This is a genomic window from Bacillus sp. MN7755 (assembly GCF_054771475.1).
Genome location: NZ_BTRL01000002.1, coordinates 1 through 57,671, shown reverse-complemented (window position 1 = coordinate 57,671; position 57,671 = coordinate 1). Strand labels below are relative to the sequence as shown.

General features: G+C 32.0%; 37 protein-coding genes and 4 pseudogenes (1 of these 41 running past the window's edge). 29 read left to right on the top strand and 12 right to left on the bottom strand.

What is annotated here, in order from left to right:
* The 5 genes from ACYVEC_RS02450 to ACYVEC_RS02430 form a co-directional block, all read left to right on the top strand.
* Positions 1 to 800 carry the 3' portion of an AraC family transcriptional regulator gene (locus tag ACYVEC_RS02450; protein WP_275719196.1) on the top strand. The gene continues 49 nt to the left of window position 1, outside the view, so only the last 800 of its 849 coding nucleotides appear in the window; its start codon lies off the left edge, out of view; its stop codon occupies positions 798 to 800.
* 608 nt (positions 801 to 1,408) lie between these two features.
* Positions 1,409 to 2,893, top strand: coding sequence for a hypothetical protein (locus ACYVEC_RS02445; protein WP_275719190.1), 1,485 nt, complete (start codon positions 1,409 to 1,411; stop codon positions 2,891 to 2,893).
* A 986-nt stretch (positions 2,894 to 3,879) separates the two neighbouring features.
* Positions 3,880 to 4,089 carry a hypothetical protein gene (locus ACYVEC_RS02440; RefSeq protein WP_001021330.1) on the top strand — a complete coding sequence of 70 codons (210 nt, stop codon included), beginning with the start codon at positions 3,880 to 3,882 and terminating at the stop codon, positions 4,087 to 4,089.
* A gap of 894 nt (positions 4,090 to 4,983) precedes the next feature.
* Positions 4,984 to 7,092: an S-layer homology domain-containing protein gene (locus ACYVEC_RS02435; RefSeq protein WP_199678205.1), complete on the top strand. Its 2,109-nt coding sequence runs from the start codon at positions 4,984 to 4,986 to the stop codon at positions 7,090 to 7,092.
* Between the two features lie 358 nt (positions 7,093 to 7,450).
* A complete protein-coding gene (locus ACYVEC_RS02430) occupies positions 7,451 to 8,290 on the top strand; it encodes a peptidylprolyl isomerase (RefSeq protein WP_275719189.1) in 840 nt (279 codons plus the stop codon).
* 260 nt (positions 8,291 to 8,550) lie between these two features.
* Here ACYVEC_RS02430 and ACYVEC_RS02425 read toward each other — a convergent pair whose 3' ends face one another.
* A complete protein-coding gene (locus ACYVEC_RS02425) occupies positions 8,551 to 8,988 on the bottom strand; it encodes a hypothetical protein (RefSeq protein ID WP_098556745.1) in 438 nt (145 codons plus the stop codon).
* Between the two features lie 177 nt (positions 8,989 to 9,165).
* Between ACYVEC_RS02425 and ACYVEC_RS02420 the strand changes: the two genes are divergently transcribed.
* Positions 9,166 to 10,596, top strand: coding sequence for an IS4 family transposase (locus ACYVEC_RS02420; protein ID WP_098556747.1), 1,431 nt, complete (start codon positions 9,166 to 9,168; stop codon positions 10,594 to 10,596).
* Positions 10,597 to 10,822: 226 nt separating this feature from the next.
* Here ACYVEC_RS02420 and ACYVEC_RS02415 read toward each other — a convergent pair.
* A pseudogene (locus ACYVEC_RS02415) lies at positions 10,823 to 11,467 on the bottom strand (recombinase family protein).
* A 312-nt stretch (positions 11,468 to 11,779) separates the two neighbouring features.
* Between ACYVEC_RS02415 and ACYVEC_RS02410 the strand changes: the two are divergent.
* From ACYVEC_RS02410 to ACYVEC_RS02375, 8 genes and pseudogenes are all read left to right on the top strand, one after another.
* Positions 11,780 to 12,601 (top strand): peptidoglycan-N-acetylglucosamine deacetylase, encoded by an 822-nt coding sequence (locus ACYVEC_RS02410; protein ID WP_063222244.1) that lies wholly within the window; start codon positions 11,780 to 11,782, stop codon positions 12,599 to 12,601.
* Positions 12,602 to 13,081: 480 nt separating this feature from the next.
* Complete coding sequence (locus ACYVEC_RS02405; RefSeq protein ID WP_063222243.1) at positions 13,082 to 13,786, top strand: metal-binding protein ZinT; 705 nt, start codon at positions 13,082 to 13,084, stop codon at positions 13,784 to 13,786.
* Between the two features lie 17 nt (positions 13,787 to 13,803).
* A pseudogene (locus tag ACYVEC_RS02400) lies at positions 13,804 to 14,202 on the top strand (polysaccharide deacetylase family protein); the annotation flags it as partial.
* Between the two features lie 172 nt (positions 14,203 to 14,374).
* Positions 14,375 to 14,728, top strand: a complete 354-nt coding sequence (locus ACYVEC_RS02395) for a hypothetical protein (protein ID WP_097927093.1) — start codon at positions 14,375 to 14,377, stop codon at positions 14,726 to 14,728.
* Positions 14,729 to 14,820: 92 nt separating this feature from the next.
* Positions 14,821 to 15,240, top strand: a complete 420-nt coding sequence (locus ACYVEC_RS02390; RefSeq protein ID WP_063222241.1) for a CBS domain-containing protein — start codon at positions 14,821 to 14,823, stop codon at positions 15,238 to 15,240.
* A gap of 218 nt (positions 15,241 to 15,458) precedes the next feature.
* Positions 15,459 to 16,178: an MOSC domain-containing protein gene (locus ACYVEC_RS02385; protein ID WP_460505543.1), complete on the top strand. Its 720-nt coding sequence runs from the start codon at positions 15,459 to 15,461 to the stop codon at positions 16,176 to 16,178.
* A gap of 447 nt (positions 16,179 to 16,625) precedes the next feature.
* Positions 16,626 to 17,153: a GNAT family N-acetyltransferase gene (locus tag ACYVEC_RS02380; RefSeq protein ID WP_460505541.1), complete on the top strand. Its 528-nt coding sequence runs from the start codon at positions 16,626 to 16,628 to the stop codon at positions 17,151 to 17,153.
* Positions 17,154 to 17,710: 557 nt separating this feature from the next.
* Positions 17,711 to 18,271: an NAD(P)H-dependent oxidoreductase gene (locus ACYVEC_RS02375; protein WP_460505539.1), complete on the top strand. Its 561-nt coding sequence runs from the start codon at positions 17,711 to 17,713 to the stop codon at positions 18,269 to 18,271.
* A gap of 1,500 nt (positions 18,272 to 19,771) precedes the next feature.
* Here ACYVEC_RS02375 and ACYVEC_RS02370 read toward each other — a convergent pair.
* The 4 genes from ACYVEC_RS02370 to ACYVEC_RS02355 form a co-directional block, all read right to left on the bottom strand.
* Positions 19,772 to 20,245, bottom strand: coding sequence for a hypothetical protein (locus ACYVEC_RS02370; protein WP_063222238.1), 474 nt, complete (start codon positions 20,243 to 20,245; stop codon positions 19,772 to 19,774).
* Positions 20,227 to 20,850 (bottom strand): ATP-binding cassette domain-containing protein, encoded by a 624-nt coding sequence (locus ACYVEC_RS02365; protein WP_460505537.1) that lies wholly within the window; start codon positions 20,848 to 20,850, stop codon positions 20,227 to 20,229. Before ACYVEC_RS02365 ends, ACYVEC_RS02370 begins: the two co-directional genes overlap by 19 nt.
* On the bottom strand, positions 20,847 to 22,820 hold the full coding sequence (locus tag ACYVEC_RS02360) for a hypothetical protein (protein ID WP_460505535.1): 1,974 nt from the start codon (positions 22,818 to 22,820) through the stop codon (positions 20,847 to 20,849). The genes ACYVEC_RS02365 and ACYVEC_RS02360 overlap by 4 nt, the downstream gene beginning before the upstream one ends.
* Positions 22,821 to 22,936: 116 nt before the next feature.
* Positions 22,937 to 23,272 (bottom strand): mediterrocin family bacteriocin, encoded by a 336-nt coding sequence (locus ACYVEC_RS02355; RefSeq protein WP_063222235.1) that lies wholly within the window; start codon positions 23,270 to 23,272, stop codon positions 22,937 to 22,939.
* 1,009 nt (positions 23,273 to 24,281) lie between these two features.
* Between ACYVEC_RS02355 and ACYVEC_RS02350 the strand changes: the two genes are divergently transcribed.
* The 3 genes from ACYVEC_RS02350 (at position 24,282) to ACYVEC_RS02340 (ending at position 26,197) form a co-directional block, all read left to right on the top strand.
* Entirely contained in the window at positions 24,282 to 25,682 is a 1,401-nt protein-coding gene (locus ACYVEC_RS02350) for a zinc dependent phospholipase C family protein (protein WP_460505533.1), read from the top strand.
* Positions 25,683 to 25,909: 227 nt separating this feature from the next.
* Positions 25,910 to 26,032, top strand: coding sequence for a hypothetical protein (locus ACYVEC_RS02345; RefSeq protein WP_257148987.1), 123 nt, complete (start codon positions 25,910 to 25,912; stop codon positions 26,030 to 26,032).
* A gap of 12 nt (positions 26,033 to 26,044) precedes the next feature.
* Positions 26,045 to 26,197: a YolD-like family protein gene (locus tag ACYVEC_RS02340; protein WP_098140008.1), complete on the top strand. Its 153-nt coding sequence runs from the start codon at positions 26,045 to 26,047 to the stop codon at positions 26,195 to 26,197.
* A 1,144-nt stretch (positions 26,198 to 27,341) separates the two neighbouring features.
* On the opposite strand, the gene ACYVEC_RS02335 is transcribed toward ACYVEC_RS02340, so the two are convergent.
* Positions 27,342 to 28,133: a carbonic anhydrase gene (locus tag ACYVEC_RS02335; protein ID WP_336448699.1), complete on the bottom strand. Its 792-nt coding sequence runs from the start codon at positions 28,131 to 28,133 to the stop codon at positions 27,342 to 27,344.
* A gap of 2,123 nt (positions 28,134 to 30,256) precedes the next feature.
* Between ACYVEC_RS02335 and ACYVEC_RS02330 the strand changes: the two genes are divergently transcribed.
* The gene (locus tag ACYVEC_RS02330; RefSeq protein WP_460505530.1) at positions 30,257 to 35,947 is read left to right on the top strand and encodes a Cna B-type domain-containing protein; all 5,691 of its coding nucleotides are present in this window, start codon (positions 30,257 to 30,259) and stop codon (positions 35,945 to 35,947) included.
* A gap of 186 nt (positions 35,948 to 36,133) precedes the next feature.
* Here ACYVEC_RS02330 and ACYVEC_RS02325 read toward each other — a convergent pair whose 3' ends face one another.
* Together ACYVEC_RS02325 and ACYVEC_RS02320 are read right to left on the bottom strand one after the other, a co-directional pair.
* Entirely contained in the window at positions 36,134 to 38,569 is a 2,436-nt protein-coding gene (locus tag ACYVEC_RS02325; RefSeq protein WP_460505528.1) for a PAS domain S-box protein, read from the bottom strand.
* A gap of 982 nt (positions 38,570 to 39,551) precedes the next feature.
* Positions 39,552 to 39,917, bottom strand: a pseudogene (locus ACYVEC_RS02320) (DDE-type integrase/transposase/recombinase); the annotation flags it as partial.
* 645 nt (positions 39,918 to 40,562) lie between these two features.
* On the opposite strand from ACYVEC_RS02320, the gene nheA reads away from it, so the two are divergent.
* From nheA to ACYVEC_RS02285, 7 genes are all read left to right on the top strand, one after another.
* The gene (nheA, locus tag ACYVEC_RS02315) at positions 40,563 to 41,723 is read left to right on the top strand and encodes a non-hemolytic enterotoxin subunit A (protein ID WP_275719637.1); all 1,161 of its coding nucleotides are present in this window, start codon (positions 40,563 to 40,565) and stop codon (positions 41,721 to 41,723) included.
* Between the two features lie 54 nt (positions 41,724 to 41,777).
* On the top strand, positions 41,778 to 42,908 hold the full coding sequence (nheB, locus tag ACYVEC_RS02310; RefSeq protein WP_002114693.1) for a non-hemolytic enterotoxin subunit B: 1,131 nt from the start codon (positions 41,778 to 41,780) through the stop codon (positions 42,906 to 42,908).
* Between the two features lie 273 nt (positions 42,909 to 43,181).
* Entirely contained in the window at positions 43,182 to 44,276 is a 1,095-nt protein-coding gene (gene nheC, locus ACYVEC_RS02305) for a non-hemolytic enterotoxin subunit C (RefSeq protein WP_097815949.1), read from the top strand.
* A 651-nt stretch (positions 44,277 to 44,927) separates the two neighbouring features.
* Positions 44,928 to 45,239 (top strand): heavy metal-binding domain-containing protein, encoded by a 312-nt coding sequence (locus ACYVEC_RS02300; RefSeq protein WP_000637487.1) that lies wholly within the window; start codon positions 44,928 to 44,930, stop codon positions 45,237 to 45,239.
* 961 nt (positions 45,240 to 46,200) lie between these two features.
* Positions 46,201 to 48,456, top strand: a complete 2,256-nt coding sequence (locus ACYVEC_RS02295; protein ID WP_063225061.1) for an N-acetylmuramoyl-L-alanine amidase family protein — start codon at positions 46,201 to 46,203, stop codon at positions 48,454 to 48,456.
* A gap of 782 nt (positions 48,457 to 49,238) precedes the next feature.
* Positions 49,239 to 49,952 carry a response regulator transcription factor gene (locus ACYVEC_RS02290; protein WP_002069741.1) on the top strand — a complete coding sequence of 238 codons (714 nt, stop codon included), beginning with the start codon at positions 49,239 to 49,241 and terminating at the stop codon, positions 49,950 to 49,952.
* The gene (locus tag ACYVEC_RS02285) at positions 49,949 to 51,031 is read left to right on the top strand and encodes a sensor histidine kinase (RefSeq protein WP_063225060.1); all 1,083 of its coding nucleotides are present in this window, start codon (positions 49,949 to 49,951) and stop codon (positions 51,029 to 51,031) included. The genes ACYVEC_RS02290 and ACYVEC_RS02285 overlap by 4 nt, the downstream gene beginning before the upstream one ends.
* Positions 51,032 to 51,294: 263 nt before the next feature.
* Here the strand turns inward: ACYVEC_RS02285 and ACYVEC_RS02280 are convergent, their stop codons facing one another.
* Positions 51,295 to 52,071: a GNAT family N-acetyltransferase gene (locus ACYVEC_RS02280; RefSeq protein WP_063225059.1), complete on the bottom strand. Its 777-nt coding sequence runs from the start codon at positions 52,069 to 52,071 to the stop codon at positions 51,295 to 51,297.
* A 478-nt stretch (positions 52,072 to 52,549) separates the two neighbouring features.
* On the opposite strand from ACYVEC_RS02280, the pseudogene ACYVEC_RS02275 reads away from it, so the two are divergent.
* The 3 genes and pseudogenes from ACYVEC_RS02275 to ACYVEC_RS02265 all read left to right on the top strand — a co-directional run.
* Positions 52,550 to 52,837, top strand: a pseudogene (locus ACYVEC_RS02275) (site-specific integrase); the annotation flags it as partial.
* Between the two features lie 288 nt (positions 52,838 to 53,125).
* Positions 53,126 to 54,025, top strand: a complete 900-nt coding sequence (gene mphM / locus ACYVEC_RS02270) for a macrolide 2'-phosphotransferase MphM (protein ID WP_098556589.1) — start codon at positions 53,126 to 53,128, stop codon at positions 54,023 to 54,025.
* 431 nt (positions 54,026 to 54,456) lie between these two features.
* A complete protein-coding gene (locus tag ACYVEC_RS02265) occupies positions 54,457 to 54,711 on the top strand; it encodes a SunI/YnzG family protein (RefSeq protein ID WP_063225056.1) in 255 nt (84 codons plus the stop codon).
* A 1,579-nt stretch (positions 54,712 to 56,290) separates the two neighbouring features.
* On the opposite strand, the gene ACYVEC_RS02260 is transcribed toward ACYVEC_RS02265, so the two are convergent.
* Both ACYVEC_RS02260 and ACYVEC_RS02255 read right to left on the bottom strand, forming a co-directional pair.
* Positions 56,291 to 56,506, bottom strand: a complete 216-nt coding sequence (locus tag ACYVEC_RS02260) for a hypothetical protein (protein ID WP_063225055.1) — start codon at positions 56,504 to 56,506, stop codon at positions 56,291 to 56,293.
* Between the two features lie 173 nt (positions 56,507 to 56,679).
* Complete coding sequence (locus ACYVEC_RS02255; RefSeq protein WP_161940529.1) at positions 56,680 to 56,844, bottom strand: hypothetical protein; 165 nt, start codon at positions 56,842 to 56,844, stop codon at positions 56,680 to 56,682.
* Positions 56,845 to 56,900: 56 nt separating this feature from the next.
* On the opposite strand from ACYVEC_RS02255, the gene ACYVEC_RS02250 reads away from it, so the two are divergent.
* A complete protein-coding gene (locus tag ACYVEC_RS02250; RefSeq protein WP_162840219.1) occupies positions 56,901 to 57,059 on the top strand; it encodes a hypothetical protein in 159 nt (52 codons plus the stop codon).
* Positions 57,060 to 57,671 lie beyond the last annotated feature (612 nt).

Sequence of the window (57,671 nt, the reverse complement as noted above, 5' to 3'; positions counted from 1 at the left end):
ATTTATCAAACAAAATAGATGCTAAAGAAGTAGCAAAATTAGCTTGTTGTTCAGAATATCATTTTCCGAGAATGTTTTCGTCAATTACAGGATTTACTTTGTCGGAATATATTAGACGAAGACGTTTATCACAAGCTGCATGTGAGCTTCAAAATGATAAGACTATACGTATTATTGATCTTGCACTTAAGTTTGGGTATGATTCATCAGATGCATTTAGCCGGGCTTTTAAAAATCTGCATGGTGTATCTCCTACAGCAGCGAGATGTAATGGAATAGAGTTGAAAATGTTTCCGAAAATCTCCTTTCAAATTACGATTAAGGGAGATGAGGAAATGGAATATCGAATAGAAGTATTAGATGAGGAAATTGAAATTATAGGGGTAAAACAAAAAGTAATGACGGAAGATGCATTTCGTACAATTCCGCTATTATGGGAAGAAGCGACAAAGAGTGGACTCTTAGATAAACTTATAGATATGTCTTGGCAAGATCCACAATGTAAATTAGAAGGACTTTTAGGAGTATGCGGGAAACAAGCCGCTATTACCGACGAAGCCTTTCACTATATGATGGGATGCCGTTATCAAGGAGAATATACACCTGATATGGAGAAAATCATAATACCCAAAAGCACATGGGTTGTATTCCCAGATGTTACTAAAGCATGGAAACGTCTCTATACAGAATGGCTTCCAGCATCTGAATATGAGCTAGCAGATCTTCCTTGTATCGAGAATTATTTAGCCCCTGATAGAAAGCCAAGTAGTGAACTATGGGTTCCAGTTGTTCAAAAATAGAAATAATAGCATTTCATTTTATACTATCATAGATAAAACGGCCTATTACTAACCTATTACTATAATATTGATTTCAATTGCATACACTAGTATAATAATAATGTCAGAGCATGCTCTGATTAGTCTACGTTATAGGGGTATAACAGACGACATTTATTTTCAAAATCATAAAATCGGATTCACTTATATGCAAAATAAAAGCCTTCCTAATTGCAGGAGGGCTTTTATTTTTGTTTTCGAACTACAAAATAAACATGATTAGAAAAGTAAAAGATATAACCTTTTATCCCGCGTTAACGGGCAGTAAAACTCCCACCTCAAAATTCAGTTGGAGCAAAGAAGTTAGGTGGGAGATTAACTGTCCGTAAACGTCCGATTGGTTCAACTAATAATCAGTGGGGGATAAACAAAACCCCCACTGATTAAAGTTTCACTTTATGTAGAATTTACTTTAGTAAGCGCTACTTAACCATTAATAGTTTTTAATTTTTCATTTTGAGAGTTATATTATATATAAGATTCCTAATATACCAAGTCTAAAGTGATTCTATTATTTCGAATCTATGCTATTATACGGATATATTAGAAACCATTTAGGAGGGAACCATTTGGATTTTGAGAGAATACCAGTAGTGTTAAAACGATATGATTTTAAGGCGAAAATGAAAGTTTGCCAAGACAATTCGAAGGAGCTCATGTCTATTAATGGTTTGATTCCTATTAGTGAATGGCCTGGCAAAGCATCGCCGTGGGATTTAGAGACATTTGCTTTGTTTTCTGTTATGACAATTGGTGAATATTCTGATCGTAGATTTGATGACAGAAAAGAAAGCAAACAGTTCGCAAAAATAATTAATGCAATCAAGAATTATCTCCCTCCAAAATTAGAAATTTCTCAAGATAACAACAAGTTTTTAAATAATTTTATAATTGTCACAGGGTTAAATCAATTTCAAATCCAAGAAGATATAGGTATTAAAATTTATAGATATTCATATATCTTCAGTTTCGAGAATGAAAATGTGAATATGAAGCAACAATTCATTGAAAAATTCGGATGTAGTTTCGATGAATTTAAAAAATTTGGTTTTATTATTCATAGTCTTTTCTCAAGAGAAATTAATAAATATCTAACGCCAGATATCTATGATTACGTATTTAGAAAGCACAGTTATATAATTCAACATCTTCTCATTGATCGAGCAGATTATGTAGCTCTTCAAGAAAAGATAATACATGACACCACTCAATATACTTATGGCTTTAAATACTTTTATCAATTTCCTTTCATTTCTTACAAACAGGAGATTTTTCTGCCATTGCCTCACCTTATTATGCATTCTGTTACATCTTCCCTTTTATTTAGATTAACAGAAGGGAAGAATAAACTTCGCGAGCTGTTTGGAAAAGAGGTTCTTGAAAGCTATATTTTACACTTATGTGGTTTATCTGAATCGTTTGATGAAGTCATACCTGAATATTCATATAAACATAAAAAAAATAATAAGCGTACACTAGATATAATGATTCGAAAAGGCGATAAATGTTTAATGTTAGATAGTAAAAGCATGAGTCCACGTGTTTCTTTAAGGAATCTAAATGATAAGGACGTAGAACATACAGTTAATCGGATGGTTGATGCTGTCATTCAAGTTTACGAGCATATCACTGAGCGTTTTCCAAACGAGTATTACCCATTCGATGTAAAGATAGATTACTTGAAAGAAAACATCTTTGGAGCTGTTATTTTTAACGAGGATAGTTATGTTCTAAGAGACCGCATAATGAATAGGGCTGCGGAAGAGCTAAAAATTATTCATGGCAGCGAGGAATATAAATATCTATGTTCTAATGTCAAATTGATGAGGTTGTATGAATTAGAAAGAATGATATTTCAACAAGAAGATTTACTTCAATTGCTAACGAATAATAGACAGAATGAGAGCAAGTGGTTTGATTATTCATTTATAAATGATCATGAAAAGCATGATAGGGGAGTAGTTAAAGAAATCTCACAAACAAGCGAGAATATGCAAAAGGTTTTAATAGAATTCATAGATGAATTAGTTAAAGAAGGTCTCATATCACGATGATAAGCAAAAAAGCCATAATTCCAGCCATTGGGAATTATGGCCCTTTTAATATGCACGAAGAAGACATAAGAGAAAAAATCAGTGACAAGATATTTGAATATAGAAGAGACTTGTCACTGTTATGTTCTCATTAAAAGTATTTTAATTAGGGAAAGTAAACCGCAAACCTGTTGCATGTTTATAGTGAATAATTCTATAAATCTATAATTTTTTTGGTTAAGATTTTCTTGTTCCAATCAATACCTAAAAAAGTTTAGACTTTCTTGTCTTAATCGTTTGGAACTTCATGTCCTTGTTGTAAAAAGACATGAAAGTCTAAAATTTTTGAACATAGGACAAAAACTCTAAACTACTTAACCAGTAATGTTCGAGGGCTTTTTTTCCAAAGTACGAAAGATTAGAACGCGAGCTTAAAGAATTTATTTCAGAAGAAGATAAGAACACATATTGGCTATTTTCAAGACATGAAGACTTTATTAAAGAAATAAAAAGTATAAATGAATTAGTTGCTGTATCAAAACAAGCTTTTTAATGAACGTATTTATCTTTGCAACAAAAATTAATATTAATATAATATGATTTTAAAATTCATGTAATGTTTTCTGCTTATTATTAAAGCAGGGGGTGTTAATATGACTGTAAGCATGTTTTTTGTTAAACTTATTTCTGCAATTGTAGCGTGTGCATGCGTAGTACCTGCTATTGATGGAATCTTTAATAAAATTGAAGAATATGTAGGCTAAAGCATCCATAGCGATGCTTTTTTGTTATATAGGGTAATATCATATAGGAGTAGAAGCCATGCATATGATAAAAAAGAACAATTCCAGTAGGAATCCTGATTGCTCCTTGAAATGTGACCTATATTTGCACCAGAACCGGTTAAAATATAGGTGGTTCAGTTTGAGAAAGGAACTTTATGGTATCATTTTAGTAAATTTATTTATATAATTATATTATATAAATAAATAGTTTCAGAAAGGTAAGTGAATATTATAATTAATTTCGAACCATTTAATCCAACAATAAATGACATAGCGATCAAACTTGCTATGGTACTGTTTATACCGTTATTCTTAGCATTGCTTATCAAAGTTATACTTATGAAATTTATGAGAGAATCGATTGCTGGCAGACTAGCATATCTATCTTGTCTATTTTTTATGTACTATGTATTTAAATTTGTTACAGAGTAGAAAGATATCTTAGGATGTTATTTCTTTATTAATAACAGTTCTGTATATCTATAAAGTTTTGGTTTATATTTTCTTGTCCAATCAAGTTCCAAAAATGAAAGTTTATACTTTCTTGTCTATATAGTTTAGAGTTTCATGTCTTTGTACAGTACAAAAATGTAGAAAGACATAAAAGTCTAAACTAAAATCTCATGAAGAATCATTGATAAATAGCCATTATCATAAATTTTGTAGGTACTTTCATGTCTTAATAATGGGACATGAAAGTCTAAACCTTTTGAACATAGGACAAGAAACTCTAAACTACTTATCCAGTAATAATACAATAAAATGAAAGTAAACTTTTACCCAAAAGCTTACATTGAAATCCTTTATTTAATTTATCTCCATTCCCCTGATACCTCAAAATTCAAAGGAAAAGTATACATTCAAAATTTGATGAATAAAGAGATTAAAATACCGGTGATCAAGAAAAAAGACTGTTTACGAAAATAGCCAAAAAGAAAAAGCTAGATTCAAGCTAACTTTTTTTTCATAATTTCCGTTATCAGTAGTATCCCAAAAAGCTAACTACTTGTCTTTTTTAGATAAGTAATTAGCTTTTTGGGATACTTTAAAATATTAGCTTGATGGCTATTTGGTGGTACGCCAAATAGTATAATTAACAATCTTTTATATGTTGTGTAACTCGAAATCAAATGTTTATAAAATTAAGACTACGCGGTTACACAAGATATAAGATAGGGGTAAGTAAAGGAAAGAATTATATGTTTTTTCAAATCCCTAAAAGGGTTCTATAGATCAATAAAATATGTTTATTTCAAATTGTCACATTTATGTAACATAAGTGATTTATTTTATAATAGGAAACTAACACGAAACGAGGGAGAAGTTATGAAAAAAATCATACCGATAGTCGCAGTAATAGGCATGATGAGCTTAGGGATACAAGAAATGAATGTGAAAGCTGAGACATACAAAAGTGCAGGTTCCAAAATGGATTTTTGGAATTCTAAAAGAACAGGCACTAATTTTATGAATAGCACTTCATTACCTGAGAATTACAAGAGTGCAAAGGAGGCCAATATTGAATATGTTCGTTTAGCACCTGATAAATGGGCAAAAGATGAAGCTTTCTTCTCTGGAGACAAACCAGATACACCAGGAAAAGATTTTCTTATTGGTAATGCAGATAACTATCAAGGATTAGTGAAAGAGGATGTAGCAAAATTAAAAAAAGATTTAGATGCTGCACAATCACAAGGAGTTAAAGTTGTACTTACAATGCTTTCATTACCTGGTGATCGTTGGCGTCAATTTAACAATAATAAGAATGATGATAGAATCTGGGAAGAAGAAAAATATCAAGAACAAGCAAGCCAATTTTGGAAGGACCTTGCGCTTGAATTAAAAGATCATCCTGCTGTGGTTGGTTACAATATTATAAATGAGCCACACCCAGAAACTTCTAAGAAAAATAGATATAATGATTTTTGGACGGAAGATTATGAGAAATGGTATTCAAAAGTGAAGGGGACCCCAGCAGATTTAAATAAATTTTATCAAAAAGTTGTTAATTCAATTCGAGAAGTAGATAAAGAAACACCCATTATTTTAAATTCAGGTCTATATGCCACACCTTGGGCTTTTAAATATCTTGAACCAGTTAAAGATAATAAGACATTGTATGCATTTCATATGTATGAGCCATATCAATTAACAAGCCAACGTGAAAATCAAAATAAAGAGTATCAATATCCTGGAATTGTAAAAGTAGGAGAATTAAAAACACCTATGATGTGGGATAAAGATGGATTAAATACATTCTTACAGCCTGTTCAAAATTGGTCTGAGAAAAATCATATACCATCTAATCGAATCATAGCTGAGGAATTTGGGATTAATCGTACCGTTCCAGGAGCACCTCAATATATGCAAGACTTAATTTCTATATTCAATCAAAAGGAATGGCACAAATCATTCTATGCATTCCGTGAAGATACTTGGACAGGAATGAATTATGAATTAGGAACAGGAAAAATAAAATGGGATCAAGGGGGGGAACCAATACGTCAAGATAATCCAATTTGGGATGTAATAAAAATTGATTTACAATCTCATAAACTTCTCAAGTTAGGCGGCCGAGTATGGGAAGATAATAATCAAAACGGCATTCAAGATCAAAGTGAAAAGGGAATGGAAGGCGTTCGTGTTCAACTGTTCAATAAAGATCGTAATGTAGTAAAAGAAGGAAAAACAGATAAAGAAGGGCGCTACTTGTTTGATGGGTTAACAGCAAACACATATCGTGTACAAGTAGAGAAATCATCTGGTTATATCTTCATGCCAAAACAAAGTGGACAAGATGTAACGGTTGACTCCGATGTAAATGAAGCTGGAGTAACAGACACTATTACTCTTTCAAATGACGATGTAACAATCGATGCCGGAGTAAATAGAAATAGATTCAAGGATGTCCCACAAGGACACTGGGCATTTCATACGATTCATAATTTAGCGGATGAAGGAATTATTACGGGTTATGGAAATGGAATATTTGGTATGGGAGACGATGTAACACGTGAACAAGTAGCTGCGTTAATTTACCGTACTTTGCATATAGAAAAACAAGATGAATATGAAAATCCATACAGAGATATCAATAAAAATTCAACAATTTTTCCTGAGGAAATATTAGCTTTAACTAAGCTAGGGATTTTCCAAGGCGATGATCAGGGAAACTTTAGACCGAAAGCTACATTAACACGTGCAGAAATGGCACAAGTTATTACGAAATCTTTTAAACTAGATGTGAAGGCTCCACATAATTTCAACGATGTTCCAGCAAATTCATGGGCAAAAGATGCGATTAGTGCCGTGCAATCGAACCATATTGCAGTAGGAGTTGGAGAAGGGAAATTTGCTCCGGATATGAAAGTAACACGTGAACAGTATGCACAATTTTTATATAATGCAATTTCGAATGAGCGATCCCATCAATAAAAAGGAAATAAAGTTGAGCGGCCTATTATATCACCATTATAGGGGAGTATTACTGCACGTAAAAGTTTAATTGGTGATAGCCTAAACCCATCAACCTAAGAGTGAAAACAAAATGAACTTTCGTTCATATGAACTAAAAAAACCTTCCAATATTTTGTGTCCTTAAAAATAATCATACCAAATAAACCTAGATAGGTATCATTTTTAATATACAAATTTGGATATATTACATTTGCGATAAGAATAAATAAATCGTAATTCTTATAAAAGTCTTATTTTATTAAGGGAATAGAAAATATATTATAAATAGTTTGATATAATGAAATGTAAATTAATTTATAGAGCGAGGTATATAATATTGAATAAACGACGTATTTTTATTGGTGCTGCAATGAGCAGTGTTTTACTATTATCTGCATGTGGTAATTCAGATAATCTTGCTACATCAAAATCAGGAAATTTGACCCAAGAAGAATTTAATAAAGAGTTGAAAGAGACAGCGGGAAAAGTCGTTCTACAACAAGCAATGTTAAACAAGATTTTACTAGATAAATATAAAGTTTCAGATGATGAAGCAAAGAAAAAAGTTGAAGAATTAAAAAAACAAATGGGTGATAATTTCAAAGCCTATTTAACACAGGCTGGAGCTAAAGATGAAGATGATCTTAAAAAGAAAATTAAATCACAAATAGCTTTTGAAAAAGCTGTTAAAGCTTCGGTTACAGAAAAAGAAATAAAAAGCCTTTATAAGCCAAAATTAAAAGCAAGTCATATTTTAGTAAAAGATGAAAAAACGGCGAAAGGAATAAAAGAAAAATTAAATAATGGGGAAGATTTTGCAGCACTAGCAAAACAATATTCAGAGGATCCTGGTTCAAAAGAAAAAGGTGGAGAATTACCTGAGTTTGGCCCAGGTGAAATGAAGCCTGAATTTGAAGAAGCCGCTTATAAATTAGAAGTTGGACAAGTAAGTGATCCAATAAAAGCTTCTTATGGTTACCATATTATTAAATTAACAGAGAAAAAAGAGTTAAAACCTTTTGATCAGGTAAAAGATAATATTCGTAAGGAATTGGAACAGAAACGTTTACAAGATCAACAATGGCAACAACAATTCTTCAAAGATTTATTCAAGAAAGCAGATATAAAAATATCAGATAAAGATTTAAAAGATACTTTTAAAGAATTTGAAAAATAAGGATATGAAATATAATCTACTTACTTGCCTTAAAAATAAGTAGGATTGCTTATTTCTTTTTGAGTATAACATGTTATATCTGGATTATGTATTTGTATAAAAACTAGCTATGTCATTGTCATATTTATGTTGAATAAGGGGTCTCGCCACATACCCATCAAGCTAATAAAATAAGAACATCCCCATAACCAAAAAATTCGTTTGGGGATGTTCTTATTTTATAATTAATAGATATAAAACATAAATTTTTAAGAAAAGTATTAACGATTTGCAAATTGAGTTGCTATATCTGTTGCATCTTCTTTATTTAAATGGTAAATGGAATCATCTCCTATACGTTGAACATACGCTTCATCAAAGTATGGTTTCACACTAAAAAATAATACTTTAAATTTGATTTTTTTACCATCATCTAATACAAAGTCAATGTTACGTTGAGAAGATTCTTCAAAAAACTTCTTCTTCAAAAAATCTTTTTTTGTTACAACATCTTTCTGACTACTTAGTTTTTTAAACACTGATTTTGCTTCTTGACCATAATCTCTAAATGTATCTCCAGCAACAGAATCAGTTTCTAAATATTTTATTTTTGAAATCAGATTAGGAGTTAAAGACCCCTTATTCTCATCTCCTACTAAAGACATGTACATAAATATTAATAGAAATATAACTAATAATCCTAATATGATTTTTTTCATTTATTGTCTCCTGTTCTAAAAAATAGTACCTGTCTATCATACCAAAAATAGGGAATATACTTTTAGAATTTATAAAAAATATAATTAGAATTAAATTAAAACCTTCGAAAAAACCTGTTATAAAAATGGAAAAAGCGTTAACCTTTCTTTAGAATCAAAAGAAAGGATGTTTTTATAATGTGCTTTTCAATTCAAGATGAGCTGCAATTGTATTCCCAAGAGTTACAACGATATATGTTACCTGATGCTTTAGAGCAATTAGCTAAAAATATAGGATTTGTTAAACGAAAAAGTAAATATCGAGCACAAGATTTAGTAGCTCTGTGTGTCTGGTTAAGCCAAAATGTAGCTCATTCTTCATTGACACAATTATGTAGTCGATTAGAAGCTGACACCGGTATTTCTATGAGTCCAGAGGGACTCAATCAACGTTTTAACCCTCAGGCTGTTAAGTTTTTACAACAACTCTTAGCACATTTACTTCACCAACAATTTTGCTCTTCTTGTAAGATTCCAAATTTGTATACAAACTATTTTCGTAGTATTCGTGTATTGGATTCTACACATTTTCAGGTTCCAGATAAATTTGCTTCTAGATATCAAGGTTCAGGAGGTAGTGGCCATAATGCTGGTGTGAAAATTCAATTAGAGTACGATTTGCTTAGTGGTCAATTTTTACATGTTCATGTAGGTTCAGGAAAGCAAAATGATAAAATCTATGGTTCTACTTGCTTAACTTCTCTTCAACCGCACGATGTATGTATACGTGATCTAGGATATTTTGATTTAAGAGATTTACATGCAATAGACGAGTGTGGTGCTTATTTTATTTCACGATTAAAGCTCAATACACGTATATATCAGAAGAATAGAGAACCTGAATACTTTCAAAACGGAACAATAAAAAAGCAATCTGAATACATCCAACTAGATATGGAGCAATTCATTGACCAATTACAGTCCGGTGAAACATATGAAATTCCTGAGATTTATATTGGAATGTATCAAAAACTTCCTACAAGACTAATTCTGTACAAATTAACTGAGACACAAATGAAACGTAGACAAAAGGATTTAGCATCTAAAGAACATAAGAAGCAAATTACCTATAAAGAACACAGTAAGCGGCTTAGTGCCATTAACTTTTACATTATAAATATTCCTTTGGAATATCTGCCCAAGGAACAAGTATATGATTTTTACTCCTTACGCTGGCAAGTTGAACTTATCTTTAAAACATGGAAATCATTTTTTCATATTCATCACTGTAATTCTGTACAATTAGAACGACTAGAATGTCATTTATATGGACAATTAATTAGCATCCTTCTTTGTTCCTCCACCATGTTTCAAATGCGCCAATTACTCCTCATCAAGAAGAAACGAGAATTAAGTGAATATAAAGCAATTTATATCATCAAAGATTATTTTCCACTTATTTATCAATCTTTACAAAAAGACACCCAAGAATTAACAAAGATTCTCTTTCGTCTGTTTAATCTTTTACAGAAAAACGGACGAAAATCCCATAGGTATGAGAAGAAAACAGTCTTTGATATCTTAGGCGTCGTATACGACTTTTCTATGTCTCACAATCATGTAGCGTAATCCCAAAAATTGAAACCCGATAGGATTTATTTGGCGTGCAAATCTTTAAAGAACTTACACTGGATCTTTAGAAAAACGAAATAATTCCGCGTGAAATTAAACTTATATAATCTTAGCTTGATGGGCATGGGGTACCGCCCACATTTTAACGAAAATATACGTTAAGCAAAATTCGACATGAAATGAGCCGAATTTCCTACTCTAAGGAATATTCGGCTCATATGTTTTATTTGGTCTGTAATTTGTTCTCTTCATATTCCTTCATTATTTTATAAAACGTGTTTTTCTTTAGCTCTAACATTTCCATAAACATAACAGCAGTGATTTCCCCACTCTTCCATTTTGAATGAGTTTCTTCTATTATATTTATTTGTTGTTTACTTAGCGTCGAAAGGTTCAACTGAGGACGACCTAAGTGTTTTCCTTGAGATTTAGCTACAGCAATTCCCTCAGCCTGTCTCTGATGAATTTTCTTACGTTCTTGATCTGCAACATAGGAAAGTAAAGATAAAAACTGATCTTCCATTAATCGTCCCATATCACCCATCTCTCGAAATTTACGGCTATCAAACAGTGTTTCATTTTCTAAAACAACAATATCCGCTTGTAATTCTCTTGTTATGTACTTCCATTCTGAAATTACCTCATCATAATTGCGGCCCATACGATCTAAAGCATCTATGTAAACAATATCACTTGTACTTAATATTTTTCTTAATAATTGATACTGAGGACGATCAAAATGTCGTCCACTTGCTTTATCGACAAAAATCCGTCGAGCTTCCACTCCTCGTTCCATCATTTTATGTAATTGGCGTTATTCATTTTGATCTTTTGTACTTACACGTATATATCCATAAATATTCGCCATGTTTGATATTCTCCTTACATTTGTTACCACAATTATATCATTTTTGTTTATAAAGGTATTCATTAAAAATAAACGTTTATAAAAATACTTGTATAACCTTTATAAACTTGATATTACAATGTTTCATAGATGTTCTCCAACTGTTTGTAAAGGTATACCTTTACAAACAACGCGCAAAAACTGTATTTCGGATTAATTAGCAAAACAATCGAAATACAGGTAAATTACACCATTCTCTAGATGCTATATATAATTTGGTATAATTGTATTTAAACAAATTATTGCTAATAGGTAGAGGAAGGAATACAGAGATTGAAAAAACTATTTCAGACTAAAAAATTCTTAATATCAATTCTAACAGTAGCCCTAGTACTAATTACTTATTTTGTAATACAATCTATTTTATCACCCGCTAGAGGTGTAACAAACCGAGAGAACCCCATTCAACTTGTAAATGAACAACCCAAAATAGACATATATAAAACCGTTCCTTCCCAATTCAATGGTCAAATAAGAAAAATTGCCTATCTTACATTTGATGATGGACCAGGAAAGTATACAACTGAGCTTTTAGACATATTAAAACAACATGATGTTAAAGCTACTTTTTTCTTAACTGGTAAGAATGTAAAGGCATATCCTGATTTAGTAAAACGAGAAAAAACAGAAGGTCATTATGTGGGTATGCATAGCATGACTCATGATTTCAAAAAATTATATACAAATGGTGACTATGTTAATGAAATGATAACAAATCAAAGTTTAATAGCAGCTATTATTAGAGAAAAACCACAATTAACCCGACCTCCTTATGGTTCTATGCCTGGATTAAATGAAGCGCTTCGTAATAAGGTAGCAGAGGATGGATTTAAAGTATGGGATTGGACAATTGACTCTTTAGATTGGAAATATAATAACTTACCAGTAGAAGCAGCTTCAGTTAACATTGCTCAAAATGTACTTATTAATGCAACGAAGTCCCAAGAAGTTATATTAATGCATGACATTCATCCTCAAGCTGTTGCAGCCGTACCAGCCATTATAAAAGGATTAAAAGACAAAGGATATGAATTTGAAGCTTATCAAGAAAATGATCACTTCTCTTTAAATTTCTGGCAGGACCCACGCATTTAACTTTTAAAGAAAATTATGCTATATTTTAAAACACAATAAAGATAAAAGTTATAAAAATTCATCAATATAGTACTCTAACAAACTCTAAAAAGCCCATGACTCTATTTCATCAATAGAGTCATGGGCTTTTTAGAATACTTACTTTATCATAAGGTATTACTCTTTATGGGATAACCATATCAAAAAAATTGTACGTTTAGACTCAAAATAACCGATTCCCTGTACGTTAAGCAACCGGTTATTTATTTTACTGCCTTTTGGTAGAATTTTTATCTCGTAATGGTCTTAAATTATCGAATTTTTATAGATTCATTGCAATTGTCTTGAAGTTTTTGTACCAGAAACACTTGTAATAGTCTACGAAGATTTATGGATAGAATCATCTATTCAGTGATATTGGGTATTTTTCCTTTGATGTTTACCCAAGATTTATGTATAATTTAAATCGTAATGATTACGATTTAAAGGAGAGTTGATATAATGAAGATTTTATTTGCAAAGAAACTAGGTATATTAGCTATTAGTTCATTGCTAGTATTAGTAGGGTGTCAGACTTCAGGTTCATCTGAAAAACAAGAGCACACACATGAAAATGAACACGATCACAACCATGAGCATGAGCATAATCATGGTCATGCTGAAGAAACAGAAAAAATTTATGAAGGGTATTTTGAAGACAGCCAAGTGAAGGATCGATCACTCTCCGATTGGAAAGGAGACTGGCAATCTGTATATCCATATTTACAAGATGGAACACTTGATGAGGTATTTGCTTATAAAGCAAAACATACAGGTAAAATGACAGCTAAAGAGTATAAGGAGTATTATAATGAAGGGTATCAAACAGATGTTAACCGTATCGCGATTCAAGATGATACGGTAACTTTTTTCAAAAATAGAGAAGAACATTCTGGTAAGTATATCTATGATGGGTACGAAATTCTGACATATGATGCGGGAAATAGAGGTGTAAGGTACATATTTAAACTAGCAGAAAAAGTTGAAGGAGTTCCTCAGTATATTCAATTTAGTGATCATAGTATCTATCCAAATAAAGCTAGTCATTACCACTTGTACTGGGGTGACGACCGTAAAGCTTTATTGAATGAAGTCATACACTGGCCTACCTACTACCCATCAAAAATGGATGGACATGATATTGCCCATGAGATGATGGAGCATTAAATTTGGAGTCGCGATGAATTAATGAAATGATAACAAATCAAAATTTAATAGTGAACATTATTAGAGAAAAACCACAATTAACCCGACCTCCTTATGGTTCTATGCCTGGATTAAATGAAGCACTTCGTAATAAGGTAGCAGAGGGTGGATTTAAAGTGTGGGATTGGACAATTGACTCCCTAGATTGGAAATATAATAACGTACCCGTAGAATCGGCTTCCATGAATATTGCTAAAAATGTACTTATTAATGCAACGAAGTCCCAAGAAGTTATATTAATGCATGACATCCATCCTCAAGCTGTTGCAGCCGTACCAGCCATCATAAAAGGGTTAAAGGAAAAAGGGTATGAATTTGAGGCATATCATGAAAGCAATCACTTCCCTTTAAATTTCTGGCAGGATCCACGTATTTAAGCTTTAAGGAGATGTATAAAGTCACACCTCTATTTATAAAAAAAAGATATAGCCCCTTGTAGAACAACAAGGGGCTATTCAATGTTTTTGCTTATTCTTTAGTTTAAAGCAACACTAGCTATTTATTATTAAACTATATATTTAGCAAAGTACTTCCATAAAATTCTTTTTTATGCTATATAATATTTTTAAAGCGCTTAGAAAGGGAGAGGACCATATAAAAATTATACAAGATTTTACAGAACCCTATTTTAAAACTGTTGGAGAACAAAGTAAGGCATATCGAGTAATTGGTTGCAAAGATGGTAAAGAAAAGCATTTCCCTGTTACATTTAAAACATTAAAAAGGGCACGTATATTTAATTATAGGTATGCTTGTGATAATCCTGAATGGCTGAATAGAAATGGCGACATAAGTGAGTATAATGTTAAGAATGGGAGACCTGAATATAAAAATATTTGGCACGATAATGTTATAGAGAATGTATATAAAAAGTATATTGATTTTGATAGTTGGGAAATCTAATCATTAAAGCAGCAAACCAATCGTTCAAATAGTCTACAAATAAAACATAAAGAATAATAAGTAAATAAGCTATAAAAAGGAGATTCAATAGCATGAACATTGCATTTTTTCTTACTCCTAAAAGTGAATTGGTTTATATAAATATAAATTCAACAATACGTCAGGCTTTAGAAAAGTTGGAATACTACCGATATACAGCTATCCCCTTGGTCAATACTGAGGGAGAATATGCAGGTACACTTACAGAAGGAGATTTATTATGGAAACTCAAAAACACGTCATCTTTAAGCTTTAACAACACTCATCAAGTTGTTCTGAGGGAAGTTTCTTTACACCGTACAAATGAACCAGTTTCCATCAATGCGGAAATTGAAGACCTTTTATCAAGAGCTATGGAACAAAATTTTGTTCCTGTTATAGATGACGATGGGGTTTTTATAGGTATTGTTAAAAGAAGAGATATTATTCAATATTGCGCACAAGGTTTATTATTTAAGAACAATTCTGTATAAACATATGAACTTTAAATTATGTCAAATCTTCAATTTAAAATTCACATAAAAAGCATATGACTTTTTACTGATTAAAAAAGCTAGTAAAATACTAGCTTTTCGCACTTCTGATAATGATATGTTATGTAAACTTCACATGAATACTATATTCATAAGGTAACTAATTCCAATTGATTATATAATGAAGGGATAAGATTAGATAAAAAAGGAGTAGGGATATGATAATTGGAGAACTAAAAGAAATTGTAAGACATCCAATAAAGTCATTTCGCGGAGAAAATGTTCAACAAACTTTCATTGCATCCTATGGCTTATATGGAGATAGAAGCCATGCTTTTTTAGATGAAACAAGACCAGGAAAGTATTTAACCGCAACACAACTTCCTGAAATGATTGGTTATACGGCGAGTTTTATAGGAGAAGAAACTTTGGATACATATCCATCAATCAAAATCGTTTCTCCTGAAGGGAAAATATATAAGTGGGGAGATCAAGAGTTACTTACAGAATTGGAACAAAAATCAGATCGTAGAATTAAAGGCATACAATACTCACCCCAGCAAGTACCTCTAGGTGCAATTGAAGAAGAACATGTATTAATTGTGACTGATACGTCATTACAAGAAATAAGTGCAATGTGGGGACAAGATGTGGACCATAGGAGATTTCGTCCAAACTTGATATTCTCATTATATGAAAATATTCCTTTCGTAGAAGATACATGGTTTGGAAAATGTATACGTATAGGAGAAGCAGAATTAGAAATAGTAAGACACTGTGAACGCTGCATGATTATTACTATTGATCCTAACACATTAACATTTGAAAAAACTCTCTTAAAAACTGTTGCACAAAAAAGAAATAATCATTTTGGAGTCTATGCATCAGTTATAAAACCAGGAAAAGTGAATGTTGGGGATTCTATCATATTAGAATAACCTTCGATAACACTGATTATGCAAAAAGTAAAGCCGTCCTGATGGACGTTTTTTTTTGCTTAGCGTGAGGTTTTTCAAAAATACTGCGATACGCCTCGTTTTGGGGTATTTGGTTTTTCATAGCTTGATAGCGATGTGGTAGAACCCCACATCGCCATCAACTTAATAGAACAGATTAACTTCAAAAAGAAAAAATCAGCTTTTTTATTATAAGTTAACACAAAATTTAGTTCTGGGGGCGTTATAAAATTTTAACTTAATAGCGATGGATGACCCTTAAAAGATGAATTATTGAAATTACGTAGTATGATCTATGATAAATTTTGAGAATAAAAACCCTTTACTATTTTTCAGTTTTACTTATTGTCTAACGGTGCAGGTTAGTTGAACAAATAAAGGAGTTTTGCTTACAGTAAAGAAAGAATAAATAAAGAAAAATGTAAGGGGATGAATAAAATTTCAGAACGTAGCAATCATGTTATTCAAATTAAACCTTGGGAAGATAAGGACCTTGATTTACTTTTTCGTATTAACACCCCAGTGATGATGCAGCATCTTGGAGGTCCAGAAAATGAAGAACAGATTTTGAAGCGACACAAACGGTACCTTGAACTAGATAGTAGAGGATGTATGTTTAGCATTTTATTGTTACCAGAGCAAGAATCAATGGGTTCTGTTGGCTATTGGCAAACTACTTGGAATAATGAAAGTGTGTACGAAACTGGCTGGAGTGTTCTTCCCGCATTTCAGGGGAAAGGAATAGCGACAACTGCAGTAAAGTTGGCAATAGATGAAGCATCCGCTGAGAATAAGTATAGGTACATTCATGCTTTTCCTTCAGTTGACAATCCAGCTTCAAATGCAATTTGTCGGAAGCTTGGATTCAAATTAATCTCCGAATCCGAATTCGAATACCCTCCTGGTAGCTTTATGCGATGTAATAATTGGTGTTTAAACTTAATTGCCAGTAAATAGCCTTCTTAAACTAACGGAGGCGTTAATTTAATAGGTGTTACCACATATGTCCATCAAGTTAAGATAAATCTGTATGTGACTTTAGCCATAAAGTTGCCCCTAAAGGAAGCATAACCTTGCCGTGAATGCTGTTGGTTTGTAATAATTTTCAATCAAAAGCATGCTGCAAAAATTGATTTTTCAACAGAAGAAACCCAAACATTTTGAAAAAAGTTTGATCAAAGTGCTTGGGTTATTTGTTGCTAGTGAATAATTTTTTATAAAAAAGCTCAATCATTTTTCTACCTGTGTTTGCTCAACAATCGCGCCCTATTCTTGAATAATGAAAAAATGACTTAGTATTCAATCTTTTCGTACATCGTACGGTGTCACCATGAATGTAATTATTCTACTTTGCGGGTAATAGGTTCTCTGGTCCCCCCCATATAGAATAAATATTTTATAATTGATTTAATACTCACCTTTATGTAAGTACCTGTACTAAAAGTGCATACTTACATATTTACAGTGTTCACTTTATTATCAAGATATAAATAATACTTAAGGAGGACAACTCTTTGAAAACTCTTGTCATTGTAACACATCCCAGCATAGAAACTTCCGTCATTAATAAGCGATGGATAGAAGAACTGAAAAAATATCCGGAAAAGTATACTGTTCACGAATTGTCTAAGGTTTACCCTGATGGAAACATAGATGTGCAAAAAGAACAAAAAATGGTTGAATCACATGGTAATCTGATTTTGCAGTTCCCTATACATTGGTTTAATTGTCCGCCTCTCCTTAAAAAATGGCTTGACGATGTTTTAACTTATGGATGGGCTTATGGTTCAAATGGAGGGGATAAATTAAAGAATCGTAAAGTTGCTTTAGGTGTAACTGCAGGAATCAAAAAAGAAGATTATAGTGAACATGGAAGATATCAGTATACACTTGAACAAATATTAGTTCCATTTAAAACGACATTCCTGTATTGCAATGCAGATTATCGTTCGTACTTTGCGTTTTATGGTAAAGAAAATAAGCCGGGTGGAAACGAAGAAGAAGAAAATGAGCCTGGTACAAGCGAATTGGAAAAAAGCGCTCAAGATTATTTAAATTTTGTTGAAAACCTGTAATAGGTGGCTTTATAAAAGCTATAAAAAAGAAGTATCTCCTTCTTGAGGAGATACTTCTTTTGATTTAAACAAAATAGCTAGCTACCGCTGTACATCCTCCATAGCGGATGCTTTTTTTCTTTGTTACATAAAATTTATATAATAAATGAGAAATTAACTAAGCGGACAATTGAACACTGAACTCATCATACCTCACATATTGATTCATAACTAAAATATTTTAAACAAATGTTTGTTTAATTTTCCTATACCTAATTTCTTCATCTCATAAATAAAAAAGATAAGAAACCCCCATTTACATATATTCAATAATTATAGTTAGTTATAACATAAAATTCATTTTCTTATAATTAATTAATCCTGAATTTAATTATATGTTTTTCTGTAAGAATGCACCATTCTTCTCTATTTACCCATGTTTACATTTTTATTAATTTATCATGATATCAACGTTGATTTAAAACGGTTTATATAAAATCAATAAATCAGATTTTCAGAGAAAGGGTGGACCTTTATTTATTAATTCACATAATTTTCAAACATTAAAACTCTGGGTGTTAATATTTTTTATATAATAGAATCAAGCCGTAATCAATATGGTTTCCCCGTTATGAATAATGAGATAATTCATGTGTCCCGTGTATTCGCTTTAAGGCAAAAAGAACTTGTAGTGATTTCTACAAGTTCTTTTTGTTTTCCTTATTGTATTAGAAAAAAGCCCTTTAAATATAGCAGAAATAATAATGAAGTGTTTATTTCTCGTTTGCTAACTAAAATTTTGTATTTTAACAGGTTTCATTAATAAAAATATTTTAGACTATAGAATGAATCATTAGACAGTTAAAAAAATAAGGAAAAAGGGAAGAACCACCAATATTCTTTCCTTTTTCCTGCAATTAGGGTCTCTATATTAATGAATATAGAAGATTATAAAATATTGGATGCAACAGTTTACACTCAAAATTATAGCAGAAGTAACAGGTATTTTTTATGCAATATTGCATAAAAAATTATGATTTATCAAATATACATGTCTAATGAGGAACACAAAAACTCTATATAGGATGAATTTAATCCTTACAGTTTCTTTATAGTGAATTAAAAGCGGCAAAAACAAAAAGGTTAATTTTATCAATACGAGTTTTTTCTTTTACATATTAAAATGGAAGTACCCTTTCAATGTATACTGACCCCTTCACAAATCGTGAAGGGATTTTTTTATTTAATAAATGAGTTTTACAAAACATACAAAATGTTAAACTCATAAAACCCAGTGATAACGGAAAGCCATTTGGTATCACTGGGTTTTTATTTGAATATTTAACGATGTATTTTACAAATTATACGAAGATGTAAACTTAGTTTTACTTTTTATCGATGCGTCTTTTTAACATTATATATAATTGTACTAGAAACGAGTTTTTAATTTTTAATATTAAAAATGAATTCTTTTATAAACAACAACTATGAAATTAAGCTGCTCATTATATTATGAATTTATTATTTTAAATCCCACATGTCATTCGCTTTAGAAATCATTGCTTGCACTTCTTTCTGATATTTCTTTATTTGTTCAATGGCTAATTTGTCATCCGTATATATGGGATTCATATTCTCATCGACATAAATTTCAAATACTTGATCTCCTTTCTGTAGACGTACGCCATATTCATACCCACCGAATAGTAATGGCCAAATAATTAAACCGTCCAAGCTTTCAACTTTAGAAACACCTAAATTACCTGTGAATCGTAAATAATCCGGTGTCTTAACATTAAAGACGTAACCAGATTCTTCCTTGTTATAAACACCATATTTATTTTTAGGAACTGCATCAATAAATTTCTGATATTTAATTGTGACAGTTACAAACCAGATTAAATTCCACAATCCAAAGAGTATAATTAAAATAAGAACTATTTTTTTCATATTTAGCTTTTTAATATGTATATTGTTCAAATCGATTTCCCGCATAAATCCACCACCATATCCCCTTGTTTTTTTATTTCTTCATCATGTGTTACTAATAATATAGTCTTTCCCTGTTTATTAAGCGTCTTTAATATATTAAGTACTGACTGTGCATTTTTATTATCTAAGGAACCCGTTGGTTCATCAGCAAGTATAATATCACATTTTTTAAGCATTAGCCTAGCTAAAGCGACTCTCTGTTGTTCCCCTCCAGACAAAGTGTACACCTTTTTGTTTAACTTTTCCGTCAATCCGACAATACCTAAACTTTCCTCAATTGATAAATTTGTTTGACAATCTTTACGAATTAATCTCAAATTTTCTTTAACAGTTTTATTATCTACTAATGCAAAGTTTTGAAATAAAAATCCTATTTTGTGTCTAAAATAATTTAGGTGTTTTTTTTTATTCTTTATGTCTATACCATCAACTATAATTTCACCCGTATCAATTTTCTCAATAGCACCAATCATATTAAGTAAAGTTGTTTTCCCGCAACCACTTGGTCCAGAAAAGATAACAAATTTTCCATCATCGACTTTTAAGTTGAAGTCTGAAAATAATATTTTATCATCAAATATCTTAGTCAAATTCTTTATTTCTATCATATATTTCCACCTTTTAAAATTTTTTGGAGTTTCATTCTTTCTGTTTTATGAATATAGAATGACATTAAAGTAACCTCCCAAAATATGATGGTTATTCCACCAATAATAAGATAATAAACATCACTAACACCTACTAGTCTGGCAATAGTAACTGATGCCACTATACTTACTATTGAAGTTGTAATTGTCAGTAAAATAAGTTTTCTGTGTTTTTCAAATAATGTGTGCCCAAGTACTTTTTTTAATGCAAGTTCAATAGCGTTCACTTCATATTCTAATTTGATAATAGCGGTAATAATGATACATTCTAAAAATAATATTAATAAGCTAAATACAATGTTTATATATAGAACTCTTTTAGCAGTGTTCCATTTATTATTAAAATTATCTAGAACGTTCGTTTTACTAACAATTTGATTCGTTAAATAATGCTTATGGACAAATTGGCTAAACTCTTCATTTGATATTTTATACATAACATCATGCACATAATTGATCTTTTGAGAGTCATCTACTTGTTGGTTGACTAATTCATCGATTGGCATATTATTTAATATAATTACGGGGTTTTTAACCAAGTCACTTCCATAAGTATGGTTTTCGTCTATACTTATAATTTCTATATTCTTTTGATAATAAATCGTTTCATATTCGTATTTAATATTATTCCCTTCATAAAATTTTACAGCCTCATGTAGTTGTTTAGTAAGTACAGTATTCCCTTTCAATTTTTCAGGTAAGATAAAATACATGTCCTTATCTAATTTAGTTCCATTTAACTCATCTATTTCTTTTGATAGATACTTATACGAATTTTTATTTGCTAAAATCCCTTTTATTTCACCTAAATTAGAAATATTGACTAAAGATAATGCGTCAAATTTCTCAATAAACTCTCTGTAAAACGTTGCTTGTACCTTTGTACTTTCTGTTAATGTATCAGGTACAGATCCATCTCTATTTTGATAAGGTTTATATTCTAGTCTTGTGTAAGAATACTCCTTATGATTTTCAAAAAAAGGTTTTTGTTTGTATAATGTATAAGATTCAAATATTAAAGCCAAATTGCTGGATATAATAAAAATTGTGACTATGGTTGTCACTAATTTCAAACTGTAGTTGAGAGATAGTAATTTTTTAGAACTTTTACTATTAGAAAAAACTTCTTTTACATCATAAAAATACAAATTCAAATACAATAATGCATTTAATATTAATAACAGTACAAATAAAAGTACAGAAATACCAATACCAAAAAATACATAGGTATACTGTGATAAAATATATATGATTATAAAAAAATAAAAAATATAAACTAATGAATCTATTATGACATTCGTCCAATAAATTTTATGTATACTTTCCCCCATAGAAACTCTAATTAAATTTTCTTTCTTTTGTAAAATACCATCATAAAAGGTTAATAATAAAATGATACTCATAATAAGAAACCAAATCAAAAAAATAGTAGCTTTTAAATCAGTATCTTTATAACCCTCTTTAGGATGATTACCGGCATATTTATCAATTAACTCCATTTTAAACGCATTTACTTGCTTTTTATTACCAATAATATAAAAATCATTGATACGATCCATAGTATCTATATCGTTTAGTTTCTTAAAAATAAATCGACTTTCACCTAAAAATAGACTTGGGTATTTTCTTTCAAATATATTTAAATTTTCATTTATGTATCGCTCAACTCCAGGGGTTCCATAAATATCATATTGAGTATAAAAAGTACTACGGGGAGATTTAATAAAAGTAAAAGTTTCTACTTTATTATTTTGGGCAGAACGAAGTATATCGTTTATCATTTCTTTATCGGATGTATTTGGTTGTATGTACATCGTTGTATGAGCAAACTCAGTTTGAAAATCATTTAATCGAAAAGTATGACTTTCACCTATAATCAACAAACCGATAAATAAAACAAAAAAACTAATAATATACTTAATTCCCTTCAAAAATATCCCCCCGCATTTTTTTATAGCATGATAAATCATATTATTCCTATTTTCTATACTAATAGTTATAAAATCTTATAAAACTACAAATAGATGTTTATTATTTAAAATATAAATTAAAAAGTTATACTATATTGAATGAATGAACCGCTATGCGTAACCTCTATTTTAGCCCAGCTTCCATTCCCTGCATTATCAGAATAAGCACCATTACTATTACTCACTGTAGCAGAATGATCATATACACTATGTGTTGTATGAGTATAATCTTCATTAATCCATGAAGTATTATATCCATAATTCATAAGCCAATTATTCCCGCTAGTACTAAGCTCCCAATCATTTTTAAAAGTTTTTCCACTACTATTTTTAGTAACTGTATCAGCTGATACAGATGTAGCTGCCCCCAACAATCCTAAAGCCAATAATGAACAAAGTAATCCTTTTTTCATAAATTTTCCTCCCTAATTTTTTAGTTTAAGGTTCTGATAACCTATTTTCAATCGAAAGAAAAATCTGTTAATTTATATGACAGCTCCTCCCGTGGTTAGATTAACCCATCTACTTTTTAAATTACAAGTCAGCAAAAGACTAACCTTTATTCGCAAACAGGTCATACCAAGACCAAATTTAAAGTTATTTTCTTATGGCTTGTTAATTTGGTCATTTATAATAAACAACCTACTTTTTGAATAGGCGGCTTATATACGTAAACGACAATAATTAACAAATTCTTCATAATGATAAAAACACCTTCAAGGAAATTAATTTTAATATAAAAGAACTACAGTCCAATATCTTCATAACAAATATAAAAAAGTCCCAAAAAGTAAGTTTTTGGGACACTAAATTATATACAATACGTTATGTTGTAATCCAAAGGTTAGGGATATTCCAAAAATTAATTTCAGAATTGAATAAGATGAGATATTTATATACTTCAAAAGGTACACCTTTTGGGAATGCGAAAAACTATTGAAGAACACACGCCAAAAGGTGCAAAAAACACTTTTGGGACACTTCAAAACAAAAATGTACCTTTTGATGTATTTTTGCACTAGAACCACAAAAAGTTCATTTGGGGGTAATTCTGAATTCTTAAGTTGATGGATATAGATTATTAACTTAAAACATCATAATTTCAATTGTCTAAAGAAAACGGTCTTTCATTAATATAATAAATGGAAGGTTATTCGATCCCCTATATTTGGATATGCGAAATTACATAAAAAAACATGTTTAAATAAGACGCACTTTTATATATAACTAGAGGTAGAGAAGGGAAATTATTGTTTAGGGTTAATTTAAAATTTTTAATTTAATCGATGTATGGTGGTATTCCTTTAAGAGAGAAATTAAGCAGTTAGCCTTTGCTAATCGCTCTTTTATTAGAGTTATTTAACTGTCTTTATTAAGATGAATATCCACATAAGAATCTTTATATTTAGGAAGGAATAAAAAATGAATAAAATCGTATCAACACTATGTATAGCTGGGGTGACTTTAACTATTTTAGGAGTATGTCCTCAAAGTAGTTATGCTCATCTCGATCAAATTGATTTAAAAGAGAATGATCCTATTACTGCAAGATGGTCTGCAGAAGCTCCGTATCATTCTGATAAAAGTACACATTTATGGATTGCAAAACAAGCTATTGAAATTATGAAAACGGAATCTAATATTGAAGCAAATAAGCAGGCTGTGGACTTTTTAAATTATCCACAATATAAAGATCTATTTTCTAAAGGGTTATATGATGCAGATTATAATGCGGAGTTTAACGATGGTGGAACAGGAATAGGCGGCGTTTTTAAAGGCGGATGGAAATCTCATTTTTATGATCCTGATACTAAAGAAAATTATAGAGGAGAAACAAATCCAACGGCTCTTACACAAGGTAAGAAATACTTTTATGAATCTGGAGAACATTTACGAAATAAGGACTATGAAAAAGCTTTCTATTACTTAGGAGTAGCCACGCACTACTTTACAGATGCTACTCAACCTATGCATGCAGCAAATTTTACCGCAATTGATACGAGGGCTATAAAATATCACAGCTACTTTGAAAATTATGTTACAACCATTCAAAATCAATTTGCAGTCAATACTGGAGGGAACTATAACAATTCCCTATCCACACCTGAAGAATGGATTGATTATGCAGCTCGAGTAGCTAAACCTGAAATCCAAAATATTACTAATGATAAAACATTTAAGTATTATAATAGTGGTAAGGCACAATTGTGGCAAGAAATGGTTACCCCAGCTGTGCAGCGGAGCTTAGGAGAAGCTCAGCGCAATACAGCAGGTTTCTTAAATCTTTGGTTTAAAACTTTTACTGAAAATGTGAAAGCTCCAAGTATAGAGACTGCATTAATCTATGATATAGAAGGAAACGTCATAGAAGCAGGGAAAAACTATTATATCGTACCAAGTGAATCTCCTTATCAAGGTCTAACATTTGAATGGTATATAGCAAATCGTTACGATTATGTCACACTTGCAAATAAAGAAAACAATGGTTTATCTGGTACACCTATGGAATTTGAATTCTACAAAGAAAATGATGCAAAGCTACACCACGGGGAGAGTATATATCTTCGCATGAAGCACTCAAATTACGACCAATTCCAATATTTAAATTGGTCTAATTATTCTAGTTGGATTCACCTTGCTCAAAAATCCGATAGTTTAGCTGATTTTAAAATTAAAATTAACCTGGATAATCCTACAGAATATAATATTTTTACAGATGACTATCCATTAAATTATGAAAATATAAATGCAAAGAAAAATTGGATTGTACTAGGTGAAAAAAAGCAAAAGCCTAGCTCATGGAAGTTTATCCCTGTTAGATAACCTAAAAAGAAAAACACTCGTCCTTAATCAGAACGAGTGTTTTTTATTCCGAATAAATACTTTAAATCAATAGTTATATCGAAATAAACTGGAAAAAACGCATATAAAGGTATATAGATAAAAATGAGATACTTTCTAAAAAGGATACCGAAAGGAAATTAACAAAAACAATAGATGGTATACGGTATAGACATGGCAAGAATTTAATTATGGGGAGTATCAGTTATATGAAAGGAGCTAAACAAAGTGAAAGAAATGGAAAAGTTGGTGGACCTAAAGCGTACGAAGCAATACAGATCATGATTGGTAGGGCTATGATGCGATGGGTATCAATAAAACAAGAATTTTAAGGATTAAGTGAATTGTATGAGAGGCAAAATAAAGTGCTGATGCCTATTTTAGATGAACAAAAATTAGATTCTATAAATAATATTTTGTACTGTGCGATTGCTGAAAATAAGAGAGTATGTATTTCATATCAAATACAAACCATGTTCCGAATGGGGGAATCATGATTTAATATCAGAAAAGTAACAATTTTGTTACTTTTTGTTGATATATGTCGATTTTAATGTTATATTCATAACAACAAAGAAAGAGTAAACAAAAAACCCTTATCTAGTAATGTTTCAGAATTTTTAGTTTCCTCTACCTATGTACTTCTTGTGTCGAAGAAGTTTGTGCATTTTTTTCCACTCTTTCTTTGTTCACCCTACATAAAAAACAATCTGTTTTTATACAGGTTGTTTTTTTTTTTTGCGTTATAACGTCCAGCAAAAACATGGAGTGGCTTTGCAATATGTTTTGTAATTAAACTTGTAGTTTACTTCAATTGCGGTTAAAAAAATGATACCTTACAAAAGGGACCAAAGGAAAATGCAGTATAATGAAAAGGCTGTTGTCCTATTAGGACAGCAGTTTTTGTCGTACTGGTACAAAAAATAATATCACTGTCTATACTGAAAGTAATGAAAAAAGTACGTCACTTTTTTCATTATTAGGATATGGTTTGTAAGGGGTTATAATTAAATGCCGAAAAAGTAACAATTATGTTACTTTTTGTTGATATATGTCTTTTTGATGCTATATTCATAATAACAAAGAAAGAGTAAACAGAAACCCTAACTAGTATGATATCAGAATTCTTAGTTCTATCTAATCGATCTACTTTTTGTGCTGTATAAGTTTGTGTCTTTTTTGCCATTCTTTCTTTGTTTTACCCTTAAATGAAAACAACCTGTTTTTATGCAGGTTGTTTTCTTTTGTAAAAATATAATTTATTTTATTATTTTAAGGTATTTGTTGTTAAGTAAGACATGTACTATGAATTATAATGTTCATCGCTTATTCATCCTATAATTATTATATAATAATTATAGGGATTTTTTTTTGAAAAGATTTTTTCTAATGATTTATATATCTAGTATGTTATCTTTTTCTTTTTTAAGGAACAAAAAGATGATGTAGCATAATGAAAAAGTTGCTGTCCTAAAGGACAACAACTTTTTTCTATACTGGTGCAAAAAAATTAATAATTTCATTGAGCAAGACAATCGTTATTTGAATTTTCTGTGTTTTAAAAACTTCGCTATGATTCTCGCGCAATAAACATACAAAATCAGTAGTGTAAATTAAGGGATTGGTTCAAACTACTGATTTTTATGATATTTCTCGGCCATTAATTGCTTGAACTGGTCGGTTATTCGTTGGGAATAATTTATGGAACACTTTAATTTGTTTTTTGGACATCTCTATTGTCTGTTTCATCACAATCCATTGGACATTTTCAGTACAAGGAGGTGTGGTCAAAGACCCCATGTAACGGAATGATGAATGATCTGAAGGAAGAATCTGTTTTATATCAATGGTATGTTGCACATCGGCCTTTATATTTTTTCTGTACGGGAGATTTTGCCACATAGCTGCAAAACCTTCGTTTTTTTGTCCTTCTTTGATCATAATACTTACTACTGCTAACTGACCTTGATCATTTTGATGGACTAGATGTAATTCCATATCTGCATGTTTTCCTTCAAATTGGTGCTCACTTGGTGTATGAAAATGGAATTGTTTTAATGTGTAACGATTTCCTCCTAGCATGAGATAATCATCAGAACTAATTGCTTTTCCCTCAATACTATGCCCATTATTTTTAATAGAAAATGATATTGGTTGATAGTTTATTTGCAAAGGATTATTATCAACTGTTGATTTTATTTGTTCTGTTTTGATATCTATCGGAGATTGTTCTTGCCCATTTAAACACATTTTGTATTCTGGTTTCAATTCTCCCCAGTGCTCTGGACCAGTAGCCCCTTCATATGACCACTGCGTATTTTTCTTCGTAGATTGTTTTTGCGGAGCTTCTTGTTTTGCTGCGTTACATCCCATCAACACTACACTCATTGTTAATATAAGGGGAGTTTTATAAACAAACTTTAAGCCTTTCATACTGTTTCCTCCTTAGATGATAAAATATTGTATTTAAAGAATATTGCTTGTAACTAAAGGTTCTGTTACAAATTCACCAAAAATATTAAGAATTTAGAGAAGCATTCCTCGATTATTATGCAATTTTAGTTATTAAATAGAAAAACGGAATACGGAAACTATACAGTTAATTTATGAGAAAAGGAATAACTACGCTTCTTACCCAAGTTAGAAAATCTTTATACAAAGTCAGGTTGCAGGCGATAATTTTTAAATACTATGAGAAATGGAAGTAAGAGCATATTACATTTCTATCGTTCTATTTGTCTTCATGTAGTACTAAATAGAATAACTTCTTACCCATACCCAAAATCGATTATGTAATCTAATTATGATTCAAATTACTTAACCTGGTCATATTTAGTTGGCATTACTGTATTCATTCCGAAGCATGGATGTTTTGTCATTTTTATATTCATCATCTTCATTTATAATTGATATTGACTTTCATTTTATATTTATTATAATTATATATAAATTATTAAAAAAAAATCAATATAGATTTATATTCTTTGATGTGATACTATGTATTTCTGGTTAAGTTGAAGAGTTTTCAACAAGAAGTTATTTTCCTAAATCTACGAAATAGAGAAATCAGTTTAATTGGATCCACCTTCCATCAACATCATGCTAAAAAACAACCCAAATATAAAAAGATTGAATTCTTAAGATGAAAATGTAAAATTTTGTTTTAAGTGTGTCATAAAATTTTTAAGTTGATGGAGAGATATAGTGACCTCTACTAGTTAGTGGCAATATTAGTTTGTGAAAAAAAATGTCGAATTTGTGAGAATTTTGTGATTTTTTGTCTTGTGATACTTTATATTTAGTGCTAAACTCATAATACAAAGAAAGAGTAGCCGAAAATATCCCCATCCGAACAGAAAAGACTGAAGATTCAGTCTAATTATTAAATGAATAATATTCGTGTTTACTACTCTTTCTTTGTTTTATTTTATATATAATATTGAACATTATGAATAGATAGCGGGGTGACTGGAATGTAATTATTCGGTAAAAGTAGAGGATAGGTATTCTGTTGTTTGTATGACATCTTAATGAATAACATACTTATTACAAATATTTGTAGAGACAATTGAGATGTTTTTTTCAATCTAGCAATGAAAAATTTGAGTCCATACAAATAAATAAACAGCTACAAATAATTATGAATCTAGTCAACAAACTGAGAATTTCATTGAAGATTCGGTATAACGAGATTTAGCCATGGAGTTTATTATTCATGCAGATTTTAATTAAGATTCTAAATGCATAAGTAGACCAAAATTGATAAACGTTTTTGGTGATCTTTTTGAAAATTATAAGACTATCTAATTAAAAATCTGAGAAATGATTTCCAAGTGACATTTGAATAAACAAAATTATTTGTGATTTATATTTTTACTAAATGAATCAAGAATTAGGTAGTGGTTTAGAACAATTACTTAAGGACAATATTTTGTTGTATATAGGAGGGAGTATAAAATAAGGATCTTATCTCAAGAGGGGGATTAATTTACGTTTGGTTTCTTTAATTACAAAATCAATTACAAAAACTACAAAAACTATCTTTGGCATTTAAAAAGCCCTATATTACGGATGGGAGCATGAAAGAATGCCTAAAGGAGGGGGAAAAAGATTCTGGTGAATAATGTTATAAATCATTTAAAAACGCGATTTAAAAACTGAATATATTGATATTATGAATATAAAAACAATAAAAAGTAATATCAATAAACTAATAGGGTTGAAATAAAAACATTATTAATCAGAAATGTATGCTCAAAATAAGACGGTAGATATGATATAAAATCTCGGGATTTTATAGGAATGATGAAAAACGTAACTTCGCCAGTTACAATTATATCGAAAATTGTTTAACTTGTAAATATTAAACTTAGTGAAAGTAATGTTACATTAAAAAAATGAAGTTTAATAGAGTACAAGAGAATTATTTATAGAAATTTGTTTTCAAGTTTTATGTGTATAACGATTAAAAGAAATGGAATACCATCAGCCTATAAAGTCATTGTCATTGCATATTCATATTAGAGCCATCTAATTATAACTGATAGGAGAATGACATGATCAAGAGAGTAACTTCGATTTTTTCGATTCTAATGCTTTTTATATTTACTATAGGTCAGAGTTTCACATCCATAATAGCAAATGCACAGGAGTTAAATACAACAGGATTTGTTGATAGTTTTACAATCGATAAGACGACGCTTAACTCCGGAGAAACGACAAGAATGGCAGTACAGTTTAGTGATAAATCTGGGAATCAAATGAAAGCTGGAGATACATTAACATTAACATTACCTTCAGAATTGAAAGGATATAGTGGAACTATTCCATTAAATAATGATGCAGGTATTAATTTTGGTACTTGTCAAATAAAGACAACTAATGTTGTATGTACATTTAGTGATACAGTTGAGAAACTTAAAAATATTAGAGGGAATTTTTATTTCCAAGTTAAAGCAATTGATGTTGCACAAGGACAAACGGTAACAACTGAAACGAATTTAGGTACACAATTAGAAAAGAAAACGGTAACGATTATCGGCCCGACTGGTGGGGGAGGTGGCGGATCTTCACCATTTTCATACAAAACGGGTAGCATTCAACCAGAAAACACAAATGAAGTACAATGGGTTTTAAATGCAAATACTTCAAAACAAAATGTAGATAGTGATATTGTTTTGGTTGATACTTTACAAGAAGGGCAAACGCTTAATCAAGATAGTCTCCGTATTGGAGGATTTGCCGCTCCAATGACACCACAAGAATTCCAAGCTCAAGGTTATGGAACGGTTACATTTATTGGTGATAATGGATTTAAAGCTATTATCAATAAAGATAAAGCCAATGGTCTTACTTTTGTTTTTCAATATAAAGCAAATATAACTGATAGTGGAAAGAAATTAGAAGCATTTTATAATAATTATACCGTAGACTACAAGGTTACAGGTGAAGAGCAAGTATCTAAATCAGATAGTGTTAGTGTTAAAAATATAGATCAGGGCGGCGGTGCGCAAGGCGACTTACCTCCTAAGGGAACGTTAAGAATTGTGAAGCACATTGCCGGTGATGAGACAAAAATTATACCAAATGTTTCATTTAACTTGTATACGGAGTCAGGTCAGCAAATTGGTAGTAAGTATACAACCGATCAACAAGGTATGGTCGAGGTTCCAAATTTAGACCCAGGTAATTACTATGTACAGGAGATTGCAGGTCCAAACTATTTGGATTTTGATCCTCAAGTAAAAGTACCTTTTACCATTGATGCAAATGCTGATAAAGGTGTAAAGCTTGCTATTCCGAATAAAGTAAAAATGACATCTGTTTCAGGAACGAAAACATGGAATGACAACAATGCAACAGATCGTCCAAGCTCAATTCAAGTAGAGTTACTGCAAAATGGAAATTCAATCAAAACACAAGAAGTAACAGCAGTGAATAGCTGGAACTATACGTTTGCAGATTTACCTGCATATGATAATGATGGTAATGCTTATACGTATACAGTAAAAGAACAACCAGTAGCGGGATACAAATCGGAAGTAAATGGCTATAACATTACGAATACAAAAGATGCAAAAACATCTGTTTCAGGAACGAAAACATGGAAAGACGGAAATGCAACAGATCGTCCAAGCTCAATCCAAGTAGACTTATTGCAAAATGGGAACGTAATCCAAACAAAAGGAGTAACAGCAGCAAATAGTTGGAATTATACATTTGCAGACTTAGCACAATACGATATGAACGGTGTTGCTTATACGTATACAGTAAAAGAGCAACTGGTAGCGGGATACAAATCAGAAGTAAATGGCTACAACATCACAAATACAAAAGTAGCGAAAATGACAGTAGAAGGAACGAAGAAGTGGAAAGACGGAAATGCAACAGATCGTCCAAGCTCAATCCAAGTAGATTTACTACAAAATGGAAATGTAATCCAAACACAAGAAGTAACAGCGGCAAATGATTGGAAATATACATTTACAAATGTAGAATCATATGATGTGAATGGTAGTGCCTATACGTATACAGTAAAAGAACGACCAGTAGCGGGATACAAATCAGAAATAAACGGTTATGACATTACAAATACAAAAGTAGGCCAAACAACGGTAGAAGGAACAAAAACGTGGAAGGACGGAAACGCAACAAATCGTCCGACAACAATCAAGGTAGACTTACTACAAAATGGTCAAGTAGTTGCGACGCAAGAAGTAAGTGAAGCAACAGGCTGGAAATATGGATTCAAAGACTTAGCAGCATATGATGCCGAAGGAAATGCATATAAGTATGAAGTAAAAGAACAACCGGTGGATGGATATAAAACAGAAGTAAACGGTTATGACATTACAAATACAAAAGATGCAAAAACATCTGTTTCAGGAACGAAAACATGGAATGACAACAATGCAACAGATCGTCCGAGCTCAATCCAAGTAGATTTACTGCAAAATGGAAACGTAATTCAAACACAAGAAGTAACAGCAGCGAACGGTTGGAATTATACATTTGTAGACCTAGCGCAATATGATGCAAATGGTGTTGCTTATACGTATACAGTAAAAGAAAAACCGGTAGCGGGATACAAATCAGAATTAAATGGCTACAACATTACAAATACAAAAGTAGCGAAAATGACAGTAGAAGGAACAAAAACGTGGAAAGACGGAAATGCATCAGATCGTCCGCCAATGATCAAAGTAGACTTACTACAAAATGGAAATGTGATCAAAACACAAGACGTACTAGCAGTAATAGGTTGGAAATATATATTTGCAGATTTAGAAGCATACGATGCGAATGGAGTAGCTTATCAATATGAAGTGAAAGAACACCTAGTAGCGGGATACAAATCAGAGATAAGCGGTTATGATATTACGAATACAAAAGTAGGCCAAACAACGGTAGAAGGAACAAAGACATGGAAAGACGGAAATGCGACAAACCGTCCGACAACCATTAAAGTAGACCTACTACAAAATGGTAAAGTAATTGATACAAAAGAAGTGAGCGCAGCGGGCGAATGGAAATATGCGTTTACAGACTTAGCGGCATATGATGCCGAAGGAAATGCGTACAAGTATGAAGTAAAAGAACAACCAGTAGATGGATATAAAACAGAAGTAAACGGTTTTGACATTACGAATACAAAAGTGGCGCAAACAACAGTAGAAGGAACGAAAACGTGGAAAGACGGAAACGCGACAAACCGTCCAACAACGATCAAAGTAGACTTACTACAAAACGGTAAAGTAGTAGATACAAAAGAAGTAACAGCGGCAACAGAATGGAAGTATACGTTTGAAAAGCTACAAGCATATGACGCGAATGGAGTAGCGTACAAGTATGAAGTAAAAGAACAACCGGTGGATGGATATAAATCAGAAGTAAACGGTTATGACATTACAAATACAAAAGTGGCACAAACAATAGTAGAAGGAACGAAGACGTGGAAGGACGGAAACGCAACAAATCGTCCAGAAATAATCAAAGTGGACTTACTACAAAGTGGCAAAGTGATTGATACAAAAGAAGTGAGCGCAGCCGGCGAATGGAAATATGCGTTTACAGACTTAGCGGCATATGATGCCGAAGGAAATGCGTACAAGTATGAAGTGAAAGAACAACCAGTAGATGGATATAAATCTGAGGTTCATGGTTATGACATTACAAATACAAAAGTAGCGCAAACAACAGTAGAAGGAACGAAGACGTGGAAAGATGGAAATGCGACAAGCCGTCCGACAGCGGTCAAAGTAGACTTACTGCAAAGTGGCAAAGTGATTGATACAAAAGAAGTGAGCGCAGCGGGCGAATGGAAATATGCGTTTACAGACTTAGCGGCATATGATGCCGAAGGAAATGCGTACAAGTATGAAGTGAAAGAACAACCAGTAGATGGATATAAATCTGAGGTTCATGGTTATGACATTACAAATACAAAAGTAGCGCAAACAACAGTAGAAGGAACGAAGACGTGGAAAGATGGAAATGCGACAAGCCGTCCGACAGCGGTCAAAGTAGACTTACTACAAAGTGGCAAAGTGATTGATACAAAAGAAGTGAGCGCAGCCGGCGAATGGAAATATGCATTTACAGATTTAGCGGCATATGATGCCGAAGGAAATGCATATAAGTATGAAGTAAAAGAACAACCGGTGGATGGATATAAATCAGAAGTAAACGGTTATGACATTACAAATACAAAAGTGGCACAAACAACAGTAGAAGGAACGAAGACGTGGAAGGACGGAAACGCAACAAATCGTCCAGAAATGATCAAAGTAGACTTACTACAAAACGGTAAAGTAGTAGATACAAAAGAAGTAACAGCGGCAACAGAATGGAAGTATACGTTTGAAAAGCTACAAGCATACGATACGAATGGAGTAGCGTACAAGTATGAAGTAAAAGAACAGCCGGTATCCGGATATAAACCAGAGGTAAAAGGTTATGACATTACGAATACAAAAGTAGCGAAATTAACAGTAGAAGGAACAAAAACGTGGAACGATAACAACGCAACAGATCGTCCAAGCTCGATTAAAGTAGACTTACTACAAAACGGTAAAGTAGTAGATACGAAAGAAGCAACAGCGGCAACAAACTGGAAATATGCATTTGCGGATGTAGAAGCATATGACGCAAATGGAGTAGCATACAAGTATGAAGTGAAGGAACAGCCAGTAGCGGGATACCAATCTGACGTACACGGTTATGACATCACAAATACAAAAGTAGGCGGAACAAAAGTAGAAGGAACGAAAACATGGAAAGACGATAACGCAACAGATCGTCCAAGCACAATCAAAGTAGACTTACTACAAAACGGTAAAGTAGTAGATACAAAAGAAGTAACAGCGGCAACAGAATGGAAGTACACATTTGAAAACCTCAAAGCATACGATGCAGAAGGTAAAGCATACAAGTATGAAATAAAAGAACAACCAGTACCAGGATATGAATCAAAAGTAAGTGGTACTGACATCACAAATACAAAAGTAGGCAAAACAAAGGTAGAAGGATCGAAGACATGGAAAGACGGAAATACGAAAGATCGTCCGGAAATGATCAAAGTAGATCTACTACAAAATGGCAAAGTAATCGCAACACAAGAGGTAAGTAAAGCAAGTGAATGGAAGTATGTGTTTACAGATTTAGCGGCATATGATGCCGAAGGAAATGCATACAAGTATGAAGTAAAAGAACAACCAGTAGATGGATATAAATCAGAGGTACATGGTTATGACATTACGAATACAAAAGTAGGTGAAACAAAAGTAGAAGGAACGAAGACATGGAAGGATGGAAATGTAAAAGACCGTCCGGAAATGATCAAGATTGATCTACTACAAAATGGCAAAGTGATCGCAACAAAAGAAGTGAGCGCAGCAGATGAATGGAAATATGCGTTTACAGACTTAGCAGCATATGATGCCGAAGGAAATGCATATAAGTATGAAGTGAAAGAACAACCAGTGAATGGATATAAATCAGAGGTACATGGTTATGACATCACGAATACAAAAGATCCAAAAGATCCAAGTACGGATCCAAAAGATCCAAGTACGGATCCAAAAGATCCAAGTGTAGATTCAAAAAATCCACCTACTCAAGAAAATGCTAAGACATCAGTATGGCTTCCTAAAACAGGTGGAACATCAATGGATATGATTTCATATATTGCTGGAATGTTGTTATTGGCTTTAGGTGGATTCGTATTTGTTCGTCAACGAATGAGATAAAAAGACTTGTTATGTTGGTTTGAATTATAGCTTGATCAAAGTATTGCTGTAAATATTGATTTTATAAATAGAGGAGACCCACACATTTTGAAAAAAGTTTGATCAAAATGTGTGGGTCTTAATTTTAGATTTCTTAAGTTTTTATAATCAATTGTGTTTTTGTGTTTACTTTCATTTAATCCACCCTCAGAGAGTAGATATAGGTAAATCTATATTGACTGTTGTTCCTTTTCCTACTTCACTTTCAATAAATATCTTTCCTTGGTGCTTCTCAATAATTTTATAACAGATCATTAATCCTAAACCGATACCATTTTCTTTGAGACTATAGAATGGTTCTCCTAGGTAAGGTATACGTTCCTGTTCAATTCCACACCCATAATCAGTAAATCGAATGTTTACTTGATCTTGATCAGGTGCATATTCGATTTGAATCAAGATTTCCCCTCCCATTGAAGTTGCCTCAATAGCATTTTTTAAGATATTTATAAAAGCTTGCTTTAATTGATTACATTCACAAAGTATGAATGAAGTATCAGATGTAAACTGAGTTTTAATTTGTATGCAATTCATTGTCGCTTGAGGTTCAAGTAACATTACAACTTGCTTCATTAATACATTCAGGTCATTAGTTTTAATTTCTAATGCCTCAGGTTTTGCTAATGTCATAAATTCGTTAGTAATACTATCTATACGTTCAATCTCTGATAACACTATATCTATGTAATGCTCGGTATCCTTATTTCCCAGTGATTGCAATAACTGTATGAATCCTTTCATTGCTGTTAAAGGATTTTTAATTTCATGAGCAATTGCAGTGGATAATTGACCTACTACAGCAAGTTTCTCCGATTTTCGTAATAATTCCTCTGTTTTTAGCCGTTCAGTGATGTCTCGAGAGATGCTTAAGAAAACTTTTTTGCCATTCAAGTTAAACACACGAACAGAAAATTCAATTGTCAGGTTTTTTCCTCTAGGAAAAACAAATTCATCTTGTAATGTAAAAGATGTTTGCCCTTCTCTAATTTTTTCTATGATTCTTTGGACCATTGGAGAATCTGGCGGAACGTTACTAGGGAATGACATCGAAAGAAGTTCTTCTCTACTATATCCAAATCTTTTACACGCAACAGGATTTACTTCGATAAAGCGAGTTGGTAATTCATTATCATTCAGTTCCACTACATATACTGCATCAGTTGCTTGTTCGATGAGTGCACGGTATTTCATTTCACTGTCACTTAATTGCTGGTGTAATTGATGCAGTTTTCTTTCTGCTTGTTTCCTTTCAGAAATGTCTCTACAAATTCCTGATAAAGCAATTACATTACCTCTAAAATCTAAAATAGGCGAAATTGTCAGGCTTACATCAATTAGAGTTTTATCTTTTCTTTGTCTAACAGTTTCAAAACGGGTAAGAATTGGGTCATTCATATTGGTATTTTTAATGTGGTTTATATATTCTAAAGTTTGATCTATTAAAAACTCAGGTACGCAAGGTAATTTTTTTCCTACAGATTCTTTTTCTGACCAACCAAATATTCTCTCATAAGCTTTATTCGCTTGTAACAAATGTCCATCTAAATCAAATATAGTGATAGCATCTACATTATGGTTAATAAATGATTCTAGTCGCTCTTTTGTAACCTTCAGTTCATTTTCCGCATGTATTCTTTTCGTTATATCAACAGTAGAACCAACTACCTCAACCACTGTGTCCCCTCTTTTAACAGGTCTAAGAGAGAAAAGTATCGTAGTCTCATCATTTGGCCATGGTAGTTCAAAAGTTACTTCTTCACCATCCCATGCCTGTTGATAATATTTTAATAGTCGAGGAATTAAATGAAATGGAATAATTGAAGCATCTATATTAGATAAACAGTTACCTACGACTTGTTGAGAGTGAAACCCGTATTGATAAAATAATTGTCCATCACATAGAGTATGGACAAAATTTCCCCCTACTTTTTTGAATTTAAAAATACCTCCTTGCAATTGGTGTACGGTATCCTTTAATTCTCGCTTTGATTCTAATAATGTTTCATTCGCTTTGGCTAAATTTTGTGTTAAAACATATAACTTTTGATACGACTCCATAAGAAAAATACCAATTAAGAGTCCGCATGATATAAAAAATGTACCTTGGATGTTAAGAAGTATAAGTGGTATAGAAGGAAAAAAGAATCCAAATACAACATGAATTATAACTAGATAAGCAGATAGATAAAGAAAAACGCTTTTAAAAGGATGGATATTTTTGAGATATGTTTTAAATATAGTATATATAATGGCTATTCCTAAAGATGCTATTAAAGCTGGTCCCCAATCACCACCAAGGTAGAAAATACGCATAAATAAAATAAACATTAACGTAATCCAACCAGCTGTACGACCAAAATAAATAAACGAAATAATTAGTGGAACGACTCGCAGGTCGTAAAACAATCCCATGTGCTTAAAATTAAAAATCATTAAAATGGCAGCTATGATACCTGCATAAATGCCACAAAATAAACGAAATGATTTAGAATCTACTTTACTTATAAATACTTGAATAAAAATAGATGTACTAACTAAGAATGCAAAAATAGATAGATTAATGATGAATCCTGTAAAAAGCATGCCATATTCCCCCTTAGTAAATATATCGAAAAAAAGCAAGAAAATTCTATGAATTATACGGTGATTAGACTTGTTATTTGGAAAAGGGAAATGAGTATTGATAAAAATTCAGTTCTTTTTTATCTTTCTCCAACAATAGATCCTTCACTAAAATATTAAATGTAAGAAACATTAATTTTAGATAGGAAATGAATGCTGGTAAGGAAATATAATGAGGGCATCATACAAGAAAGCAATGTACAACCCATGTTAGTAAATAAAGTGTATAAGTTTTGTATCTATTTAAATAGGTGATAAGAAATAGTAATTGCTTAAAAGATGGGGGACAGTCGTCTCCTGGCTGTAGGAACTACGGGAATAGCCTAATGAACTAGAAACCAATAAGTTTTCAGTACCTAACAATCTCCCACTTCAAACATCGAACTAGAATGTTAAGTGGTGATTGGTCCGAAATATTTTCTGTATTAATAAAAATAATAAACTAAGTATAAAAAAAAGAAAACAACTTGGATAGGAACAAATTGTTTTCTTATGAAGGGTACAACAAAGAAAGAGTAGGGAAGGAATACACAAACATGCCAATCTAACGGAGTGGAGTAAAATAGGCAAAGACTGAAAAATCAGAAAATTTATAAAGCGAAGTTTCCTATTTAATCTCTTTCTTTGTAAGTATAAGTTTAACATCAATAACAAGATAAAACAACAAAAAAATACAAAATTCTGATAAATTCGACATTTAATCAACTGCTAAATAAATCTTTTACGTTAATATTTGAAAAGTTTCTTATTAAAATGTTTTGAATGGATTTTGCAACATTTACGAAAGTGTTTTGGAAGATATTTAAATTAAAAGGAAACTCAAATTATGAAGGACTTGGAATATCACCAGAGGGAGCAGAAGCAACCCACTTTAAGTGATTTGAATCCCATTATAGGGCGTACGCTTTACTTAATAAAACAATAGTTTTATTTATTTTTGTTACCTAAGTTGCATACTGACAGGTATGCTTTTTTCTTTTTTCAACTGTTCAATTGCTATAGGATAAGCTAGATTCTTATCGACTGTTATCATGTGAGATTTAGAAATGTACGAAAAATTACTTGTTTATATCTTGATTTACTAAGATAAAAATCAATTGTATTTTTTCTAAATCAGCAACAAAATACAGGTACATCCATTGATTTTTTAATTTGATATATGTTTCATTGACTCTCTAGGGGGCATTTAGTTGTTTTAGATCATGTCGGATTTTTTTGTCCAAGACTGATGAATCCAACGCATAATTGTTATAGGAGTAATGGAAAAGTTCCGTTACTTTAACGTTTCCAACAAGTTATGGAAACTTAATATTGATGTACCGGTAGTGCATAATAGTTATTTGGAAACTTATTACTTATGACTATATACAATAGTTAATATACCTCTATATGGATATGTAATTTTGCATATCCATATAAAGGGAGAAACAAGTGAAGAGTGTTGAAGAATTATACTATAATAATTTTTTAGAAATGAAAATTCACCTAGTTAAATTAAATTAGGTACCTTTTTATCAGTATTATTAAATTATAATTATTTTAATTATAGAAGTGAAGTTGCATAGCAATTTTAGAAGTATAGTATTTTAATTTGTACACATATTAAATAATTAAGATAATAAAGCAGAAAAGGACAAAATTATACAAAAATCTACAAAATTTTACTATATACGCACTGAAAATTTGATGTTTTAATAAGGGCACAAGATGTTAGTTACATTTTAAGACATATAAAATCAGGATTATTTTCGTATATGCCTTTTATGTAATGACTTAGGGATTAAGTTTATAGTAGGGCATTATGTACAAATGTTTACAATCTATATTTATATTCCTAAAAAATCATCTTTAAAATAATCTATATAGATTAATAGTTATAATGTTAGATTTCAAGTTAATTAAAATTTAGTCCAATTATTTTATCAAAAGACACCAATAAATGGGAGGGATCACCATGAAAAAAGCGTTAGTCGCAGGGTTATTAGTTACAGCAGTATCTACAAGTTGCTTCTCACCTGTAAATACTTTTGCAGAAAGTAATACAACTTATTTACAACCAAGTAGTATACTTGGACCCGCTATGGATAGGTTATCAAATTCGATTACGAATTTAGGATCACAGACGCCATTAATTCAAGGATATGGGCTAATCATATTACAGCAACCAGATCTTGATGTAAGTACTATATATGGAATAACTACTGATCAAGGCACTGTAAGAAACCATGTTCGAGACTGCCTGGATATAAATAACCACAAATTATCCGTTGTAAATCAAGACATACAGAGTTTCGGAATAAGGTTTACAAATTATTACAATAAATTAGTTGAACTAGCTGGAAAAATGAATGAAGATCCGGAAGCAAAAGCATTATTTGTACGTATTTTTAACTTACTTCAAGGTGACGTGCAAAAAATTCAGTATAATATGAAAATAACTTCAGAAGACTTAAACAATTCTAAAAACGAATTGGCTGAAGATAGTAATAATTTTTCTAGTAAAGTTAGCAGAGCGTTTGAATCTTATAAGGGTTCAGACGGAGACATTGAAAAATTAAGAACGGAAATGGGACAACTTAATGCAGGCATTCAAGAAGATTTTGAAAAACTTCTAGCTCTACCAAAAGAAAATCTAGACGGTTCTTTAAATATTACAAAGTCGGTTATTAATATTTTGAAAGACGGAGTTAAGGATAAAACTGTAGACGTGTCTAATTTGGAAGCGATTTATAACCAATATGGACAACTCAAAAATGATAAAGTAACAGAACTGAATAAAGCTATTGCTCAAAAGCAACAGAAACTAATTCAATTGGTACAAAATTTATCGAATATTGAAGTGCAAGCAACTCAAATGACACTTATTGAGCAGCAATTAAATAACTTTACAAGAACAGTTAAAAAGCAAACTCAGAGTTTTGACAATCTAGTAAGTAGTTGGGACACCTTTAATAACATAATGATTGAAACGGGGACAAGTCTTAATACTGATGTGAAAATAGATTCTAATTCATTACAAGCACGATTAAAAGAGCTTAAACAGTTTACGGATGAATTGAAAAAACAAACAACGGAATATCAAGAGAGTGTTACAAAAATAAAAGTAACAGGATGAAATTTGTAGAATTCAGAACAATAATTCTTAATAATGTAAGGAGAGAAAAATGTGATGAAAAAACCTTATAAAGTAATGGCTTTATCTACATTAATAGCAACAATCGTAGCGGGTGGCATTATGCCATCATATGCCTCGGCAGAGGCACCTGCACCTATTTATGCAAATCAAGACCTTAAATACCCTAGTTATTACCTTGGACCAACAGGGCTTGATAATGCGATGAAGGACACTAAATCCAATATGTTGGTAATGGACCTGTATGCTTTAACTATTCTTAAACAAGCAGATATTAATTTGGATGGTTTACCTTCAGTTGGCGATAATTTAAAAACAGCCATTAAAGCCAACCAAAATCTTACTAGAGAAAATGCAACATACTGGTTAAATAATTTGAAATCAGGGATAGTTACGACGAATCAAAATATTATCAGTTATGATACAAAATTCCAAAATTATTCTCGTTATTTATTACAATATAAAAATGATCCAGTCAAACTAACAGCTTTGCTTACAAAGTTGAATGGTGAAATTTCACAGAATAAAGATCAAGTGACCAAATTAGTGGAGGATTTAAAAAGCTTTCGAGGCAAATTAGAAAAAGATACACAAAATTTAAAAGGGAATGCTGAAGAAATCGTAAATATTTTAACTGGTCAAGAAGCTGGAATTCCACTGTTTCAGAAACAAATCGAAACAAATAAAGCATTAATCGATGAGAATAACAAAATTTATATTGCATCGTCGGTTGCAACTGCTGCTGGTGCATATTTAGTTCTTTCACCTTTTGCTCCCTTAGGTGCACCTATATTAGGAGGCGGGATATACGGAGTAGTTTCATCGCAGCAGCAGATAATCAAGGCACAAGAAGAAATTATAACGCTAACACAAAATATTTCAATGGCGCAACTACAGTCAGCTAGGTTAACGATAGTGCAAAGTGATATTAAAAATTTAACAGATACAATTGATAAAGCTATTGTTTCTCTTGAAAATATAAAGACTGCGTGGGATGGAATGGGAACAAAATATGACGCATTGATTAAGAGTGCTAAAGCTGTTGACCCAGAATTCCTTGCTATGGATATAACAGCAGATCTGGATACAGCGAAGGATCATTGGGAGCAGATTAGAAAGTATGCTGAAAATATTCAAAGTAGTGAGATTTCGTTCTTGAACAAATAATATTACATCAAGAAATTGCCGAAGTAATGAAAAATATAATATACTGATTTTCCCTTTTGAAGAACACATAATGTGAGTCTCCTGTTCAAGTTTGAGCAGGAGACTTCCTATATAGTTATGAAACTTAATAAAGATTATAGAATAAGAAAGTAAGAGAATCTCTATTTTAATATGTTGTTTTATTTGCAATAATCGTAATTCATTTGAAGTAAAGAATAGAAGCTTATGAATTTAATAAAATATGTGATACATGTGAAAAAGTAGGTGAAAAAGATGAATAAGAATTTATATAAGAAAATTATTTTGTCAACAATCATTACGGGAATGGCAGTGAGTAATGTAATTCCACTTCATACTTTGGCAGCAGAACAAACTGTGTCCCAACAGCAAGAAAGTTTGAAGAACTATTCCCTTGGTCCTGGTGAATTTAAAGAAGTAATGGGAAAAATGGTGGCAAATATCCTTACAATGGATTCATATGCCAATACAATCAGTAATCAACAGCTGACAGATTTAAGTAAAATAAGTTCTATAAATGGTGATTTACAAGCAAACATGATTAAGCATCAACGGGATGCAATAGAGAATGCCGACTTTTGGTTCATGTATTTTAAAACTCGTATTATGTACACGCATCAGAATATTGTAAGTTATAATGATACGTTTCAAGCAAGTTATAAGCTTTTACTAACTGCTATAGAGCAAAAAGATACAGAGAAATTAAAATATGAACTAGAAAATTTGTACAATAGTATTTTGTACAATAGTCAAAAATTAGATGTACTGTTAGAAAAATTGAAAAATTTTCAAGGTGAAATAGCAGAAAATACAAGAAATTTCAAAGAAGATTTCAATCAATTGGAGAATATTCTAGAAAGTACGAACGCTGGTATTCCGCTTCTACAACAACGAATTGAGAATTGTAATAATACAATTAAAGAAAACTATGATAAACGTGGTGGCTATATAGCTTTATCTGTATTTATGCCTCCGATTGGTATACCATTGATTGTCACTGCTGACAAGAATATCGCATCTGCACAACAAGAAATAGAACAATTAAAGTCCAGAATTTCTGGAGCAGAGGCAGAAGTAGTTATTTTGACTGATGCCAAAAATAAAACGGAACATATGGCTGCAACAGTTGGTACAGCTGTTACTGCTCTTGAAAATATAAAGACTCAGTGGGGGACAGTGGAGAAAAAATATAAATCATTGATTGACAGTGTTGACAACATTAGTCTAGACCTGTTTGATGAGATTATAAGAGCAGATCTGGATACAGCGAAGGATAATTGGCAAGACCTTAAAAATTATGCGGATAAATTATATGAAGGTGCTAAGATTGTACAAGGAAACAGATTATAAAAGTAGACCCACCAGAAGAGCGAATTAAACAAATGGCACCGGATTGCTCCTGAATGTTACATAATACACTCAAAAAAAGTCTCTTGGGAAATAATGTATCACTATGACCTAGTTTTACACGTATCTCGACTGAACCCCAGTATTCCCCCTTGCTATATTTAAAAGAAAGAAATGTGAGGAGAGAAGGCCATACGGAAAATTCTTTTAGGAAATTTATTAGTATTTGCAATACTAATGAGTATGTCTTTTGAACATAACGAAGTCGTAACGAATTCTAAAGAAGAAACTGAAGAGGTGGATTTAATCTTTCCATATGAGTATTAAAAAAGAAACAATCACTAATGATAAACATAATGTTTCAATAAGTAATGTCTTTTTCAAAATACATCTTCCCCAAAATATATTGTTTATTTAATTATAGAAATTATGGGTTATTTTTTCTTAGTGTTATTCAGATTCGAAAAAGGCGAAACGTCAAGTAACTCCCCAATATACAATAAAGGTTTTTGTATATAGCTTGTTTTCTTCTAACCTTACAGAACTGTCATCTTTATGTAAGGTTAGAAGGTAGTTTGTTTAACATTTTAAATGTAATAATAAAATTATAAGAAATGAAAATGAATTTTTAGAAATTATAGGAGTGTGTTAATAATGATCGTAACAACAACTAATACTATTCAGGGTAAAGAAATTATTGAGTATGTAGACATCGTAAACGGTGAAGCAATTATGGGTGCAAATATCGTACGCGATATCTTCGCTTCTGTTCGTGACGTTGTCGGTGGCCGTTCTGGTGCATATGAAAGTAAATTAAAAGAAGCTCGTGACATTGCGATGGAAGAAATGAAACAACTTGCGACGCAAAAAGGAGCAAATGCAATCGTTGGTATCGATGTAGACTACGAAGTGGTTCGTGACGGAATGTTAATGGTTGCGGTAAGCGGTACAGCTGTACGTGTGTAAATATATAAAAAAATAGTACCTCATTGGGGAATTGCACCTTCAATTGTTAGACATAACTAACAATTGGAGGTGCAGTTTTTTATGGCCAAATATTCTTTGAAAACGAAATTAGATGCATAGATAGCACTCGTTATTAATAATTTCCCTAATAACCATTTCGTTTTAATGTAAGATAAATAGTGGTTTCGACTATTAGAAAAAGTTTAAAAGTTAATTACTTCTCATGAAGAAAAAGCCTTAAGAAAAATTTGTAGCGATAAATTTTTAGAGGAAGCATCCATAGCGGCTTCTTTTTTCTTTGTTATATAAAATTTATATAATAAATAAGGAAATTAACAATCGGACAATTGAACAAGGAACTCATCATTCATAACTAAAATATTTTAAACAAACGTTTGTTTAATTCTCCTACACCAAATTTCTTCATCACATAAATAAAAAAATAAGAATACCCCATTTACATATATTCAAGAATTATAGTTAGTTATAACGTAAAACTCATTTTCTTATAGTGAATTAATCCTGCATATTATTATATGTATTTCTGTAAGAATGGGAGTTTTTTACTCAAGATTAAATGGGTATAGTTCTTTAAATCTATAAAAATTTAGTTTAGACTTTCTTGTCCCAACCAATATCTAAAAGTGAAAGTTTAGACTTTCTTGTCTAAATGGTTTGGAGTTTCATGTACTTGTACAACCGCATTTTGTTGATAAGACCCCAATTAGTTTCACTCAAACTACCCCCCATAAAAGCAACATAATATATACATAAAATAAAAAAAGATTTATGAAAGACTTTTGTAACATTTGTGAAAGAGAAATGAAAGATTTATAAACTAAGATGAACTTACTGATATTGACGTTATATCAGTCGTTAATAAAAAGTACAAGTAGTGAGTGAGGAACAGCATTGTATTTCAGCAATCTAAACTACATTCTACTAAGAGAGGAAAACAAAAATGAAAAAAAACTTTAACACAATTAGAATGGTAAAGAAATTAATTCCTGCCACAGCGGCATTAGGTATTCTTTTTTCTGTAGCTCCTGTTGCAGAGAACAAAGCTAGCGCAGGTTTAGCCACGGTGTTGGATGTGACTATTACTTCATTAGGTATTGTAGCTGATATTTATGAAAAGCTTGGGATATCTGTAGGGGAGCCTGACTTATCTAATTACACTGGCCCCTATGCAGAGAATGTGTCTTACAGAGCTCCTAACTTTAAATCTGGGGAATTTAATATTTCTATGCATCATACGAAAGGAGATTCCAATTTCACTAGAACGATTAAAGTACTTTATCCAGATGGAAAAAGTGAGATGAAACACTTAAAATCGGGACAACAGCTTAAGATTACAGAACCCGGTACAATTGTAGATTTGAAACCCCTTGCAGAATCTGTATCAGAGCACGATCTTCTTTACATTACAAAAGCGCAATTGGATGAAGGAAAAACCGGAGTTGCGCTTAATCAAGGTATCACCATATACGTAGAAAAAACATCCGGTGAAAATAAAGTACTTGTTGACGAATTTTATAAGAAGAAATTTGGAGCAGATTCTCTTGACGGTTTTAAAGGGTTAGGGGTGGACCGCTTTTCTTATTTAACAGATGAACAAAAGAAGGTAGCAACATTGACTTCACATCCAGTAGGTAGAGAAGTTCTTTCTAATTATGTTACGAATAACCCTACAGCTCAAGCAGATTTTAATAACCGGTCAAGTAATGTATTCGCAGAGATCACCAATACCCTAGAGACACCTATTAAAGCAGCATATGGCTCACTAAATCACGGTGAATCCTATCAAATTATCCCCTATAAAAAAGGAAGCAATAAAGTATTGGTAAAAGCAGGTTCAAAATATCTTTCAGGGAAAGAAGGAAATGTTCTTCAATATTCCGATTCGATTGGTGACGATGAATTGTTTGAACTTGTCTCAGCCCCCGCTTTTCTTAATAAATGGCAGTTTGATTTGGTAAACAAGAATGGAGTACGTCTGACTAGTAATCCATACATTCAAGGCTTCCTGAAGGAAAACGATGGTGCTAATTCTTTCAGATCTGGAATTAGTTTCACTGCAAAAACGAATGATGAAGTTCACAACTGGTTAATAGACTGGTACCCTGGTAAAGAACATGATAGACAGAAGTATGATGGAAGAGTAGAGTTCAAAGCTAATGATAAAAGTGATGGCTCTATATGGACTGCATACGATGCTTCTGGAAAATTAATAACGAATAGTTGGATAGAACGAGATGGAGCATATCATTATGCAGATGCTTCAGGAGTTCTTTTGAAGGGTTGGCAGGAAATTAAAGGTAATACGTATTATTTTGCTCCGCATTCTAATTCCCTGGTAGTGTCGTCAAACTCATCTGATGCACAGATTGAGGGTAAGGTCTATCATTTCAAGGATTCTGGTGTTCTGCAGCGATCAGCCTGGAAAGATGAGCAATATTCTGATGCTTCTGGAGCGTTTGTTAAAGAGGGTCTGAAAGAAATAGAAGGTAAAATTTACTATTTTAAAGATTTCGCGGTTACAAAGAATGAAATGCGTCTAGAAGACCAACATGTCATTCTTCACTTTTCCAACAAAGGCGTGCTTGAGAGGGCTTCAGATCTGAATGGGAAAGCATTAGCTAGTACTACTACTGTTACTCTTAACGGGAAACACGTAGTCTTTGAGAAAGACGGTTCTGTTAGAAAGCCAGGACTCACTGGAAAGAGATCTTTCCCCCAATCAGATGGAACTGAAAAGGTCACAATGCACTATTATAGCTTAGAGGATGGAGCTTCCCATTCGGGTTGGAAGATAATTGATGGAAAGAATTATCATTTTAAAGATGGTCAGCACTATACTTTCGATGGTCATGAAACCATTGACGGAAAAAGATATTATTTTAATAATGACGGACAAGCTATGCTGACAGGGTTTAAAAAAGATAACGGTAAGATATACCACTTTGATGATAAAGGCGAAATGCAAAAAGGGTGGCAAGAAATCGATGGTAAATGGTATTACTTCGATGATTCTGGAGCAGCTAAGATAGGATGGTTCTCTGTTGGTGGTGGATACCATTTCCCTTATTACGGGTACTTTACTTATTATGCCAAAGAAGATGGTTCAATTTATCAAAACACCACTGTTGAACTTGATAATGGGAAAGGCGTTTGGAAGACTTATAAATTTGACAGTCATGGACACAAAGGTTATTAATAATCCAAAAAGAGTCTGTTTTTTATAAATATGACTCTCTAAATGAGATCCCTCAACCTAACTGGATCATATAACTCTGAAAAACTAAAGACAAGTCTTCCAATCAGTGAATGAGAAAATGGGTTAAAGAGTGGGCGTTGATATTCCTTTAAGAATTTAATCATGTGAAGAAGTACATTTCTAGTGTCCATGAAACAACAAGTCAAGAATGGCGGTAGGACCTTCGTCTTTGCTAGTAATGGATATTACAAGGTAAAAAGTTAGTTAATAATGGGCTAATATTGTTGCAAATAATGGTAGCACCCCAGTTGTAGCTTCTAGTGAGTTTATTTTAAAAACCTGAGAATACAACCTCACAGGTGATAACCACAAATGGGAGTTAGAAAGTATTAAGTAAAGAATGATACTATATATGGTACCCCCTGTCCGTATGGAGAGGGGGGTACATATATAGATTTCTAATGTAACAAGTCTTTCTATAAATTTATTACCTCTATTCTATACGCCACAAACTAAATACTCCCCAGTATGTATTCTTTTCAGAATGGTACATAAACAGAACTTATCTAGTCATACAAGTAATCAAGTGTTAAAATTACCATCTGGATTATAGAATCACTTTTAATAATTTTTAGTGAATATAAGATCAAATTGTTGGATTCTAACCTAGCAATACTATCAGTTATAGCACCTGCATCTCCAAGTTCCATAGATTTATTAGATTAAAGCAGATAATAGAAACATTTCAATTGTGGTTTATGCACAAGAAGCGAGGATTATATATGAAAAAAAGGATTTTAATCGTAGAAGATGAAGAAAACATTCGAGAAGTATGTAAACGGTACTTAGAAAGAGAAGGATACGAAGTATATACAGCTATGAATGGAATGGAAGGCTGGGATGTATTTCATCAATATCAACCAGATTTAATTATTTTAGATCTCATGATGCCGAAAAAAGATGGATGGGAATTATGTGAGGAAATTCGTCAACAATCCAATGTCCCTATTATTATGTTAACTGCTAAGGGAGAGGAAAGAGATCGAATTTTAGGTTTAACAATGGGAGCAGATGATTATGTAACAAAGCCGTTTTCACCTCGTGAATTAGTATTAAGGGTTCAAATTATACTAAGAAGAGGCAATCAAATACCGATACAAGCAAAAGAATCCCTATCAGAAGTAATAGAATTTCCAGATTTGAAAATTTATCCAAAGACGAGATGTGTACTTGTTTGTGAAAATAAAGTGGAATTAACGGTGAAAGAATTTGAGGTACTTTATGTCATGGCACAGCATCCAAAACAAGTATTTTCTCGTTCGCAACTTCTTGAACTTATTTGGGATTTTGAACATGAAGGGGGCACAAACACAGTAACCGTGTTAGTGAGTCGTTTACGTGACAAACTGGAGAAGCATACGATAAAGAATCGTTGGATTCATACTGTTTGGGGAATAGGATATCGCTTTGAGCCAAATGGAGGAAATGAAACATGAGATTACGCATTCAATTGTTATTGATGAATTTATTAAGTACCAGTATCCTGGTAATTGCTATATGGTATAGTGAAACGCAAATGTTACTTGAACCAGAACAAACACGGTTATTAACAGTAATTGCGGTTGTAGGACTGATTATTTCAACGTTTATTTACTGGTTAATGACACGCCCTATCATGAGGTCCATTCAAAATTTAATTGAACTAACGAAACAATTTAGCGATAGACAATTTGAAACGAGGTATATAATTGGAAAAGAACCACGGGAGTTTAAAGAATTAGCAACAGCCTTCCAACAGATGGCCAAAAATTTGGAAGAAGGGTTTACTAAGTTAGAAGAAGGGGAAAAAGCACGTAAAGAGCTCATTACGAATATTTCACACGACTTACGAACACCTATGGCTAGCATACAATTGATGATAGAAGCATTACAAGATAATCTGATTGAAGATCCTGAAATGAGAAATCAGTACTTAGTTACGATTTTAAAAGAAATAAAAAGATTAAGTGGATTAATCAATGACTTATTTGACCTTTCAAAGTTAGAAATTGGGCAAGTAGATTTTCATCCAACTTTAATACATATGGACAAAGTCCTATTGGATGTACTAGAGGCACATTCTGTCTTATTAGCAAACAAACAGATTGATTTAAAATTGGAGGTTCCTGAGAAATTACCTCGACTTTTAATTATGCCGTGTAAAATAGCACGGGTGATTAGTAATTTGTTAGATAATGCAATCCGGTATTCACCTGTATCTGGAACAATCCAGCTGATTGTAGAGGAAAATAGGAAAAATCAGCAAGTCCAATTCATTTTGCGTGATGAAGGAGAAGGGATTACTCCTAATGACCAATTACGCGTATTTGAACGTTTTTTTAGAACAGATCAATCAAGATCCTCACAATCTGGGGGATCCGGTCTCGGACTAGCCATTACAAAATCATTAATTAAAATGCACAAAGGAGAAATTGGTGTGAGAGATCGCTTAGACGGCAAACAGGGAAGTGAATTTTGGTTTACTCTTCCCGTCACATCAGAAAAAATTACGACTGTTAAAAGAATTTCTGGTTAACATACCAATAAATAGCTATTGAACATGAAAGTTTCCCTACTTAAGTTACAATAAAGATGTTTAATTCTGCCCTTATAATCACACAAAACACCGTCCAGTTAACCTAGACGGTGTTTTTAATAGTTGTTTAATATCTCTGTATTGTGAATTACATTGCTTAAATTGAATAACAATAAAGTCGTTTAAAATCTAAGTCGTATTCAACAATCGCGCCCGATTCTTGAATAACTCAAGATTAGCTATAAATTCATTCATTTAAAAATCTATAGGACTTTGATATTTAATAATCTTGTTTTAGAGACCATACCAGCACTTTCTAACGTTTGTTTCGAGGGAGTGTTATAATACCAACAACCGCAAATCGGATTTAGATTATTGTCATAACACCATTCCTTTAAATGATGAATTATCGTTCTGCCTATTCCTTTTTTTCTGTATTGTTCATTTGTAAACATGCCCATATTTCCATATCTATCAAGTAACTTACTTGTTTCGATAATCCCTATTCCAAGCAGAATACTTCCTTTGGTGTAGGTGAATATTTCCCTATTTTCAATACGTTCCTCCACTTTATCAAGGAAGTCCTGACATACCTCAGTTATTTTTATAGCATCGCTAGGCACCGCAGCTCTGAATTCCCCATCTTTAAATAATTTCCCCTTTGGAATTTCCACTTTGTTATCTTGGAAAAAGTAAGCTTGTTTTTCGATCTTATAATCATGATCTAATACCAAACTTAAAAAAAGTTCGTCGCATGTTGGAACCAGTATTGACCGAATTGAATGATCCTTAAGAACATTGTCAAAAATCTCTTGGGATTTTTTGTAGTATGATAAATCTAAATAAAATTGAGTTAGGGACTGGTTACTCTGTATGGCATAATAACCTGCAACTTCGAAGTTGTAACTGATTGTATAAAATACGGAATTGAGAATGTGCTCCTCTAAAACAGAATCAATAGGAGAACTTAATGTACTAACATATCTTTGGATTAAATCCCCAATATCACTTTGTTTACATTCTTTAAAATAAAAACTCATGTTTGGACACCTCGTATTTTTGTTGATCTCATTAGTACTCATGCAATAGATCTTATTACTCATAAAATAAAGAGAATCTATCCAATAAATCATATAAAAGTATTAGTGTGAAATTCTATTTTAGTTTCGTGAAATCCTTCTCTAACCTCCAAGTTAGTTGTACAATCTTACTTTACAATCTGGCCCTTTTGTTCAATAGTATGACTGGCGTTTTTTAAACAACTTTATTATTCTTTAAACGACTTTATTGTAAATTTTACATAGACTAAACTAAGAAGAGGATATATGCTCAATATATGAGCATATATCCTCTTTTCTTATACATATTAGATTAGTAATACGGATATTGAAAATATAGTTCAATACGTATGCAATATTCAGAAAAATACGTATACTTTATGTGGCAGACGTAGCCCATAGCGGGAGGCGTAGTGAGGTCTTTAGACCGAGCGTTAATATTTTTTAGGGGTGAAATGCTATGAGAGTACAAGAGGTTCTCATAGAGAATAACAACAAAAGATACATATTAATGGATCAAGAAGGATTCCCTGTAATGCCAGTTATGAAATATATAAAGTATTTAGATAAGACAGGAAAAAGACCTAATACTCAAAAAACATATTGTTATTCCTTAAAACATTTTTATACCTACTTAGAAGAAACAAACAAAGATTACAAAATTATTAGATTAGAAGATTTAGTTGACTTTGTTGGGTGGTTAAAAAGCCCCTATCAGGGTTCAAATGTCACTCCTCTTCAACAAAAGGGCCAGATTGTTGAATAACAGTTATATAGAAAACTGGTTATATATGTTAAAGTTTGTAATAGATTGTGGAGATTTCTACTTAAAGTTAGTATGCACGTTAATTAAAAAACATTTTCTTAAAGGGGGGAGTGTTTATTACTTTGGAACATAAAGAAGTGAATATTGAACATGAAAAAATAAATGACAAACTTGCTCTGGATAAGTAGAGTATTGCACAAGTTTGCCATAGGCAACAGTCTGTTTTTTCACTACAAAAAATCAGTAAAATACGAGAAGGAAGTGATCGATTTGAACAAACAGAAAGCGGTAGAAATAGCAAGAAAGTATGGTTTGGAAGTTAAAGAGGAGTCCATCATATTCAACGAGTCCGGTTTAGATTTTCTGGTTGCTTATGCAGAAGACGATAAAGGCGAAGAATGGGTGCTAAGGTATCCGAGACGGGACGATGTGATGCCAAGGACGATAGTGGAGAAGAAAGCACTGGATCTTGTAAATAAATATGCCACTTTTCAGGTTCCAGTCTGGTCGGTTTATGAAGGCGATCTAATAGCTTATAAAAAGTTAATCGGAGTGCCAGCAGGCACGATTGATCCGGAGATTCAAAACTATGTGTGGGAGATGGATTATGAAAATGTGCCTGAACAATTTCACCAGACATTAGCCAAAGCGTTGGCTTCGCTACACACAGTTCCGAAAACAGAGGCTCTTAAAGTAGGCCTGTTTGTCCAGACAGCAGAAGAGGCAAGAAAATCGATGATTGAGCGTATGGAAAAGGTTAAAGCGAAGTTTGGCGTAGGCGAATCCTTATGGAACCGCTGGCAGGCCTGGGTAAAAAATGAGGAATTGTGGCCTCAGAGAACAGGTCTGATTCATGGGGATGTTCATGCTGGCCACACGATGATTGATAAAGATGCTAACTTAACCGGTTTTATCGACTGGACCGAAGCAAAAGTAACGGATGTATCAAATGACTTTGTTTTCCAGTACCGGGTATTCGGGGAGGCAGCCCTGGAGAAACTGATCAACTATTACCGGCAAGCAGGCGGGATTTACTGGCCTGCCATGAAAGAGCACGTCATTGAACTTAATGCGGCATACCCTGTTGCGATAGCTGAGTTTGCGATTATCTCAGGCTTGGAAGAATATGAGCAGATGGCGAAAGAAACATTGGAAGTGAATGACCGCTAGCGTTAGAAAAAAACGAATTGATGATTCATATTTCTAATGTTCCACAATCGGGCGCTTTAATTGAGCAAGAAGTACAAAAATTATCAAACTTTTTTATAAAAGGATGATTTAATTGAAAATAGAAAAAGCGTGTTTTGATCAATCTTTTTTCAAAAGACGCTTTTTCTATTTGTTCTTTTATAAAGGTTTATTAAGTTAATTTAATCAAACTTTATTCAAAAGCTACAGTTAAATTTAAAGAAACAAAATTGATTAATACTAGTTCAAATCGTTATTAATAGATTGTATTTTTTGGGTGATTGGGAGTTTGTACATGTAATTTTACATAAAAACCAAAAGTTTAATTAAATTAATATATAATAATTTATATATATCAAATTTAGATAATTAGTTAATTATTTATCTAAAACTAAAAGAAGGATTGAAATAAAATGTCAAGAATTAGCATAACAAAGTCCCAAGATAGTATAATGATTGCATGGCAATCAGCAGAGATTACCATCGCCTTAAAAGACATAATTACCATATCTATGAATGATGTTCCTCATAATAAGCTTGACCATGTTGTTTATATTGGAACTCCATCTTCCTCGAAGAATAGAACACTGATACATACTACAAATTTAAACTTCATTATATTCGCTGTTAATCCATCTATAGTATTAGAAGAAATTAATATTGAGTAATACTATTCTGATTAAAACACGAGCTTAGTTAAAATTCTTTAATTACATTTAGTTATTAGGTTATAAAAAATGAACTGCCAGAAAAGTGGACTGTTAAGGTTCTTAATCACCTTATAAAATAGAAGTTTCCACTTTCTGGTCTAAAAAGTATCCATTTTCATGTCTTTGTACACTTGTACAACAGTAGGAGGGGATAGCATCTTCACTTAACCAACTGTTCGTTAAATTCCTATTTAACGAACAGTTTGAACTAGTTTTAATTTAGTTTACTACATACTCTTTCAAATATGGGGGATTTTATGAATACACAAGAGATTGAGCGGATTTATCAAAAAATTTCGAAAAAAAGAATAAATCCCTCTTATAATTTTTGGAGTGAGGTCAATAAGGAGTGTTGGGCGAAAAGGTCCATAAAATAGGTCATAGAGACTATATATGTTGATGAATTTAAAAGAAATAGGTTGGAAATGTCCGAATAATATCTATAAAACTCAATTTATTACTCCTAAGTAATTAACTATATAGTAGAAACGCTATTAGGATTACAAGTTAAACTTTTAACGATTAAATAAAAGGGAGCGTAACATAAGCTACGCTCCCTTCTGTTTAACGGTTAATTCTTGAAGCAATGTCATTACAAACATACACAACACCGCCGAACACTAATATAGCACCAAATAACAAGTTTATCAGTTCTCTTTCCATGTTACATTCCTCCTTTCGTATCTGACATCTATATAATGGATCAAACTTTGCAGTTTGATATCCATATAACTCTAACTCTCTGTAGTTGATTCAAAAGCAAGTGATACGAGTCAGTCTTAACTTCCTTAACTATCCATTTTGCATCAAATTTTACTAATTGAGATTATATCTATAAGATTCTATATCAAAAAATCACTTTTAAGATTTTACGGTTTTTACTTTCTTGTTGATATACACTTTTTAAGCGGTCTATGCGTCGTCTTATCAGACTGAACATCTTAGCAGTCTTAACTCTTAACGGTTTCAGATGCGTTAGCGGTCTACTGAAAATAGGGGAGGGTTTACAGTTGAAATACGATGTCAAATGTCTGTTTTTCTTTCTGACGTCTCAAAACAAAAGAATACTCCTTGTTTTGAGATAGTTAATTATTTTTGCGCTGATACTAATACAACGTAAGATACTAACCTAGAATCGCCAGATAAATTGCAAATAGCAACAAATATGCCATTTGCAACAGATAATAAACAATTAACTAACTAATTTACTAAATGTTACAATAAAACATTCAAAATTTATCTCAATAACACGTCACCACTTGTCTTTTTGAAACGTCACTAAGAAAAATTATACAACTGCCGATAATAAAGGTTATGTAAACTAATAAAAAGTAAGTTGTTATAGATACCCTTATATCAGTGTTTTTTTTAACTACATACTTCCCCCTACAATTAGAACATTACAAATTAATTTTTCACAATATAGAATACTGGTTCTAATCTAAAAAAATGATTTTTCACCGAATTAACTTGTAGCTGATGTCATAATTTATGTTTGTTGGTGATTTAGAATTTTAAAATGTTCCGTTTATGATGGTTAATCACAAACAGACCATTTTCCACAATTCGGACAAATTGTAACAGAGAAACCTTCAAAATCATCGTAGTTTTCTTCAATTTCAATTGTTAATAAATGAATATCTCCATCATAGATAATTTCCAAAAACGTTAATATTGTTCGTAAAATTGGTATTTCGTGCGAAGTTTTATGATGTTTGTTGTTGTACCCTTCTTTCGATTCTTTTATGTTCATACAACAGAATTCATTGTTCTCTTTTCATCAATAAGTAAATTTTGGGTTCTGGTGCAAAAACTTCAAGGTAATTACAAGTAATCTCTAAAATTTGGACATACTTTGAACACACCAATATGTAACAATAGATTTTCCCTTTAAAACGGAGCAGTTAGCTTTTGCAAACTGTTCTTTTATGGCTTGTTCACTTCAACCCATTCACCATCGTATATCATCCAACCATCATGATTGTACAATTCTTCTTGCATTTTCCTTTTACTTCGATTCTCGCCTTCGATACGTTCTTTAATTTTTCTAAATGATCCCTGTACTTTTATATACTCGCTTTTCAGCTTCATGATTTGCTTTTCACTAACTATCCCCCCTATGGCGAGCAACCATAGGGGGGGAAGTTATGAATGAAGAAAATATTGTTTTATGTGAAGTTTCTGTTGAATCAATTTTAGGTTTCTCAACGCTCCCACCTATTTTCCGTCATTCACTTTATCAACAGGAGCAACTAAATTATGTATTCACCAATGTCTTCATTCCCTTTTCTTACTCGATCCTGTGAGTTACATCCAATTGATTTAGTTTTCAACGAACAAGACTAGAGACTATCCCTCCCCCTAGTAACGTGTGAAACTCGCATTTATGATTCAAATAACGGTTTTATCTAAATCCATTCACTATATTCATGCTTTTACATACTATAATTATTACCTTTCTGAATAATGTGAGCTCGTCAATTTCATTATGATTAGGTATAAGGAGCGCTAATTGAGAGTGCTCTTTTTGTATTTGTATATACCAGAATAAGAATTATATTTAATTTTTATTAATCTTTTTTTATAACTTTGAATACATTATTACTAATCCCAGGAATACACAGGTTTCTCTTGACCAGTTACCTTGTATCCCTTGAATTCCTTGTAAAGTGAGCCCGTAATAACTAGCGGGTTCTTTTATTTTCGATCATATAATAACAATTTTATTTAAACTTGCACCTACACTAAAAGCATACATTATTTCTGAGTACGTCTTGGTATTGAAGTGCTTTTAAAAGCGCTCTTTTTTTTAATAATACCTTTGTTTAAACTTCTTATCTTTTTATCACTCATCGACATACAAATACATATTATATATAGATTATTATTTGATAGAACTGAAGTGACCCCTAAAAGTT

Bases quoted from the DNA above. Each gene is read 5' to 3' on its own strand.
- ACYVEC_RS02330 (WP_460505530.1), top strand. From the start codon at position 30,257: ATGATCAAGAGAGTAACTTCGATTTTTTCGATTCTAATGCTTTTTATA.
- ACYVEC_RS02345 (WP_257148987.1), top strand. From the start codon at position 25,910: ATGAAAGGAGCTAAACAAAGTGAAAGAAATGGAAAAGTTGGTGGACCT.
- ACYVEC_RS02300 (WP_000637487.1), top strand. From the start codon at position 44,928: ATGATCGTAACAACAACTAATACTATTCAGGGTAAAGAAATTATTGAG.
- ACYVEC_RS02250 (WP_162840219.1), top strand. From the start codon at position 56,901: ATGAATGAAGAAAATATTGTTTTATGTGAAGTTTCTGTTGAATCAATT.
- ACYVEC_RS02385 (WP_460505543.1), top strand. From the start codon at position 15,459: ATGATAATTGGAGAACTAAAAGAAATTGTAAGACATCCAATAAAGTCA.
- ACYVEC_RS02355 (WP_063222235.1), bottom strand. From the start codon at position 23,272: ATGAAAAAAGGATTACTTTGTTCATTATTGGCTTTAGGATTGTTGGGG.
- ACYVEC_RS02390 (WP_063222241.1), top strand. From the start codon at position 14,821: ATGAACATTGCATTTTTTCTTACTCCTAAAAGTGAATTGGTTTATATA.
- nheB (WP_002114693.1), top strand. From the start codon at position 41,778: ATGAAAAAACCTTATAAAGTAATGGCTTTATCTACATTAATAGCAACA.
- nheC (WP_097815949.1), top strand. From the start codon at position 43,182: ATGAATAAGAATTTATATAAGAAAATTATTTTGTCAACAATCATTACG.
- ACYVEC_RS02365 (WP_460505537.1), bottom strand. From the start codon at position 20,850: ATGATAGAAATAAAGAATTTGACTAAGATATTTGATGATAAAATATTA.
- ACYVEC_RS02295 (WP_063225061.1), top strand. From the start codon at position 46,201: ATGAAAAAAAACTTTAACACAATTAGAATGGTAAAGAAATTAATTCCT.
- ACYVEC_RS02380 (WP_460505541.1), top strand. From the start codon at position 16,626: ATGAATAAAATTTCAGAACGTAGCAATCATGTTATTCAAATTAAACCT.
- ACYVEC_RS02255 (WP_161940529.1), bottom strand. From the start codon at position 56,844: ATGAAGCTGAAAAGCGAGTATATAAAAGTACAGGGATCATTTAGAAAA.
- ACYVEC_RS02285 (WP_063225060.1), top strand. From the start codon at position 49,949: ATGAGATTACGCATTCAATTGTTATTGATGAATTTATTAAGTACCAGT.
- ACYVEC_RS02425 (WP_098556745.1), bottom strand. From the start codon at position 8,988: ATGAAAAAAATCATATTAGGATTATTAGTTATATTTCTATTAATATTT.
- nheA (WP_275719637.1), top strand. From the start codon at position 40,563: ATGAAAAAAGCGTTAGTCGCAGGGTTATTAGTTACAGCAGTATCTACA.
- ACYVEC_RS02265 (WP_063225056.1), top strand. From the start codon at position 54,457: ATGTCAAGAATTAGCATAACAAAGTCCCAAGATAGTATAATGATTGCA.
- ACYVEC_RS02420 (WP_098556747.1), top strand. From the start codon at position 9,166: ATGTGCTTTTCAATTCAAGATGAGCTGCAATTGTATTCCCAAGAGTTA.
- ACYVEC_RS02350 (WP_460505533.1), top strand. From the start codon at position 24,282: ATGAATAAAATCGTATCAACACTATGTATAGCTGGGGTGACTTTAACT.
- ACYVEC_RS02395 (WP_097927093.1), top strand. From the start codon at position 14,375: ATGCTATATAATATTTTTAAAGCGCTTAGAAAGGGAGAGGACCATATA.
- ACYVEC_RS02325 (WP_460505528.1), bottom strand. From the start codon at position 38,569: ATGCTTTTTACAGGATTCATCATTAATCTATCTATTTTTGCATTCTTA.
- ACYVEC_RS02405 (WP_063222243.1), top strand. From the start codon at position 13,082: ATGAAGATTTTATTTGCAAAGAAACTAGGTATATTAGCTATTAGTTCA.
- ACYVEC_RS02280 (WP_063225059.1), bottom strand. From the start codon at position 52,071: ATGAGTTTTTATTTTAAAGAATGTAAACAAAGTGATATTGGGGATTTA.
- ACYVEC_RS02335 (WP_336448699.1), bottom strand. From the start codon at position 28,133: ATGAAAGGCTTAAAGTTTGTTTATAAAACTCCCCTTATATTAACAATG.
- ACYVEC_RS02290 (WP_002069741.1), top strand. From the start codon at position 49,239: ATGAAAAAAAGGATTTTAATCGTAGAAGATGAAGAAAACATTCGAGAA.
- ACYVEC_RS02370 (WP_063222238.1), bottom strand. From the start codon at position 20,245: ATGCGGGAAATCGATTTGAACAATATACATATTAAAAAGCTAAATATG.
- ACYVEC_RS02260 (WP_063225055.1), bottom strand. From the start codon at position 56,506: ATGAACATAAAAGAATCGAAAGAAGGGTACAACAACAAACATCATAAA.
- ACYVEC_RS02435 (WP_199678205.1), top strand. From the start codon at position 4,984: ATGAAAAAAATCATACCGATAGTCGCAGTAATAGGCATGATGAGCTTA.